Origin of the sequence: Microbacterium sp. LB12 (assembly GCF_037150835.1) — a bacterium.
Lineage (GTDB): Bacteria > Actinomycetota > Actinomycetes > Actinomycetales > Microbacteriaceae > Microbacterium.
Map to the genome: position 1 here is coordinate 56,357 of NZ_JBBCPF010000005.1, position 54,224 is coordinate 110,580.

Annotated in this window: 63 protein-coding genes (2 of these 63 running past the window's edge); 29 read left to right on the forward strand and 34 right to left on the reverse strand. The window is 69.9% G+C overall.

Features of this window, described 5'->3' with window-relative positions; all coding sequences use genetic code 11:
* The 11 genes in view from WFM69_RS10465 to WFM69_RS10515 are tightly spaced (at most 49 nt apart) and all read right to left on the reverse strand, a layout consistent with a single transcriptional unit that may run on beyond the window.
* Positions 1–595 carry the 5' end (the start) of a flagellar biosynthesis protein FlhA gene (locus tag WFM69_RS10465; RefSeq protein WP_337004361.1) on the reverse strand. It extends 1,466 nt beyond the left edge of the window, so 595 of the gene's 2,061 nt are visible here — the first part of the coding sequence; the start codon lies at positions 593–595; the stop codon falls past the left edge of the window.
* Entirely contained in the window at positions 592–1,683 is a 1,092-nt protein-coding gene (locus tag WFM69_RS10470) for an EscU/YscU/HrcU family type III secretion system export apparatus switch protein (protein WP_337004363.1), read from the reverse strand. Before WFM69_RS10470 ends, WFM69_RS10465 begins: the two co-directional genes overlap by 4 nt.
* Positions 1,680–2,441 carry a flagellar biosynthetic protein FliR gene (locus WFM69_RS10475; protein WP_337004365.1) on the reverse strand — a complete coding sequence of 254 codons (762 nt, stop codon included), beginning with the start codon at positions 2,439–2,441 and terminating at the stop codon, positions 1,680–1,682. The genes WFM69_RS10470 and WFM69_RS10475 overlap by 4 nt, the downstream gene beginning before the upstream one ends.
* Before the next feature lie 4 nt (positions 2,442–2,445).
* Entirely contained in the window at positions 2,446–2,718 is a 273-nt protein-coding gene (gene fliQ, locus WFM69_RS10480; protein WP_337004367.1) for a flagellar biosynthesis protein FliQ, read from the reverse strand.
* The gene (fliP, locus tag WFM69_RS10485; RefSeq protein WP_337004370.1) at positions 2,715–3,530 is read right to left on the reverse strand and encodes a flagellar type III secretion system pore protein FliP; all 816 of its coding nucleotides are present in this window, start codon (positions 3,528–3,530) and stop codon (positions 2,715–2,717) included. The genes fliQ and fliP overlap by 4 nt, the downstream gene beginning before the upstream one ends.
* Positions 3,527–4,006, reverse strand: coding sequence for a FliO/MopB family protein (locus WFM69_RS10490; RefSeq protein ID WP_337004373.1), 480 nt, complete (start codon positions 4,004–4,006; stop codon positions 3,527–3,529). Before WFM69_RS10490 ends, fliP begins: the two co-directional genes overlap by 4 nt.
* 14 nt (positions 4,007–4,020) lie before the next feature.
* Complete coding sequence (fliN, locus tag WFM69_RS10495) at positions 4,021–4,680, reverse strand: flagellar motor switch protein FliN (protein ID WP_337004374.1); 660 nt, start codon at positions 4,678–4,680, stop codon at positions 4,021–4,023.
* Entirely contained in the window at positions 4,677–5,609 is a 933-nt protein-coding gene (locus WFM69_RS10500; protein ID WP_337004376.1) for a flagellar motor switch protein FliM, read from the reverse strand. Before WFM69_RS10500 ends, fliN begins: the two co-directional genes overlap by 4 nt.
* Before the next feature lie 49 nt (positions 5,610–5,658).
* Entirely contained in the window at positions 5,659–6,468 is an 810-nt protein-coding gene (locus WFM69_RS10505; protein ID WP_337004378.1) for a flagellar motor protein MotB, read from the reverse strand.
* Positions 6,465–7,274, reverse strand: a complete 810-nt coding sequence (locus WFM69_RS10510) for a motility protein A (RefSeq protein ID WP_337004380.1) — start codon at positions 7,272–7,274, stop codon at positions 6,465–6,467. The genes WFM69_RS10505 and WFM69_RS10510 overlap by 4 nt, the downstream gene beginning before the upstream one ends.
* Entirely contained in the window at positions 7,274–7,516 is a 243-nt protein-coding gene (locus tag WFM69_RS10515; protein WP_337004382.1) for a flagellar FlbD family protein, read from the reverse strand. Before WFM69_RS10515 ends, WFM69_RS10510 begins: the two co-directional genes overlap by 1 nt.
* A 206-nt stretch (positions 7,517–7,722) precedes the next feature.
* Here WFM69_RS10515 and WFM69_RS10520 point away from each other — a divergent pair, with 206 nt between their 5' ends.
* Positions 7,723–7,971 carry a helix-turn-helix transcriptional regulator gene (locus WFM69_RS10520; protein WP_337004384.1) on the forward strand — a complete coding sequence of 83 codons (249 nt, stop codon included), beginning with the start codon at positions 7,723–7,725 and terminating at the stop codon, positions 7,969–7,971.
* On the forward strand, positions 7,971–9,407 hold the full coding sequence (locus WFM69_RS10525) for a type II toxin-antitoxin system HipA family toxin (protein WP_337004386.1): 1,437 nt from the start codon (positions 7,971–7,973) through the stop codon (positions 9,405–9,407). The genes WFM69_RS10520 and WFM69_RS10525 overlap by 1 nt, the downstream gene beginning before the upstream one ends.
* 58 nt (positions 9,408–9,465) lie before the next feature.
* Here the strand turns inward: WFM69_RS10525 and WFM69_RS10530 are convergent, their stop codons facing one another.
* The 16 genes from WFM69_RS10530 to WFM69_RS10605 form a co-directional block, all read right to left on the reverse strand.
* Positions 9,466–10,626 carry a flagellar hook protein FlgE gene (locus tag WFM69_RS10530; RefSeq protein WP_337004388.1) on the reverse strand — a complete coding sequence of 387 codons (1,161 nt, stop codon included), beginning with the start codon at positions 10,624–10,626 and terminating at the stop codon, positions 9,466–9,468.
* A 26-nt stretch (positions 10,627–10,652) separates the two neighbouring features.
* A complete protein-coding gene (locus WFM69_RS10535; protein WP_337004390.1) occupies positions 10,653–11,096 on the reverse strand; it encodes a flagellar hook assembly protein FlgD in 444 nt (147 codons plus the stop codon).
* 15 nt (positions 11,097–11,111) lie between these two features.
* On the reverse strand, positions 11,112–12,590 hold the full coding sequence (locus WFM69_RS10540) for a flagellar hook-length control protein FliK (protein ID WP_337004392.1): 1,479 nt from the start codon (positions 12,588–12,590) through the stop codon (positions 11,112–11,114).
* Positions 12,587–13,009, reverse strand: coding sequence for a hypothetical protein (locus WFM69_RS10545; RefSeq protein ID WP_337004394.1), 423 nt, complete (start codon positions 13,007–13,009; stop codon positions 12,587–12,589). Before WFM69_RS10545 ends, WFM69_RS10540 begins: the two co-directional genes overlap by 4 nt.
* On the reverse strand, positions 13,006–14,301 hold the full coding sequence (locus tag WFM69_RS10550) for a FliI/YscN family ATPase (RefSeq protein WP_337004396.1): 1,296 nt from the start codon (positions 14,299–14,301) through the stop codon (positions 13,006–13,008). The genes WFM69_RS10545 and WFM69_RS10550 overlap by 4 nt, the downstream gene beginning before the upstream one ends.
* A complete protein-coding gene (locus tag WFM69_RS10555) occupies positions 14,298–14,903 on the reverse strand; it encodes a FliH/SctL family protein (RefSeq protein WP_337004398.1) in 606 nt (201 codons plus the stop codon). Before WFM69_RS10555 ends, WFM69_RS10550 begins: the two co-directional genes overlap by 4 nt.
* Positions 14,893–15,897, reverse strand: a complete 1,005-nt coding sequence (gene fliG, locus WFM69_RS10560) for a flagellar motor switch protein FliG (protein WP_337004399.1) — start codon at positions 15,895–15,897, stop codon at positions 14,893–14,895. The genes WFM69_RS10555 and fliG overlap by 11 nt, the downstream gene beginning before the upstream one ends.
* Positions 15,894–17,516 (reverse strand): flagellar basal-body MS-ring/collar protein FliF, encoded by a 1,623-nt coding sequence (gene fliF, locus WFM69_RS10565; RefSeq protein ID WP_337004400.1) that lies wholly within the window; start codon positions 17,514–17,516, stop codon positions 15,894–15,896. The genes fliG and fliF overlap by 4 nt, the downstream gene beginning before the upstream one ends.
* Positions 17,516–17,821, reverse strand: a complete 306-nt coding sequence (gene fliE / locus WFM69_RS10570; protein WP_337004401.1) for a flagellar hook-basal body complex protein FliE — start codon at positions 17,819–17,821, stop codon at positions 17,516–17,518. The genes fliF and fliE overlap by 1 nt, the downstream gene beginning before the upstream one ends.
* The gene (locus tag WFM69_RS10575; protein ID WP_337004402.1) at positions 17,821–18,213 is read right to left on the reverse strand and encodes a flagellar basal body rod protein FlgC; all 393 of its coding nucleotides are present in this window, start codon (positions 18,211–18,213) and stop codon (positions 17,821–17,823) included. The genes fliE and WFM69_RS10575 overlap by 1 nt, the downstream gene beginning before the upstream one ends.
* Entirely contained in the window at positions 18,210–18,551 is a 342-nt protein-coding gene (locus WFM69_RS10580) for a flagellar basal body rod protein FlgB (RefSeq protein ID WP_337004403.1), read from the reverse strand. The genes WFM69_RS10575 and WFM69_RS10580 overlap by 4 nt, the downstream gene beginning before the upstream one ends.
* A 112-nt stretch (positions 18,552–18,663) precedes the next feature.
* Complete coding sequence (locus tag WFM69_RS10585; protein WP_337004404.1) at positions 18,664–18,960, reverse strand: hypothetical protein; 297 nt, start codon at positions 18,958–18,960, stop codon at positions 18,664–18,666.
* Positions 18,957–19,349, reverse strand: a complete 393-nt coding sequence (gene fliS / locus WFM69_RS10590) for a flagellar export chaperone FliS (RefSeq protein WP_337004405.1) — start codon at positions 19,347–19,349, stop codon at positions 18,957–18,959. The genes WFM69_RS10585 and fliS overlap by 4 nt, the downstream gene beginning before the upstream one ends.
* A complete protein-coding gene (gene fliD / locus WFM69_RS10595) occupies positions 19,346–20,734 on the reverse strand; it encodes a flagellar filament capping protein FliD (RefSeq protein ID WP_337004406.1) in 1,389 nt (462 codons plus the stop codon). Before fliD ends, fliS begins: the two co-directional genes overlap by 4 nt.
* 82 nt (positions 20,735–20,816) lie before the next feature.
* Entirely contained in the window at positions 20,817–21,647 is an 831-nt protein-coding gene (locus tag WFM69_RS10600) for a flagellin N-terminal helical domain-containing protein (protein WP_337004407.1), read from the reverse strand.
* Positions 21,648–21,750: 103 nt separating this feature from the next.
* Positions 21,751–22,551, reverse strand: coding sequence for a sigma-70 family RNA polymerase sigma factor (locus WFM69_RS10605; RefSeq protein WP_337004409.1), 801 nt, complete (start codon positions 22,549–22,551; stop codon positions 21,751–21,753).
* Positions 22,552–22,746: 195 nt separating this feature from the next.
* Here WFM69_RS10605 and WFM69_RS10610 point away from each other — a divergent pair, with 195 nt between their 5' ends.
* From WFM69_RS10610 to WFM69_RS10650, 9 genes are all read left to right on the forward strand, one after another.
* Complete coding sequence (locus tag WFM69_RS10610; RefSeq protein ID WP_337004411.1) at positions 22,747–23,229, forward strand: flagellar protein FlgN; 483 nt, start codon at positions 22,747–22,749, stop codon at positions 23,227–23,229.
* A 13-nt stretch (positions 23,230–23,242) separates the two neighbouring features.
* Positions 23,243–24,652, forward strand: a complete 1,410-nt coding sequence (gene flgK / locus WFM69_RS10615; protein ID WP_337004412.1) for a flagellar hook-associated protein FlgK — start codon at positions 23,243–23,245, stop codon at positions 24,650–24,652.
* 14 nt (positions 24,653–24,666) lie between these two features.
* On the forward strand, positions 24,667–25,548 hold the full coding sequence (locus WFM69_RS10620) for a flagellin N-terminal helical domain-containing protein (RefSeq protein ID WP_337004414.1): 882 nt from the start codon (positions 24,667–24,669) through the stop codon (positions 25,546–25,548).
* Complete coding sequence (locus tag WFM69_RS10625; protein ID WP_337004416.1) at positions 25,545–25,916, forward strand: flagellar assembly protein FliW; 372 nt, start codon at positions 25,545–25,547, stop codon at positions 25,914–25,916. Before WFM69_RS10620 ends, WFM69_RS10625 begins: the two co-directional genes overlap by 4 nt.
* Positions 25,917–25,977: 61 nt before the next feature.
* Positions 25,978–26,595 (forward strand): tRNA (adenosine(37)-N6)-threonylcarbamoyltransferase complex dimerization subunit type 1 TsaB, encoded by a 618-nt coding sequence (tsaB, locus tag WFM69_RS10630; protein WP_337004418.1) that lies wholly within the window; start codon positions 25,978–25,980, stop codon positions 26,593–26,595.
* Complete coding sequence (gene rimI / locus WFM69_RS10635; RefSeq protein WP_337004420.1) at positions 26,592–27,080, forward strand: ribosomal protein S18-alanine N-acetyltransferase; 489 nt, start codon at positions 26,592–26,594, stop codon at positions 27,078–27,080. Before tsaB ends, rimI begins: the two co-directional genes overlap by 4 nt.
* Complete coding sequence (gene tsaD, locus WFM69_RS10640) at positions 27,077–28,144, forward strand: tRNA (adenosine(37)-N6)-threonylcarbamoyltransferase complex transferase subunit TsaD (protein ID WP_337004422.1); 1,068 nt, start codon at positions 27,077–27,079, stop codon at positions 28,142–28,144. Before rimI ends, tsaD begins: the two co-directional genes overlap by 4 nt.
* Positions 28,141–28,626, forward strand: a complete 486-nt coding sequence (locus WFM69_RS10645) for a hypothetical protein (RefSeq protein WP_337004424.1) — start codon at positions 28,141–28,143, stop codon at positions 28,624–28,626. Before tsaD ends, WFM69_RS10645 begins: the two co-directional genes overlap by 4 nt.
* A gap of 4 nt (positions 28,627–28,630) precedes the next feature.
* On the forward strand, positions 28,631–29,749 hold the full coding sequence (locus tag WFM69_RS10650; RefSeq protein WP_337004426.1) for a hypothetical protein: 1,119 nt from the start codon (positions 28,631–28,633) through the stop codon (positions 29,747–29,749).
* A gap of 35 nt (positions 29,750–29,784) precedes the next feature.
* On the opposite strand, the gene WFM69_RS10655 is transcribed toward WFM69_RS10650, so the two are convergent.
* Positions 29,785–30,990 carry a THUMP-like domain-containing protein gene (locus tag WFM69_RS10655; protein ID WP_442928474.1) on the reverse strand — a complete coding sequence of 402 codons (1,206 nt, stop codon included), beginning with the start codon at positions 30,988–30,990 and terminating at the stop codon, positions 29,785–29,787.
* A 161-nt stretch (positions 30,991–31,151) separates the two neighbouring features.
* On the opposite strand from WFM69_RS10655, the gene groES reads away from it, so the two are divergent.
* The 3 genes from groES to WFM69_RS10670 all read left to right on the forward strand — a co-directional run bounded on the left by groES (position 31,152) and on the right by WFM69_RS10670 (position 33,965).
* Positions 31,152–31,448: a co-chaperone GroES gene (groES, locus tag WFM69_RS10660; protein WP_017203655.1), complete on the forward strand. Its 297-nt coding sequence runs from the start codon at positions 31,152–31,154 to the stop codon at positions 31,446–31,448.
* 186 nt (positions 31,449–31,634) lie between these two features.
* Complete coding sequence (gene rarD, locus WFM69_RS10665; RefSeq protein ID WP_337004429.1) at positions 31,635–32,564, forward strand: EamA family transporter RarD; 930 nt, start codon at positions 31,635–31,637, stop codon at positions 32,562–32,564.
* A gap of 144 nt (positions 32,565–32,708) precedes the next feature.
* Entirely contained in the window at positions 32,709–33,965 is a 1,257-nt protein-coding gene (locus WFM69_RS10670) for an ABC transporter substrate-binding protein (RefSeq protein ID WP_337004431.1), read from the forward strand.
* 65 nt (positions 33,966–34,030) lie between these two features.
* Here WFM69_RS10670 and WFM69_RS10675 read toward each other — a convergent pair whose 3' ends face one another.
* The 4 genes from WFM69_RS10675 to WFM69_RS10690 all read right to left on the reverse strand — a co-directional run bounded on the left by WFM69_RS10675 (position 34,031) and on the right by WFM69_RS10690 (position 38,112).
* Positions 34,031–34,813, reverse strand: a complete 783-nt coding sequence (locus WFM69_RS10675) for an ABC transporter ATP-binding protein (protein WP_337004432.1) — start codon at positions 34,811–34,813, stop codon at positions 34,031–34,033.
* Complete coding sequence (locus tag WFM69_RS10680) at positions 34,810–35,781, reverse strand: ABC transporter ATP-binding protein (RefSeq protein WP_337004775.1); 972 nt, start codon at positions 35,779–35,781, stop codon at positions 34,810–34,812. Before WFM69_RS10680 ends, WFM69_RS10675 begins: the two co-directional genes overlap by 4 nt.
* A 64-nt stretch (positions 35,782–35,845) precedes the next feature.
* Positions 35,846–36,823 (reverse strand): branched-chain amino acid ABC transporter permease, encoded by a 978-nt coding sequence (locus tag WFM69_RS10685; RefSeq protein WP_337004434.1) that lies wholly within the window; start codon positions 36,821–36,823, stop codon positions 35,846–35,848.
* A 5-nt stretch (positions 36,824–36,828) separates the two neighbouring features.
* Positions 36,829–38,112, reverse strand: a complete 1,284-nt coding sequence (locus tag WFM69_RS10690) for a branched-chain amino acid ABC transporter permease (RefSeq protein WP_337004777.1) — start codon at positions 38,110–38,112, stop codon at positions 36,829–36,831.
* 318 nt (positions 38,113–38,430) lie between these two features.
* Here WFM69_RS10690 and guaB point away from each other — a divergent pair, with 318 nt between their 5' ends.
* Positions 38,431–39,933 (forward strand): IMP dehydrogenase, encoded by a 1,503-nt coding sequence (gene guaB, locus WFM69_RS10695; protein ID WP_337004436.1) that lies wholly within the window; start codon positions 38,431–38,433, stop codon positions 39,931–39,933.
* 69 nt (positions 39,934–40,002) lie between these two features.
* On the opposite strand, the gene WFM69_RS10700 is transcribed toward guaB, so the two are convergent.
* Positions 40,003–40,536, reverse strand: coding sequence for a DUF4190 domain-containing protein (locus WFM69_RS10700; protein WP_337004438.1), 534 nt, complete (start codon positions 40,534–40,536; stop codon positions 40,003–40,005).
* A gap of 147 nt (positions 40,537–40,683) precedes the next feature.
* Between WFM69_RS10700 and WFM69_RS10705 the strand changes: the two genes are divergently transcribed.
* From WFM69_RS10705 to WFM69_RS10755, 11 genes are all read left to right on the forward strand, one after another.
* On the forward strand, positions 40,684–40,998 hold the full coding sequence (locus tag WFM69_RS10705; RefSeq protein ID WP_337004440.1) for a DUF2277 domain-containing protein: 315 nt from the start codon (positions 40,684–40,686) through the stop codon (positions 40,996–40,998).
* A 139-nt stretch (positions 40,999–41,137) separates the two neighbouring features.
* Entirely contained in the window at positions 41,138–42,181 is a 1,044-nt protein-coding gene (locus tag WFM69_RS10710; protein ID WP_337004442.1) for a response regulator, read from the forward strand.
* The gene (locus tag WFM69_RS10715) at positions 42,181–43,170 is read left to right on the forward strand and encodes an ATP-grasp domain-containing protein (protein ID WP_337004444.1); all 990 of its coding nucleotides are present in this window, start codon (positions 42,181–42,183) and stop codon (positions 43,168–43,170) included. The genes WFM69_RS10710 and WFM69_RS10715 overlap by 1 nt, the downstream gene beginning before the upstream one ends.
* Positions 43,167–43,880, forward strand: a complete 714-nt coding sequence (locus WFM69_RS10720; protein WP_337004446.1) for a PHP domain-containing protein — start codon at positions 43,167–43,169, stop codon at positions 43,878–43,880. Before WFM69_RS10715 ends, WFM69_RS10720 begins: the two co-directional genes overlap by 4 nt.
* Positions 43,880–45,367, forward strand: coding sequence for a glycosyltransferase family 2 protein (locus tag WFM69_RS10725; protein WP_337004448.1), 1,488 nt, complete (start codon positions 43,880–43,882; stop codon positions 45,365–45,367). Before WFM69_RS10720 ends, WFM69_RS10725 begins: the two co-directional genes overlap by 1 nt.
* A complete protein-coding gene (locus tag WFM69_RS10730) occupies positions 45,364–45,510 on the forward strand; it encodes a hypothetical protein (protein ID WP_337004450.1) in 147 nt (48 codons plus the stop codon). Before WFM69_RS10725 ends, WFM69_RS10730 begins: the two co-directional genes overlap by 4 nt.
* Complete coding sequence (locus tag WFM69_RS10735; RefSeq protein ID WP_337004452.1) at positions 45,507–45,854, forward strand: response regulator; 348 nt, start codon at positions 45,507–45,509, stop codon at positions 45,852–45,854. Before WFM69_RS10730 ends, WFM69_RS10735 begins: the two co-directional genes overlap by 4 nt.
* Positions 45,851–47,656 (forward strand): ATP-binding protein, encoded by a 1,806-nt coding sequence (locus tag WFM69_RS10740; RefSeq protein ID WP_337004454.1) that lies wholly within the window; start codon positions 45,851–45,853, stop codon positions 47,654–47,656. The genes WFM69_RS10735 and WFM69_RS10740 overlap by 4 nt, the downstream gene beginning before the upstream one ends.
* 37 nt (positions 47,657–47,693) lie before the next feature.
* A complete protein-coding gene (locus tag WFM69_RS10745; protein WP_337004456.1) occupies positions 47,694–47,942 on the forward strand; it encodes an AbrB/MazE/SpoVT family DNA-binding domain-containing protein in 249 nt (82 codons plus the stop codon).
* Positions 47,939–48,304 (forward strand): type II toxin-antitoxin system VapC family toxin, encoded by a 366-nt coding sequence (locus tag WFM69_RS10750; RefSeq protein WP_337004458.1) that lies wholly within the window; start codon positions 47,939–47,941, stop codon positions 48,302–48,304. The genes WFM69_RS10745 and WFM69_RS10750 overlap by 4 nt, the downstream gene beginning before the upstream one ends.
* A gap of 104 nt (positions 48,305–48,408) precedes the next feature.
* The gene (locus WFM69_RS10755; protein ID WP_337004460.1) at positions 48,409–50,097 is read left to right on the forward strand and encodes an ABC-F family ATP-binding cassette domain-containing protein; all 1,689 of its coding nucleotides are present in this window, start codon (positions 48,409–48,411) and stop codon (positions 50,095–50,097) included.
* A gap of 6 nt (positions 50,098–50,103) precedes the next feature.
* Here the strand turns inward: WFM69_RS10755 and WFM69_RS10760 are convergent, their stop codons facing one another.
* Positions 50,104–51,189, reverse strand: coding sequence for an FAD-dependent oxidoreductase (locus WFM69_RS10760; protein WP_337004462.1), 1,086 nt, complete (start codon positions 51,187–51,189; stop codon positions 50,104–50,106).
* A 74-nt stretch (positions 51,190–51,263) separates the two neighbouring features.
* Between WFM69_RS10760 and WFM69_RS10765 the strand changes: the two genes are divergently transcribed.
* From WFM69_RS10765 to WFM69_RS10775, 3 genes are all read left to right on the forward strand, one after another.
* Positions 51,264–52,379, forward strand: a complete 1,116-nt coding sequence (locus WFM69_RS10765; protein WP_337004779.1) for a GuaB3 family IMP dehydrogenase-related protein — start codon at positions 51,264–51,266, stop codon at positions 52,377–52,379.
* Between the two features lie 58 nt (positions 52,380–52,437).
* Entirely contained in the window at positions 52,438–53,196 is a 759-nt protein-coding gene (locus tag WFM69_RS10770; RefSeq protein ID WP_337004781.1) for an SURF1 family protein, read from the forward strand.
* A gap of 267 nt (positions 53,197–53,463) precedes the next feature.
* A protein-coding gene (locus tag WFM69_RS10775; protein WP_337004464.1) for an ExeM/NucH family extracellular endonuclease crosses the window boundary here: on the forward strand, positions 53,464–54,224 show its 5' end (the start). 3,841 nt of this gene lie beyond the right edge of the window; only the first 761 of its 4,602 coding nucleotides appear in the window; it begins with the start codon at positions 53,464–53,466; its stop codon lies beyond the right edge, outside the window.

A 54,224-nucleotide genomic window follows, 5' to 3' on the forward strand; every position in this document is an offset into this window, starting at 1 on the left:
TGATGATGATCACGAGTCCGGCGATCGCGTCGCCCTTCACGAACTTGGAGGCACCGTCCATCGCACCGTAGAAGTCGGCCTCGGCGGCCACCTCGGCCCGTCGTTCACGGGCCTCGGCGTCGGTGATGAGACCCGCGTTGAGATCGGCGTCGATCGCCATCTGCTTGCCGGGCATGGCGTCGAGCGTGAAGCGGGCCCCGACCTCGGCGACGCGCTCCGCACCCTTGGTCACCACGACGAACTGGATCACCACGAGGATGAGGAACACCACTGCGCCGATGATGAGCGAACCGCCGACCGCGATCGCACCGAACGCCTCGATCACCTGGCCCGCGTAGGCCTCGCCGAGCACGAGCCGCGTCGACGCCACGTTCAACCCGAGCCGGAACAGCGTCGCCACCAACAGCAGGGAGGGGAACACCGAGAAGTCGAGCGGCTTCTTCACGAACATCGACGTGAGCAGGATCACGAGGGCGAACATGATGTTCAGGATGATGAGGATGTCGAGCAGGAACGGCGGCACCGGCACCACGAGCAGCATGATGATGCCCACGACTCCGATCGGCACCATCAGCTTGGTCAGCAGCTGTCTCATACGGTCCTCCGGTAGGGAAGGGAGTGGATGCCGCGGGCGGCTCCGCGTCGACGCAGGGCGTCGACGAACACGAGCACGCGTGCCACGGCGTTGTACAGGTCTTCGGGGATCTCCTGGCCGAGCTCGCAGGCGGCGAGCAGGGCGCGGGCGAGGGTGATGTCGCGCACCATCGGCACCCCGGCGCGAACCGCCTCATCACGGATGCGCTCGGCGATCACGCCACTGCCCTTGGCGACGACCTTGGGTGCCGCACGGCCCACCTCGTAACGGAGGGCGATCGCGATGTGGGTCGGGTTGACGACGACCACGTCGGAGCCGGCGACCGCGGCGATCATGCGGTTTCGGCTCACGGCGAGCTGCCGGGACCGGCGCTGCTGCCGGATGAGCGGGTCGCCTTCGGAGTTCTTGTTCTCGTCGCGGACCTCGCGCTTGGTCATGCGGGTGTGCTTGCGGTTGCGGCGCATCACCACGAACATGTCGACCGCGGCGAGGGCGAGTCCGACGGCGATCGCGGTCTGCAGCAGCGCCACGGTCCCCTCGGTGGCGGTGCCGAGGAGCCGGGAGACCGAATGCGCCCCGCTGGCGGTCAGCACGGGCATCAGGCTCGCGATCACGAGCCACAGGGCGATCCCGATCGCCGCGGTCTTCATCAGGGCCTTGGCGCCCTCCCACAGGGCCTGCATGCCGAACACGCGGCGGAAGCCGGTGACGAGGTTGAACTGCTCGTAGCGCCCGCTCACCTTGCGCAGGTGCACGCCGCCCTGGATGACCGCGCCGAGCAGGGTGACGACGGCGACGGCGGCCAGCATCACCGCGATCGTGGGAAGCACCGAGGCCATGCCCCGTTCGAGCGCGACGAGCGCCGCCTGCGGGCTGGGCGCGAGTGTGAGGGAGGTCAGGGTGAGCAGTTGCTCGGATCCGGCGGATGCGCCCAACGCCATGGCCGCCGGGGTCGCGATCGCCGCGGCGCCGATGCCCAACCATGCCGTGAGGTCCTGGCTGCGCGACAGCTTGCCCTTCTGCCGGGCCTCGCGGAGGTGCTTGTCGGTGGCCTTCTCACTGCGTTCGCCGCTGTCGGACCCGCTCATTGATGCACCCCCTGCATCATCCGCAGAGCCTGCACGGCGAGGGCATCCACGATCCCCGGGATCGCGACGTAGACGGCGCCGGCGAGCAGCAGCGTCAGCAGGATCTTCACCGGGAAGCCCATCGCGAACGCGTTCAGGGCGGGGGCCACGCGGGTGATCAGACCGAGGCCCACATCGGCGAGGAACAGCACGAGCGCGAGCGGGCCGGCGATCTGCACGGCCGCGAGCACCATCTGCGAGACGCCGTCGACCAGCAGCTCGGCGGGTCCGCCCACCGTGAAGATCCCGTTCACGGGCACCGCTTCGAAGCTGCGGGCGAGCCCCGCCAGGATGAGCTGATACCCGCCCGACGCGAACAGCAGGGTCAGCGCCGTCAGGTGGAAAAGACGCGTGAACTGGGCGCCGTTGACCATCGAGTGCGGGTCGAACGCCTGCGCCAGCTGGAACCCGCCGAACACGTCGATCAGGCTGCCCGCGGCCTGCAGTGCTGAGAAGCACAGCAGCACGAGGAAGCCGAGGAGCGCCCCCGTAACGAGCTGCAGCACGAGGGCGCCGAGGAACGCGCCCGTGTCGAGGTTCTCGTACCCCGGCGACACCGCGGTGCCCACGGCGAGGGACAGGCCGATCGCGAGCATGGCCTTCACGCGCACCGGGATCGCCCCGTACGAGAACGGCGGGGCGATCATGATGAACGCCGTGATGCGCACCGCGGTGAGCATCGTCGCCTCGAGCCATGCGAAATCGATCGGGATGAACACGCGGTCATCCGCTCAACAGCGACGGGATGCGGGAGAACATTTCGTTCGTGAAGGCGATCATCTCCGCGATCATCCAGTTGCCCGCGATCAGCAGCGCGATCCCGACCGCGACGATCTTCGGCACGAACGACAGCGTCACCTCCTGCACCTGGGTGATGGACTGCAGCAGCGAGATCGCGAAGCCCACCACGAGCGCGGTCACCAGCACGGGCGCGGCGAGCTTGGCCGCGATGATCAGCCCCTGGGTGCCGATGTCGAGGACCGCCTCGGGACTCATCCGACACCTCCATAGCTCTCCAGGAGGGCGCGGATGATGAGCCCCCACCCGTCGACCAGGATGAACAGCAGGATCTTGAACGGCAGCGAGATCATGACCGGCGGGAGCATCATCATGCCCATCGACATCAGCGCCGCGGCGACGACCAGGTCGATCACCAGGAACGGCACGAAGATCACGAAGCCGATGATGAACGCGGCGCGCAGCTCGGAGATCATGAACGCGGGGATGAGCGTGTACATCGGCACGCTCGACGGGTCCTCCGGGTTCGGCTGCCCGGCCATCCGCGTCATGAGGGCGAGGTCCTCCTCGCGCGTGAAGCGGAGCATCCACTCCTGCAGAGGCAGCTGACCGACGTCGATCGCCTGCGTGAACGTGAGGCTGCCGTCGATATACGGCTGCACCGCGACCGTGTTGATCTCGGTGAGCACCGGCCACATGATGAACAGCGACAGGAACAACGACAGCCCCGCCAGCACCTGGTTCGGCGGGATCGTGGGCAGCGACAGGGCGTTGCGGGTCATCGCCAGCACCACGAAGATCTTCGTGAACGACGACATCATCAGCAGCAGCGCGGGCGCGACCGACAGCAGCGTGATGCCCAGCAGCGTCAGGATCGAGCCGGACGGGCCGCCGTCGACACCGTTGATGTCGATCGTGACGCCCTCGCCGGGATCGTCTGGTGTCACCGTCGCGTGAGCGACCGTGCCCGAGACCAGCGTGAAGACGACGACCAGGGCGAGAGCGGTGCCGAGGATGAGCGCGAATCGTCGCAGCGCTCGCCGGTCGGCGACCCCACGGGCGACGCTCATCGCGTGCGCCGGATGGCCTCGGCGGTCTGCCGCCAGGTTTCGGGGGAGAGGATGGAGCCGCGCAACGGGTCGTTCCGGTGGCGCACACGGCGCTGCGGCGTCTGCTCGGCGGAGGGAACGGGTGCGGTCTCGGTCAGCGCGGTCGCCGCGAGGATGCGATCGAACTCCGCGGCGTCGGATGCGGCCTCCGCCGTCGCCGCCGACCACACCGGGCGCGCCTCGGTGTCGGCAGGCGAGGGCTTGAGCGGCAAGCGGTCGACGACGCTGACGCCGTGCTCGGTCACCCCGAGCACGTAGCGGGCGTCATCCGTCTGCACCACAACGATCTGCGCCTTCGACCCCACGCCCTGCCGACCGAGCACGGTGATGGCCTCGCCGTCGCGGCGCCGTGCCGCGGTGCGCGAGACGCGGCGCTGCAGGAACCAGAGCAGTCCCAGCACCGCGGCGAGTGAGAGCGCGACCCGCAGCGCGAGCATCAGGTCGTCCAGGATCAGGCCTCGACGTTCTCGAGGATGCGGGTGATCCGCACCGCGTAGTCCTGATCCACGACGACGACCTCGCCGTGCGCGATGATGCGGCCGTTCAGCTTGATGTCGGCGGGTGCGCCGGCGGAGCGGTCGAGCTCGACGATGCGTCCCGGCTCGAGGTCGAGCACGTCCCGCACGGCCATCCGAGTGCGTCCGATCTCCACCGTCAGCTCCATCTCCACGCCCGCGATGCGGTGCAGGCGGCGCGACGTGTGCGACGGGGCGGCGGGCGTGCGGGTGACGATCACGGCGAGCCGGCCGATCGTGCGGTCGGTCTCATCCTGCAGGTCGAAGAGCTGGGCGTTCGCGTCGGCGAACAGGGCGGACGCGTCGCCGACCACGGCGTCCCCAAGGGCGCCGGAGCCGAGGGCGCCCGTCGAGGCCTCGAACGCATCCCGCAGCCGGTCGGCCAGCGGGGCGTCACCGAGTCCGTCGACCAGCAGCTCCGGTGCGAACAGTTGCACGGCGAGCTGCGCGCTGGCCTCACCGACGAACTGCACGATCACGGCGTCTCCGGTGTCGCCGGAGACCTGCGACGCACGGGCGACGAGGGGAGCGGCGGTCGGCAGCGACGCGGCGAAGGCGGCGGCGACGGCGGACTCGTAGGTGGTGGTGCTGGTCACGCGGACTCCTCGGCGAAGGCGGGATCGGGGACGGTGGTGGTGACGACGCAGGCCAGTCGCGCCCCGGCGCTGCCGACCGCGGCCGTGGCGACGGTCTGGTCGCCGACCGTGAGCACCATCGGACGGTCGGCGGAGTGCGGGAAGGCGATGATGTCGCCGACCGAGAGGTCGAGCACCTCGCGGGGGAGCACGCTCCGCGGCGCCAGGCGCAGCGCGACCTCGACCGGCGCGACCTCCACCTGACGGCGGACCAGGCCGGGCGCGGCCGATCGCTCGGAGTCGGTGGCGCGCACCGTGAAGCCGGCGAGGATCGAGGCCGGCAGCATGACGCTCGTCGGAACCGTGCGTCCGGCCATCCGCATCGAGAAGCGGGCGACGATGACCGGCTCACCGGACGCCGCGACCTGGGCGAACTGCGAACTGTACTGGATGCCGGACACCGTGATGCCGGACGGGAGCAGGCCGTCGAGGGCGCCGGCGAGGTGATCGATCGCATCGACGATCAGCGAGCGGATCAGCGCCTGCTCGATCGGGGTGAAGGTGCGGTCCTCGGAGGCGGTGGTCGCCCGCCCACCCACCATCTGCACGATCCAGGCGGTGGCGGCCGAGGTCGGCAGCTGCACGATGATGCGCTCTTCCGAGTCGGGCAGCGCGCACACGATCATGGTGGTCGTGGTCGGCAGTGACTGCGCGTACTCGCCATAGGTCAGCATCCCGACGTGTTCGACGGCGATCGTCGCGCGCACGTGGATCTTGGTGGAGAGCTGCGCGGACCACTGCCGCGAGAACGTCTCGAACGCCAGCTCCAGGGCACGCGTGTGCTCGCGCGAGAGGGTCGCCGAACGGCCGAAGTCGTACACCTCGACCTCGGCGTTCTTCGACGCCGTGCCTGCGCGCACTTCGGAGCGCACGCTGTCCTGGATCACCACGATCTCGACTATCGGGTGGCGGGCGGCGTGCGTTAGGTGTGCTGAGGTGTCAGGAGGCCGGCTTCCCCGCCTGTGCCTGGGGGATGAGCGCGCGCACCTCCTCGTTGGCATCGGACAGGACGACGATGTCGACCCGGCGGTTCTGCGCCAGGGCCTCGGGGGAGTCTCCGGCGGCCACCGGACGGGTGTCGCCGAAGCCGACCGACTTCAGGTGGGACGGCGGGAGACCCGAGTCTTCGACCAGGTGCCGCAGCACCTGGGTGGAGCGTCCGGCGGACAGCTCCCAGTTGGTCGGGTAGGGAGCGACGGAACCGCGGACGTCGGCGTGGCCCTCGACCGAGATCTCGTTGGGTGTGGTGACCAGCACCGAGCCGAGCGCGTTCAGCACCTGCACGGCCGTGCCGCTGAGCGTGGTGCTGTTCGTGGTGAAGAACGTCTCCGCGCTGACCAGCCCGATCGTGAGACCGCGCTCGTCGATCGTGAAGGTGACGTCGGCCTCGAGGCCGTTCTCTGCGAGCACCTGGCGCAGACGCTCGCGGAGTGCGGACAGCTCATCGAACTCGGTCTGCGCGGCGGCCATGTCGACATCGGCGAAGTCCTGGCCCTTCTCGTCGATCAGTTCCGGCGGCACGACGACGCCGGTCACGGCATCCACGTCCTTCGACGGCTCCTGGCCGAACCCGGTGGCGAGCGACGCGCTCAGCGCCTGGAACTTCTCCTGGTCGACCGTCGACATCGCGAACAGCACGATGAACATGCACATCAGCACGGTCACCATGTCCATGTAGGACGCCATCCACCGCTCGTCTGGACCGCTGTGCTCCTCCTGCGGCACGCGGCGACGAGCACGGACGCTCATGACGTCTGCTCCGTCTCCTCGGCTGCTCGGGTGCGGGCGTGACGGCCGGAGCGGGCGGAAGGTCGCTCGGACACGAGGGCGCGCAGACGCTCGCCGACGAACTGCGGCGGGGCGCCGGCCTGGATGGCGAGCATCCCCTCCATGAGCACGGTCATGCGCTCGACCTCGAGCTCGCCGAGACGCTGCAGGCGTCCGCCGATGGGCAGCCAGATGAAGTTGGCCGAGAGCAGGCCCCACAGCGTCGCCACGAAGGCCGTCGCGATCATGGGGCCGAGCGTGTCCGGCTTGTCGAGCTTCTCCAGCACATGCGTGAGGGAGACGACCGTGCCGATGATGCCGACCGTGGGCGCGAAGCCGCCCAGCGTCATGTAGAAGCGCGAGGCGGTGCGGTTGCGGGCGGCGGTCGAGGTGAGCTCATCCTCCAGCAGGGTTCGCAGGTCTTCCGCGTCCGTGCCGTCGGCGATGCTCTGCAGCGCCTGGCGCAGGAACGGATCCTTCTCGTCCTCCAGCCCCTGCTCGAGGGCGAGGAGCCCTTCGGCGCGCGCCTTCTCGGCGTAGCCGACCACCGTGTCGATCATGCTCGACGCGGTGCGGCGCTCGCCGCGGAAGGCGCGGGGGAGCGACTTGACCGCGTGCAGCGCGTCGCGCACGGTGCCGCTCGCGATGCCGACGGCGATCGTGGCTCCGAAGACCAGCACCATCGGGGCGGGGATCAGCAACGATCCGATGGTCGCGCCCTCGAGGTTGATCATGGCGATCAGGGCGCCGAACGCGAGGAGCAGCCCGAGGATGAGGGACGGATCCATCAGAGACCGACCTCAGCGGTGACGGAGTCCCCGTCGGACACGGCGATCAGGGAGGCGGCGGCGGCGAGCACCCCGGCCCGGAACCGGGTGATCTGGGCGATCACGTCGTCCATCGTCTCGGTGACGACGAAGGTCGCGCCATCGACCATGATGAGCGTCGTGTCGGGCGTTGCCTGGACACGTTCGATCAGGTCGGGGTTCACCGCGAACCGCGAACGGTTCAGGCGCGTGAGGACGATCATGGGCTCCATCCTGGAAAGATCCATCCGTCCTCCGGAGAGGACGGATCCGACGGCCCGTCCTGGGCTGTCGGAGGTGACTGTCGGCCGGTGGGGGCGGTGCGTTAGCAGGGAGGCCGTCTCGTGCAGTTTTTTCCCATTACGAGCAAAGTGCAGTAAACTTCTCATTGGGTGCAATGGGAAGTATCTTGCTCAGAGAGGTGGTCCTGATGCAGATGTCATCGGCGAGGGGATTCGCGGCCTTCGTGCGCGCGAACAGGTTGAGCGCGGGCTTGACGCAAGAGGACCTCGCTCAGGCCGTGAGGAAGAGCCGGCGCTGGGTCCACGATCTGGAATCCGGAAAGGTCGTCCCGTCCCTGAACGCCGCGATCGAGGTCGCCGCCGTCCTCGGCTACACCGTCACGCTGGAGCGGAGCGAACGCTCGGACGTCCTGGATCAACTGTTCGAGGACCTCTGATGAATGCTCTCGATCTCTGGCTCGACGGCCGGCTCGCCGGCACGCTGATGCGCGGAGAGCGCGATCTGGTCGAGTTCCTGTACGACGAGAGCTATCGTGCGGACGTGCATTCGACACCCTTGTCCGTGTGCATGCCGAAGAGCGATGCGGGGCACGGGCCGGATCGGGTCATGCCCTGGCTCTCGAACCTGCTGCCCGATTCGGATGAGGTGAGGGCGCGGTGGGCGGCGAAGTTCGATGAGCGCCGCAGCGACCCCTTCACGTTGCTGCGGCACATGGGAGAGGATGCTCCCGGCTCCGTGCAGGTGGTCCCGGAGGGCATCGTTCCCCGCGACGCGGGCGTGGTCGCCAGATTGACCGAGGCCGACATCGCGCGTCGAGTCCGTGCGATCATCGCGGATCCCGATCACTGGGTGGACGACAGCGACGACCAGAGCCGGTTCTCTCTCGGCGGCAACCAAGGCAAGTTCGCTCTCGCCCGCATCGATGGGCAGTGGTTCGAGCCCAATGGTCGCGCAGCCAGCACGCACATCGTCAAGCCCGGTATGGTGCTCGCCTCCGGCCGAACCAACGATGAGGTCCAGGCGGTCGAGTTCGTCACGATGCGCGCGGCGCGCGCGTTGGGCATCCGCGCCGCCGCTGTCGACATCATGGACTTCGCCGGAGTGCCCACGTTCGTCACGACTCGCTACGACCGCAGCGTGTCCGGAGTGGACGGTGCCGTCACGAGGATCCATCAGGAGGACTTCTGCCAGGCGTTCGCGGTGCTGCCCGCGCGGAAGTACGAAGAGGACGGCGGTCCGACCATGGCGGACATGGTGCAGCTGGTCGGCAGCGCATCCTCTCCGGCCTATCGGAGGGAGGATCTGCGGACGCTTGCCGAGCTCTTCGCCTTCAACCTGCTGACCGCAGGTGTCGATGCCCATGCGAAGAACCACAGTCTGCTGCACGTCGGCGGCGCGACCAGGCTGGCGCCCGCATATGACCTCATCTCCGCTCACGGAATCTGGGACGACGACCGCATCGCCTATCGGTCGAGCGCGGCGGTGAAATACGGCAAGGAACGTCCCTACCGGAAGATCACGGGCCGCAACCTCGCCCGCACCGCCGACGTGCTCGGAGTTCCGCGGCGACAGTTCCTCGCGCTGCTCGACCGTGTGTCGAAGTCGCTTCCGGGCGCGTTCGAGGCGGCGGTGGCGGAGCTCCCCGAGGGACTCGCGACGGAACGCGTGCATGCGATGCCCGTGCGGATCGGAGAGTTCGCGCGGGGATTCGTCGATCGGCTCCGGGCCGAGGACCTCAGCGTCCGCAGCATTCCGACCTTCACCGGCGCGATGAACAGGGGGGATCGGGTGCTCGGCACGACCTGGGAGCCGGGCGGATGGCGTTCCGGCCGGTGGATCACAGGGCGGTACCGCAGCAGAGTCTCCCGCTGAACGCCCGAGGCCTCTCGCGATCGCGCGAGAAGCCTCGGGGTAGAACCTGTGCCGCGGATCAGCGCTTGAGGTTGGTCAGCTCCTGCAGCACCTCGTCGCTCGTGGTGATGATGCGGGCGTTCGCCTGGAAGCCGCGCTGGGCGACGATGAGGTTCGTGAACTCCTGCGAGAGGTCGACGTTCGACATCTCGAGCGCGCCGCTGATGATGCCGCCGAGACCGTCGGTTCCCGCCTGGCCGAGCGTGGGCTGTCCGGAGTTGCCGCTCGGACGGAACTGCGAGGAGCCGGCCTTCTCCAGGCCGCCGGGGTTGACGAAGCCGGCCAGCGCGACACGGGCGAGCACCTCGGTGTCGCCGTTGCTGAACGTGCCGACGAGGCTGCCGTCGTTCATGAGCGCGTACGAGCTCAGGGTGCCGGCGGGCTTGCCGTTCTGCTCCTTGATGGCGATGTCGCTGACGTCGGCGAACCCGGTGACCGCGGAGAGGTCGACCGTGATCCCGCCGGAGACGATCGACGATGCGCCGGCCTGCTTGCCGTCCGTGAACGCGAGCGGGGTGTTCGCACCGCCCGGCTCGGTCACATTCCACCCGGTCGCGGTGCGGGTGAAGGTGAGGCGCAGCGACGTGGCCGTGCCCTCGGCATCGTAGGTCTTGATGTCGCGCACCAGGGTGTCACCCACGGCGGCGCCCGAGGGCAGGTTTCCGGTGACGCGCGCCGTGGTCGTCGCAGTCGCGGGGCTCAGCGCGCCCACGGGAAGCGTGATGTCGCCCGTTCCGGCGCCGGGGACGATCACGCCGCCCTGTGCCGTCCACCCCTGCACGAGTGCGCCATCGGCGGAGACCAGCCGGCCGCTCGCGTCGAAGGAGAATCCACCGTTGCGGGTGTACAGCGTCTCGCCACCGGAGCGGACCACGAAGAAGCCGTCGCCCGCGATCATGAGGTTCGTGGGCACACCGGTCGGCTGCGGCGCACCGGAGGCGAAGTTCGTGCTGATGCCGGCGACCTGCACGCCGAGACCCACCTGTGCGGGGTTCTGCCCGCCGATGGCCTGCTGCGGCATCATCGAGTTCCGCACGAGCTGCGAGAGCGAGTCCTGGAACTGCACGGCCGAGGCCTTGAAGCCCGTGGTGTTGACGTTGGCGATGTTGTTGCCTGTGACGTCGAGCATGGTCTGGTGCGAACGCAGACCCGAGATTCCGGCGAACAGAGAGCGAAGCATGGTGATGCCTTTCTGGAAGGGGCTGGTCAGGACTGCGAACGGGGAGCGAAGGAGACGCCGGAGATGGCGTCGAGCGGGATGGAGGCCTCGCCGATGGTGACGAGGGGGACGGCGCCGGCGTAGGAGACCGAGGTGACGATGCCCTTCTGCGTCACGCCCTTGTCGTCGGTGTACGACGCCTCATGGCCGATCAGCGCGGCGGCCGTCTGACGCATGCTGAGCGCGAAGCTCTCGTTCGACGTCGCCGTGAGGGCGGTCAGCTGCTCCATGGAGGCCAGCTGGGTGGTCTGCGCGATCATCTCGTTGGTGTTCATGGGCGAGCTGGGGTCCTGATTCGTCAGCTGCGTGACCAGCAGCTTCAGGAAGACCTCGGAGTCGAGCGTCTGCTTGCGCTCGGTCGGGGGCGTCGTGCTGCCCGTGTGCACACCGGTGGGCGGGATGGTGCCGGTGATGGCGTCGACCGTGGTCATGGGGGTCCTCTCGGGTCAGGCGAAGATGTCGATGCCGCCGTGCGGCGAGACGGGGGAGGTGGGAGCTGCCCCGTCCGGAGCGGGCGGGACGTCGTCGAGCGCGGGTCGAGCGGGAGCCGCGTCGCGACCGGCGGGGGCGCCGTTGCCGGGCTGGCTGCTGTTCGAGCCGGTGGGGGTGCCGTTCGCGCCGCCGTTGTGCGCGCTGCCGTTGCCGCTCGCGAGACTCTGCGACGTGGCCGGGCCGTCGTCGGAGGTCGAGAGCAGGAGGGAGGCGTGCGGCGCCGCCACGGCCAAATCCCGCCGGAGGTCGGCGAGGATCCCCCGCAGCGCCTCGCGTCCGAGGTCGTTCGGTGCGTGCAGCTCGATGTGGATGGCCCCGCCCGAGATGTGTGCGCGCACGGTGACGGGGCCGAGGTTCTCGGGCGACACCGTCAGCGTGAGGCTGTGGTCGCCGTCGGGTGCCTGTGCGAGGGCGACCACCGGCGTGGTCAGCTGGGGGAGCAGGGCGGGGCGAGTCGTGGGCACGGCGGCGGGGGCGGACGCCGCGTTCACGGGCGACGGCGGAGGCGCGCTGCCGACTGCGGCAGGTGCAGACGGCGTCTCGGCCGGGGACAAGGATGAGGTCGCAGCGGAGTGAGGCGTCGCGGGGGCCGTGCCGACCGGGGGCGTCGGTGCGGCGGCATCCGTGGCGTCGTCGGGTGCGGGTGCGGTGGGATCGAGGGCTTCGGCCCGGGCCGCAGCGGGCACGGCGGGGGTGGACGCGGCGGCGGGCCGATCCGAGGGCGCCGGTGCGCCGGCCGCGGAGCCGGTGGGCGTCGCGAGGCGCGCGGTGGTCTCCGCCGCGGCATCCGTCACGGTCGTCGGGTCGACCGAGGTCCGGGCGGCGGCCCCGACGAGCGGCCCCGCGTCCTGACCGCCGCCCGTCGCAGTGCCGGTCGCGCGTGGATCGGTGGCGGCTGCCGTCGCGGCAGTGCGGATGCGCACCGCGTCGGCGAACGCGGGCTGCGCGCGGACGGCATCGGACGCGGACGTGGCGGCGGCCGGTCCCGCCGATGCGGAGGGTGCGCTGTTCGGCGAAGAGGGTGCGGACGGACTCGCCGGGACCGTGGCGGAACGGGCATCCGTCTCGGCGACCGTGCCGGTGTCCAAGTTCGCGGTGCCGGTGGTCGCCGCATCCGCGGGGGTCATCGCGCCGGCCGCATCCGCGCCGAGCGGGTCGCCCGCCATCGAGAGTCCGGCGAGCGTCGGCACCGGCGCGGGGACGACCACAGGCAGGTTCGACGCGGTCGACGGGTTCGCGAGGTCGGCGGAGGCGTCATCCGTCGCGGTCTCTGCCGCCGGAGCGCTCGTGTCGTCGCCGGAGAGGCGCTCGGCGTCCTGGATGACGTCGGCGAAGGCCGCGCCACCGGGGGTGGCGGCGCGCGAGGCCGATGGCGCACCCGTCGGCCGGGACACTCGCGGGTCGAGCATGTCCATGATCCCGAGCGCCGTCATGACTGCCCCTCCGTGCTGCTGCGTGATCCGATCTCGTCGAGCTCGGTCTGCTCGGCGCGCAGCTCTTCCGCCCGCACCCGCACGGCGTGGGCCTGGGCGAGCCGGTCGAGGCCGCGCATCGCCCTCCGCGCCTCCGCGTGCTCCGTGCGGGCTTCGGCGACGGTCTGCTCCTGCAACTCCGACAGCGTGGTCAGGTCGGCGAGCAGACTCCGGCCGGCCACCCGCGCGGCGGCGAGCGCGGCGAGCGAGCGCACGTCGACGGCCTCGCTGCCCGCGCCGGCCAGGTGAGCGCGGAGCGAACGGTCCCTGGCCTCGGTGTGCTGGGCGTCGATCACGGCACGCGACAGTCGCTGTGCGGCCGCACGCTCCTGGATCTCGCGCACACGCAGCAGTCCGGCCAGCGAGAAGGCCCGCGTCATGAGACACCTCCGAAGGCGGCGACGAGCTCGTCCAGCCGGCGCCACGACTCGTCGATGTCGCTGGTCTCGTCGAGCGACTGGGTGAGGAAGGCGCTGATCGCCCGCTCGTTCGCGATGGCCGCGTCGATGCGCGCGTCCGCCCCCGGCTGGTAGGCGCCGATGTCGATGAGGTCGTTGGCGCGGCGACGCGCGGCGAGCACGGCACGCAGGGTCGCCGCATGCGCCCGATGCTCGGGACCGGTGACCTTGCCGGCCACGCGGGAGACGGAGCCGAGCACGTCGATCGCGGGGTGGTGGCCGGACAGGGCGAGAGCACGATCGAGCACGACGTGGCCGTCGAGGATCGAGCGCACGGTGTCGGCGATCGGCTCGTTGTGGTCGTCCCCGTCGACGAGCACGGTGTAGATCCCGGTGATCGAACCGCGCTGGTCGGTGCCGGCGCGTTCGAGGAGTCCGGCGAGGAGCGAGAACGTGGACGGCGGGTATCCCCGGGTGGCCGGTGGCTCTCCGGCGGACAGGCCGATCTCGCGCTGCGCCATCGCGACGCGGGTGAGGGAATCCATCATGAGGATGGCATGGGCGCCGTCGTCGCGGAAGGCCTCGGCGATCCGCGTGGCCGTGTATGCCGCCCGGATGCGGGCCATGGCCGGCTGATCCGAGGTCGACACCACGACCACGGCGCGGGCGAGCCCTTCCGGGCCGAGGCCGTCTTCGATGAACTCGCGCACTTCGCGACCGCGCTCGCCGACCAGGGCGATCACCGTCACCTCGGCCTCGGTGCCGCGCGCGATCATCGACAGCAGCGACGACTTGCCCACCCCGGATCCGGCGAACAGCCCGACGCGCTGTCCGCGTCCGACGCTGACGAGCGTGTCGAGGGCGCGCACACCGAGCGGGAGCGGGGACTCGATGCGGTCGCGGCCCATGATCGAGGGCGTGGGGTGGTCGAGGCTCACCGGGATCGCTCCGGTGAGCGGTCCCTTGCCGTCGATCGGTCGACCGAGGCCGTCCAGCACGCGGCCGAGCAGTGCGCGTCCGGTGGGCACCCGGAGTGCGCCTCCGCGCCCGCGGACGGGGGCTCCGACGGTGAGGCCGGCGACCGGACCGAGCGGCATGCACCGGAGTCCGCCCTCGCCGATCGCGACGACCTCCGCGTCCACCCCGTCCAGTGTCACCACATCGCCCACCGCGCCGTCGAGACCGCGTACCTGCACGCTCAGCCCTCGTACCTGGGAGACCGCGCCGACGCGTTCGGGCCGCACGGCCTCGCGCACCGCGCCCCAGGCGGTCATGCGCCGGCCTCGTCGAGGGCTGTGCGGGCACGGTCGAGAGCGCTGCGGATGCGGGCGTCGATGTGGCCGTGGTCGAGCGTCGCGACGGCGTCGCCCCGGTCGAGCGTGTCGTCGGGGACGAGGGCGAACGCGGTGGGCTCCTCGCCGAACTCCTGCAGCGTGCGGAGGTCCTCCGGGTGCAGTCGCAGTTCGCGGATGTCGGCGGGCTCGACGTCGGCGAAGGCGCGGCGCGCGGCGATGGCGGCGGCGGCACCCGCGTCGGTGAGCTCGCCGGCGATGATCAGCTCGGCCAGTTCGATCGCGTGCCGCAGCACGGTGTCGTGTCCGGCGGCGGTCAGCTGGTGCTCGCGGTCGTTGAGCGAGCGCGCGGCGGCGTGGAGGGCGGCGACGGCCGACGCTCGTTCGCGCGCCACCACCGCATCGCGCACGGCCTGTTCGCTCTCAGCCAGGCGACGCGCGGCTTCGGCCTCGGCGGTGCCGGCGCGGTACCCCTCCGCGTGTCCCTCGGCGTAGCCGCGCATGCGGGCGCGCGCATGCTCCGCGCCGTCCTCGCGTCCGTCGAGACGCGGGAACAGCACGGGCGAGAACGCGTCAGTAGACATATTCGTCCTCGTCCGCGCGCTGCACGGTGATGTCTCCGGCCGCCTCGAGGGCGCGGATCGTGCGGACGATCTCGGCGCGCGCCTCCTCCACCTGCGACACGCGCACCGGTCCGAGCGTGCGGGCCTCCTCGTCGAGGTTCTCCCGGTTGCGTTCCGAGACGTTGCGGCGGATGAGGTCGGCGATCGGCTGGTGCGCGCCCTTGAGTGCGAGGGCGAGCGAGCGGATGTCCATGCCGCGCAGCACCCGCTGCGTGTCGCGGTCGTCGAGCTTGACGATGTCGGCGAACGTGAACATGCGCGAGCGGATGTCCTCCGCCAGTGCACTGTCGCGGTCTTCGATGCTCGCCAGCAGCGCCTTCTCGACGGTCGCCCCGGAGCGGGCGATGATCTCCACGAGCGGTTCCACGCCGCCGAGCACCTCGGGGGTGTCTCTGGCGGCGAGCGAACCGGTGCGGGTCCGGAGCGCGTCGGCGACGATGGCGATCGCGTCCTGGGATGCGGTCCCCATGGTGGCGATCGCGTGGGCGACGTCGGTGCGGATCGGGTCGGGCAGTGCGGCCAGCACGGCGGCGGCCCGATCCGTGGGCAGGTGCGCGAGCACGAGCGCGACGGTCTGCGGGAGCTCGCCGTCGAGGATCGTCGCGAGCTGCGCCGGATCCGCGGTGCCGAGGAAGTCGAAGGACGAGGCCATCGAGGTGGAGCCGACGCGACCGAGCACGGCGGCGGCACGCTCGGCGCCGAACGTCGCCTCCAGCAGGCCGGCGGCGATGTCGCGTCCACCGCGGGCGGGCGGCAGGTGACCCGACGCGATCCGGTGGAACAGCCCGAGCGCCTGCGCGGTGGTGGCAGCGTCGAGGTTCTGCAGGTCGATGATCTCCGCGGCGACGGCCTCCGCCTCGGACTCGGAGAGGTGCTTCATGACCTCGATCGCCTGGGCGCGATCGAGATTCATCAGGACGACGGCTGCGGTCTGCCGATCGGTCAGCCCGGTCATACGTGCTGCCTGTCGTCGATGAGGGTGCGCAGCAGGTCGGCTGTGCGCTTCGGGTCCTGCCGGGTGAGCGAGTCGATCTCCGCACGGCGGCGCTCGAGGCTCACCTGGGCGGGCTCGGGGTCGGGCTCCGGCTCCGGGTCGGGTGTCGTCTCCAGGAACGCCAGCGGCGTGGTCGCGGCTTCGAGGGCGGCGGTCGGTGCCTCGGCCCCGAGAGCGGAGAGTGCGGGAGGGCGCTCGCCGAACAGCTGGTCGAACTCAGTCGCCGCACTGCTGCGTCGGCGCGCGCGCATGATGAGGAAGATGACACCGGCGAGCAGCGGGATGGCGATCGCGGCGGCGATGATCACCGTGTTCAGCAGGCTCGACATGCGTGCGGCACCCTCCGCGTCCTTCGCGGCCTGCAGCGCGGCCTGGGCGGCTTCCGAGTCGGTCTGGCTGAACGCGACGAGCTCGACCGTGATGTCGTCGCCGCGCTGCTTGTCGATCCCGGCCGCGGTCGCCACGAGATCACTCAGCTGCGCGGTGCTGAGGTTGCCGCCCGCGCCGGCGTCCACGGCCACCGAGACGGACTGGCGCAGCAGCGCCCCGGCCGGGGTGGAGGTCGACTCGGTGCTCTTGTTTACCGCGTTGGTCTTCGACTCCTCGGTGGACTCGAACGTGCCGTCGCCCGCGCCGCCCGGCACGGCGATGTTGTCGGGGCCGAGGACCCCGGCGTTCGTTCCCGAGCCGTTCTGCGTCTGGTTGCGGGTCTGCTCGGTGAGCGGGGGAGCGCCTTCTGCGGGGGTGTAGGTCTCTTCGACGCGCTCGCTCACGGAGCGGTCGATCTCGGCCACGACGGTCACGGTGGCGTTCCCGGCGCCGACAACCTTGTCGAGCATCTGCTGCACGCTGGCCGTGACGCGCGCCTCGTAGTCGGTGGCCTGCTGGTCGATGCCGCCGGTGGTGCCGACGCCCGCGGCCGAGAGGGTCTGGCCGCTCTGGTCGATCACGGCGACGTTCTCGGGCTTCATGCCGCTCACGGCCGCCGAGGTGAGGTGCACGATCGCCTCGACCTGCTTCGGGCTCAGGGTCGAGCGTCCGGAGGTCTCCACGAACACGGACGCCGTGGGGTCGACGGTCTCGGAGACGAACACGCTCTCCTCGGGGATGGCGAGCTGCACGGAGGCGGCCGTCACGCCGTCGATGGCGGAGATGGTCGCGGCGATCTCGCCTTCGATGGCGCGCTTGTAGGTCACGGACTGCTGGAACTCGGAGGTGGTGACGCCCATGTCGTCGAGCAGCGAGTAGCCGCCCGAGCTCGCGCTGGGCAGGCCGGCGGAGGCGGCGGCGAGGCGCTGGTCGTACACGTCCTTCTCGGGGACGAGCACGGTGGCTCCGCCGTCGGCCAGCTCGTAGGGCACGGACGAGGAGCGCAGCTGCTCGACGACGGCGTTCGCGTCGGTCGCGCTCATCCCCGAGAACAGCGGGGTGTAGGTGGGGCGGGTGAGCCAGCTGGAGAGGGCGACGATCCCGAGGGCGAGGACGGCGACGCCGATGATCGCGATCGTGCGCTGCGCGAGCGAGAAGCCCGCGATGACGCGTCCGATCCGCTGGAACACGTTGGTGACGGCCTGGGGCATCAGGCCTGCATCCGCATGATCTCGTTGAACGCGTCGACGCCCTTGTTGCGCACGGCGGCGACGAGTTCGAGGGTCACCGCGGCACGGGACGAGGCGATCATTGCCGAGTGGATGTCGTCGAGGTCGCCGGTGACCGCGGCGACCTTGAGCTTGTCGGATTCGGACTGTAGCGAGCGCAGCTCGTCGATCGCGCCGGTGACGCTGTTCGAGAACGCCGTGTCGTCCGCAGCTTTCGCGGGCGCTGGCGCGGGGGCAGGGAGTGTGAAGCTCGAGGAGATCGCCTCGATGCCGGAGAGTGCGGCCATCAGCTGCGTCCGATCTGCAGTGCCGATTCGTAGGAGTTGCGGGCGCGGTCGACGATGGCCGCGCTCGCCTGGTAGCCGCGCTGGGCGAGGATGAGCTGGCTCATCTGGTCGCCGAGGTCGATGTCGGGGTAGCGCACGTAGCCCTCGGCGTCGGCGAGCGGGTGGTCGGGCTGGTGCACGAGGCGTCCTTCGGCGCTGCCCTGCACGGTGCCGGCGACGTACACGCCGGGGGACTGCGTGCTGGTCTGGGCCATGATGTACCGCGCCCGGAAGGCGTCGCCGTTGCTGGGCGTGGCGGTGTTGATGTTGGCGATGTTGTCGCTGATGGCGTCGAGCCATTTGCGGTGCACGGTCAGTCCGGTGCCGGCGATGCCGATCGCGTCGAAGGTCATGACGTCCTCATCGCCGTGCGCATCGACGTGAACGACCCGTTCACGGCCTGCGTGGCGAACTGGTAGCGCAGCATCGTGTCGATGCTGGAGAGGGTCTCGGTGTCGAGGTTGACGTTGTTGCCGTCCAGGCGGGTGGGCTCGAGCGAGGTGCGCACGGTGGCGCCGACGCGCCCGTCTCCGGCGTCGATCGATGCCGCGAGCGCCTCCTCGAACTGCACGCGCTTGGCGTGGTAGTTCGGGGTGTTGATGTTGGCGATGTTGTCGGAGATCGCGCGCTGGCGCAGCGAAAGGCCGTCGAGCGCACTCGTGAGTGCGTTGAAGGTCACTGAATCGAACACGAACCGGCTCCCCGTGTGTGGCTGGTGTGGCCGATCCCTGGCCGAGTGTCGTGAGCGATCCGTGCTCGGACTGCTCTATCGGCACGTCGGGCGGCGATGTTAGGGAGCGGTCTCACCCGTCGACGTCGAGGAATGCGGGGGCGTCGGATCGTCCGGTGCCGGGGATGCGTCGCATGGCGCTCAGGTGCTGGCGCAGATCGTCGAGGTCGGCGCGGGCGCGGTCCATCGCGGCGCGCTGCTTCTCGACCACGTGTCGTGCACGGTCGGCGAGGGCGGCGGGCAGTGATGAGGCCGGCGGGGTCCACGGTTCGATGTCTGCGGCGTCGGCGGTGCCGGGCGCGGAGGCGAGGATCCGGTCAGCGTCCTTCTCGAGGCGGTCGAGCAGCGCGGTCCATTCGTCGACGCTCACGCCCGAGCCTCGGCCACCGTGCGGGCGGCTTCGTGCCAGGCGTCGCGCAGCGGCGCGATGATCTCGTGGCAGGCGTGCGTGCGCTCGGGGTCGCGTCCGATGTTGGCGCCGATGAGGGTCTGCGACAGGAACGTGTACAGCGACCGCAGGCCGGCGCTGCCGTTCCATTCGTCGGTGAGGGAGGACGACAGCTCGGTGACGATCGCCTGTGCGTGCTGCAGCTGTGCGTTCGCCTCTTCCCAGTCCTCGGCGCGCTGGGCGGTCTCGCCGCGCTCGATGTCGAGCAGCAGGCGGTCGTACAGCATGGTGACGAGGCGCTCGGGCGGAGCCGACAGCACGGCGTCCTCGCGGTAGCGCTGCTGGGCGCGCAGGGCGGCGTTCATGCTCATTTGCTCGATCCCGAACTCGAACCGGACAGGGAGGCGATCTGCGAGCTGAGGTAGGACGACTGCGACTGCAGCTTCGACAGCATCACCTCGAGCTGGGCGTAGGTGCGCTCGAGGGAGGACTTCCGCTGCGCCAGGCGCACGTCCCAGCGCTCCATCTGCTCGCCGAGGCCCTTGACCTCGTCCTCCTGGCCGGTGATGCGGGAGGTGAGCATGCCGTCGTACTTGTCGGAGTAGATCTTGGCGGTGTCCTGCACGCGGGCGGCGACGTCGGAGAACAGGCCGGTGACCGCGTTCGGGTCCTTCGCGAGTGCTTCGGCGAACTTCTCCTCGTCGAAGCTCAGCACGCCGTACATGTCGGTGGAGATGCCGATGGACGAGGGCGAGACGCCGTCGACGGGGTGCTGCACGGCGTCCGCGATCGCGGTCCGCAGCGCCCGCACGGTGCTGTCTCCGGTGAAGACGCCGAGGGTGGTCTTCCCGCCGGGGGCGGCGGGGACGGTCGACTTCGAGCCGTTGTCGATGCGGGTCAGGATGTCCTTGATCGCGGCGATGAACTCCCCGGAGGCCTTGGTGCGGGCCGCGGTGTCGATCGTCACGCCGATCGTGACGGGGTCGGCGGAGACCGCCGACACGGTCACGTCGACGCCCTCGAACAGGTCGGTGAAGGTGTTGCTGGTCGAGGTGAGCACCTGCTCGGCGCTGGTGCCCGCCCACAGACGGAGCTGGGCGTCGCTGCCGACGGCGATCACGGCCGCACCGGTCTCGGTGGCGAGGTCGGTCGCGCTCCCGGCCGTGACGGCGGCGATGTCGCCGCGGTACGCGCGGAACTGGCAGGCTTCGCCCGGGTCCGCGGCACGCAGCTGCAGGCGCTGCTGGGGGTTGCCGTTCGCGTCGCGTCCGGCGGGGACGGCGGTGGCGACCACGCCGAAGCCGGCGTCGTTGATCGCCTGGGCGACCTGCTGCATCGAGGTGCCGTCGACCTCGATCTGACGGCGTTCGCCCTTCGAGTTCTCCAGGGTGATGACGGGCGGATCGACGGGCCAGCCGTTCGAGGCGGCGGAGACGATGGTGTGGTTCTTGGCGACCTTGTCGACGACGATGTCGGCGGAGAGCGGCGCGGCACCCGTGCGGGTGGCGACGGTGACGGTGGTCGACGAGGACGAGGTGGTGAAGCGGGCGAGGCCGTCGGGCGAGGATGCCTTCTCGGCGAGCGTCGCGAGGTTCTGCAGGGCGCTGTTGAGGGTGCGCAACTGGGTGGCGACGACGTTCTTGTCGTCCATCTTCGCCTTCAGGAGCGTGCGCGGGATCGCATGCACGTCCATCATCGCCTTGATGACCTCTGTGGTCTTCAGGCCGGACACCAGGCCGTCGAGCGAGAGCGACATGCGCGCCTTTCCGATTCAGATGCAGGACTGAGGAGGTCCGGGCGCCGGGGGACACCGCCGCCCGGACCTCCTACGGCAGGGATCAGCGCAGCAGCTGCAGCACGCCCTGGTTGGCCTGGTTGGCCTGGGCGAGCATCGCCGTGCCTGCCTGCGACAGGATGTTCTTCGAGGTGAACTTGACCATCTCGGACGCCATGTCGGTGTCGCGGATGCGGCTCTCGGCAGCCGACAGGTTCTCTGCCGACACGTTGAGGCTGTTGATGGTCGACTCGAAGCGGTTCTGCAGCGCACCGTAGCCGGCGCGAGCAGTCGAGACCGCCTGGATCTGCGTGTCGATGCCCGCGAGCGCCGCACCGTAGGTCGCCGCGTCGGTCATCGTGGCGCCGAGCGTCTTGATGTCGGCACCGAGGGTGGTGAAGTCGGTCAGGGCGACCGAGATCTGGTCCTCGGCGGCGACAGCGCCCGCACCGACCTGGAACGTCAGCGTCGTGCCGCCCGAGAGCAGCTTGATGCCGTTGAAGTTGGTGCTCGCAGCGATCCGGGTGAGCTCGTCGCCCAGGGCGCTGATCTCGGTCTGGATCGCGTCGCGCGACTTCGTGTTGTTCGAGTCGTTCGCACCCTGTGCCGTGAGGTCGCGCACTCGCTGCAGGATCGAGTGGACCTCGGTCAGGGCGCCTTCCGCGGTCTGGATGACCGAGATGCCGTCCTGGGCGTTGCGGGCCGCGACGTTCAGGCCGTTGACCTGCGAGCGCAGGCCCTCGGAGATCGCGAGGCCGGCAGCGTCGTCCGCCGCGCGGTTGATGCGGAAGCCGCTGGACAGCTTCTCCAGCGACTTCGACAGGTCGTTCTGCGTGTTGGACAGGTTGCGGTAGGCGTTGAGCGCCGACACGTTGGTGTTGATCTGCATACCCATAAGGGCTCTCCTCCGTGAATGTGTTGTGCGGAAGACCATCCGTGGTCTCCCGCACACACCTATCGGCGGAGTGAGCGCGCTCGTTAGGAGCGCGGGACGTGGACTATGCGGGCGCCGCCTCGCGGAACACGTCGGCGATGCGGGCGCCTGCTGCGTCGGCGATCCGTGTGAAGTACGCATCGCGCGCTCCGGCGGAGATGCGCGACGAGGTGACCGGTGCCGGCCCTTCCGAATAGAAGCGGTCGAGAGCGTCGCGCAGCAGGCGGATGGCTTCGGACCGCTGCTGCGAGACCGCGGAGTGGGTGACCCCCAGCTCTTCGGCGATCTCCTTGACCGGTCGCTCCTCGAAGTACACGGCCTGCACGATGCGCCGCATGCGTTCGGGAAGGGCCGCGACGGCCTGTTCGAGCACCTCGCGTCGCTCTCCCACGAGCGCCGACTCCTCGGGGAGCGGGATCTCGGCGGCGAGGTCGCGGGCGGACGGGTCGTCGAGCGTGGTCACGGTGCGGGCCGCGTCGCCGAGCGCTTCGACGACGACGTCCTTCGCGACGCCCATCGCGGTGGCGACCTCGGCGGGAGTCGCCGTCCTGCCGAGCCCCGCGGTGAGGGTCTCGCGGACGGCGACGGTCTCCTTGATGCGTTTGCGGATGCCGCGGGATGCCCAGTCCATCGACCGCATCTCGTCGGCGAAGGCACCGAGGATGCGACGGCGGGCGTAGGCGCCGAACGGGACGCCGAGGGCGGGGTCGAACGCGTCGGCCGCCGTCACGAGCGCGAGCGCTCCGACGGCCGCGAGCTCGTCACGGGGGATGTGAGTGGCGCGGGAGTGGGTCTCGGCGGCGAGGTATCCGACCAGGGGGAGGTTGCTCTCGATGAGCACATTGCGCTCAGCGCGCGTCGGCATGGGGGATGATCCACCTCTCTGGATGCACTCCGGAAGTTCCAAGGAGATGAACAGATGCACATATCACACTTCTTGTGATCTGTACATGGGGAGAACTGCCCATCGCCGTTCCACATAGTAACGTTAGGCGCGAGGCGGCCGATAGTGACCTTTGGCCGCGTTATCAGGCGGGGCGATCACTGGGGAAAAGGGATCATGGGAGCCAACGAACTATCGATTCAGCTGTGGCGCGAGCGTGAACTGCTCGAGATGCTGCTCTTCAAACTCGATGAGCAGCAGCTCCTGCTCGCGGCGGGACGATCCCAATGGATCCAGTTTGCCGCACGCGAGATCGATCAGGTGCTCGACCGGCTGCGCGGCGCGGGACTCGCCCGCTCCGTCGAGGTCGCGACCGTCGCCGAGGAGTGGGGGGCTCCCGAGGCGGCGACCATCCGCGAACTGATCGAGCACGCGCCCGAAGGCGCCTGGCAGGAGGTCTTCGCCGACCACCTGCGCGCCCTCACGAAGCTCGCCGCCGAGGTCGAGCAGATGCGCGACGCGAACGCGGAACAGCTCAGCGGAGTGCTGCGTGCGACGCAGGAGACCATCGCCGCGCTCGGACACGACACCGGCGAGTACACGACCACGGGTGACCGCGCCCGCGACGACGCCGCACGCATCGTCGACACCGAGATGTGACCGAGAGGGGATCATGTCGACCTTCAGTGGACTGAACACCGCAGCCAGTGGGCTGGCGGCTGCGCGACGCGGCATGGACGTGGTGGGGCAGAACATCGCCAACCAGAAGACCGAGGGCTACACGCGCCAGCGCGTGATGACCTCGTCCGTCGCCGCAGTCGCGCAGTCGGGCCGATTCAGCGTCGGGGCATTGCCCGGGCACGGCGTCTCGATCGACGGGGTCGCCCGCCTCGGCGACGCGCTGCTCGACGCCCGCGTCCGCGACTCCCTCGGCGCCTCCGGATTCTGGTCGAACCGCGCGGTGGCCGCGACCACGATCGAGGCGTCCCTGGCCGAGCCCACCGAGAACGGACTCGCGGCACGGCTGTCGAAGTTCTGGTCCGGGTGGCAGGACCTCGCGAACACCCCGGACTCGGGTGCGGCGGCATCCAGCATCCTCGAATCGGCGAAGGAGCTCGCCGCGCACATCGCCGGCGGATACCGCACCGTCGCGACGCAGTGGAACAACGCCCGCGCCGCGGCCGAGCGCACGGTCACGCAGGTGAACGCGGCGGCAGACCAGATCGCGGTGCTCAACACCGAGATCCGCGATGCCCTCGCCTCCGGGCGCTCGGCCAACGAGCTCATGGACCAGCGCAGCCTCCTCGCGCAGAACGTGGCACGCATGTCGGGAGCATCGGCGAGCATCGAGATCGACGGCACGATGACCGTCCGTCTCGGCGGCAACGCCCTGGTCGCCGGATCCGACGCCCGTCACCTGGTCCTCAACGGGCCGGCCACGATCGATGCCGGTCAGCGGTTCAGCCTCTCCTGGGCCTCGGCCCCTGACCTTCCCGTGTCGATCGACGGCGGTGAGCTCGGCGGGTCCCTCTCGGTGCTCGCCCCCGCGACCGACGGCGGGATGCTCGCCGGTCTCGCGGCCACCTACGACAAGGTGGCCACGGCACTCGCCGACGCGATGAACGCCCAGCACCGGGCGGGAGTCACCGCGACGGGACAGCCCGGCGGGGATTTCTTCACGGTTCCGGCCACCGGTTCCGCCGCTCTCGGGCTGCAGGTCGCCGTGACCGCCGCCTCGGAGCTCGCGCTCGCCGCCCCTGGAGCGGGAGCGCTGGACGCGACGAACGCCGACCTCATCTCCCAGATCGGTCGGCGCGCGGGTTCCCCCGATGCGCTCTGGTCCGATCAGGTCACTCGGTTCGGTGTCGCAACGGCCGCCGACGTGCAGCGCGCGAAGGTCTCCGACTCGGCGGCGGTCGCGGCCATGGGCGCGCAGCAGTCGGTCGCAGCGGTCGACGGCGACGAGGAGACGATCAGCCTGCTCACCTACCAGACCGCCTACCAGGCCGCAGCCCGCGTGATGACCGCGGTGGATGAAGCGCTCGACGTGCTCATCAACCGCACCGGTCTCGTCGGACGCTGAGCGAAGGAGCACCCGTGATCTCTCGAGTGACGTCATCGTCCATGACGCAGACGGCGATGCGCCAGCTGCAGTCCAACCTCACCGAGCTGGCGCGTCTGCAGGAGCAGGCGACCTCGCAGCGTGCCTTCGCCACGCCGTCGGAGGATCCGGCGGCCGCGGCCACCGCGCTGGCGCTGCACGCCGAGCAGCGCCGCACCGAGCAGTACGCGCGCAACATCGACGACGGCCTGGCCTGGGTCACCGCCGCCGACGGCGCGCTCACCGCGAGCACGACCCTGTTGGGCAGAGTGCGCGACCTCACGGCGCAGGGTGCCAACGAGGGCGTTCTCGACGCCACCGCGAGAGAGGCGCTGGCCGTCGAGCTCGAGGGCATCCGCAAGGAGCTCTTCGCGCAGGCGAACACCCGTCTGCTCGGCCGCTCCGTGTTCGCGGGCACCTCGGACACGGCGGCCTTCGCGGCGGACTACAGTCACAGCGGCGTGCCGGGGGCGGAGGTCACCCGCCGGGTGTCCGACGCCGCCTCCGTGCGCGTCGACACCGATGGCGCGGCGGCCTTCGGCACCGGTGCCGGGTCGGTGTTCGCCCTCGTGGACAACATCGTCGCCGACCTCCGCTCCGGCACGAACGTCGGCCCGCGCCTGGCGGAGATCGACTCCCGCCGCACCGCCATGCTCGGCGTGCAGGGCTCGGTCGGCACCAGACAAGCTCAGGTTGAACGCGCCAAGGAGGCGGCAGTGCAGAATTCCGTGTCCCTCGAGTCCCGCCGGACGGCGGTCGAGGACGTCGATTCGATCGAGGTGCTCGTGCGTCTGCAGGCGCAGGAGCTCGTGTACCGCTCGGCGCTCGCGGTGAACGCCCGGGTGCTGCAGCCCTCGCTGATGGACTTCCTGCGATGACCGCCGCGCTGACGTTCCTGGCCCCGCCGCCTGGACTGGCCCCGCACGTCGACTTCGCGCTGGCGCCGGTCGACGGCGCCGACGGGTTGTTCGCGATGCGGGCGGTCGACGACGCCGAGCTGCGGCTGTACCTCGTCGACCCGAGCACGGTGCTGAGCGACTACGCGCCGATCCTGAGCGACGAGCAGGCCGAGGGCCTCGCGCTCGCGACGGCCGACGACGCGCTGATCCTCGTGGTCGCCCATCCCGCGGCCGACGGAGTGAGCGTGAACCTGCTCGCTCCGGTCATCGTGAATCGGGCGACGGGTGCGGCATCGCAGGTGATCCTCGAGGACCAGGACTACCCGCTGCGCGCCCCGCTCGGCTGACGCGCGATCCTCGGGCGGTCGCGGACCGCTGCTCGGACGGAACGACGGCTACCCTGGAATCGTGATCCTTGCCGTCGACACCTCTCTGGGCACGGCTGTGGCCCTCATCGATGCGGACGGGGCCCGACGCGCCGAGGCCGGCGCCGTCGACCCGCTCGGCCACGCCGAGGTCATCGGCGACCTGCTCGTCGAGGCGCTGACCGATGCCGGTGCGGGTGCGGTGACGCATGTGGTCTCGGGCATGGGCCCTGGACCGTTCACGGGACTGCGCATCGGTATCGCCGCCGCACGGGCCTTCGCGCTCGGCCGCGGACTGCCGGTCATCCCGGTCCCGAGCCACTTCGCCGCAGCGCTCACGGCGCTCGAGACCGCGACGGAGCCGTTCGCGATCGTCACCGACGCCCGGCGTCGCGAGGTCGCCATCACGGTCTTCGACGGGCTGGACGCCGAGGGGATCCCCGTGGTCGTGCGCGACACCGTCCTGGTGCGCGCGGCGGATGCGGATGCGCACCTCGACGGCATCCGCCGCATCGACGTGTCGTCCCTGTCGGCGGTCGATCTGGCGAGGGTCGGTGCCCGTGCCCTCGCGGCGGGTCGCACCCTCACGGGTGAGGAGCCGCTCTACCTGCGCCATCCCGACGTGACGCTCCCCGGTGCGCCGAAGAAGGTGGGCACGTGACCCTCCGCATCGCCACGTCCGCCGATGTCGACGCGATCATGGCGATCGAGACCCGGTCGTTCCCCACCGACGCGTGGAGCCCCGACACCATGGCCGCGGAGCTCGCGAGCCCGCACGGCCGCTACCTCGTCGACGAGCTCGACGGCGGGATCATCGGCTACGGCGGGGTGCGCGCCCTCCAGGGCAGCGCCGATGCCGACATCCAGACCATCGCGCTCCTCACCGAGCACCGCGGGCAGGGGCGCGGCAGGGTGCTGCTGCACGCACTGCTCGCCGCGGCGGCCGAACGCGGCGCTCGGGAGGTGTTCCTCGAGGTCAGAGCTGACAATCCGTCCGCCGAGGGCCTCTATCGCGCCGAGGGCTTCGAGGAGATCGGCCGGCGCCCGCACTACTACCAGCCGGATGACGTGGACGCCATCGTGATGCGGCTGGACCTGCGCCGCCACCCCGCGGCGACGACCACGACCGAGGAGGCGTCGGCATGAGCGAACCGCTGGTTCTCGGCATCGAGACGAGCTGCGACGAGACGGGCATCGGCATCGTCCGCGGGCGCACGCTGCTGTCGAACACGATCGCGTCGAGCATGGACGAGCATGCCCGGTACGGCGGCGTCGTGCCGGAGGTCGCGGCGCGTGCGCACCTGGAGGCGCTGCAGCCGTCGATCGATCGGGCTCTCGCCGAGGCGGGCGTGCGGTTGGACCAGCTCGACGCCGTCGCGGTCACGAGCGGTCCCGGTCTCGCCGGTGCGCTGATGGTCGGGGTCGGGGCGGCGAAGGGACTCGCGGTCTCGCTCGACAAGCCGCTGTACGCCGTGAACCACCTGGTCGGGCACATCGCGGCCGACATCCTCACGGCCGACTCCGCTCCACTCGAATACCCGACCATCGCGCTGCTGGTCTCCGGCGGGCACACCTCCCTGCTGCATGTGCGCGATCTGACGACCGACGTCGAGCTCCTCGGGGAGACCATGGACGATGCGGCGGGCGAGGCGTTCGACAAGGTCGCCCGACTGCTGTCGCTGCCCTACCCCGGGGGGCCGGAGATCGACCGTGCCGCTCTCGACGGCGATCCGCAGGCGATCCGCTTCCCGCGCGGCCTGTCCCGTGCCTCCGATCTGGCGAAGCACCGCTACGACTTCTCGTTCTCCGGGCTCAAGACGGCTGTCGCCCGCTGGGTCGAGCGCTGCGAGGCCGACGGCATCCCGGTGCCGGTCGCCGATGTCGCCGCGAGCTTCCGCGAGGCCGTCGTGGATGTGCTCGTGACGAAGGCCCTCGCCGCCTGCGCCGATCTCGGTGTGCCGCGCCTACTGCTCGGCGGGGGAGTGATCGCGAACCGCCGGTTGCGCGATGTGGCCCTCGAACGCGCGGAGGCCGCCGGTGTGACAGTGCGCATCCCGCCGTTGTCGCTGTGCACCGACAACGGTGCGATGATCGCGGCTCTGGCCGCCGAGCTGATCTCCTCGGGCCGTCGCCCCTCGGCGCTCGCGTTCGGAGCGGATTCGACTCTCCCGGTCACCGAGATCCAGGTCGCCGAGGCGGTGCCGGCGTGAGCGACGCCTCCGAGACTCCGACTGCCAAGACGCCGCCCTCGCCGGCGGCGCACATCGAGCCGCCCAGCGGTGAGGTCGAGCACCCGGCGGGCAACGCCCGGCTGCCCGGCGCGCGGCGGGACGGCTACTCGAAGCTGCCCACCGGCCCGGTCGGCATCGAGCCGGTCATGGTGAGCGGGCCCGACATCGATGCGCCGGACGACACGGGATGGGAGCCGTCGACCGACCCCACCCCGATCGACGACACGCGCCTGGCGCCGTGGGCGCTGCTCGCCGCGATCGTCGCGCTCGGGGCGTCCTTCTTCGTCGGCTGGGGGATCCCGGTGGCGATCGTCGCGGTGATCGCCTCGATCATGTCGCTGCGTCGGCCCGTCGAGAACCGGGCGATCGCTCGGTGGGCGCTCGTGCTCTCGCTGTGCGCCACGGTGTACAGCCTCGGCTGGCTGGTGTGGGCCGGGATGCAGTTCGAGAGGCTCGGCTGACCTGATGCTGGATGCCGTCGAGCTCGGGGAACTGCGTGCTCTGCAGGCGCGGGCCTATGGGCGCGAGGCGGCACTGTCGCAGGCCGATGCCGTGCGTCTCCGCGACCTCGAGCAACGTCGCGTGGCGCGGGCGCCCGAGATGCCCGAGGAGGGTGCGGTCGAGAAGATCGCCGCCGCCCCGCGGGAGCCGGACCCGCTTGCGAGTGAGGATGACGACGGTGCCCCTGCGGCAGCCGCTGCTGACGAGGCGGACGCTTCGTCCGATGACGCGGACACCGACGGCGATGCGGATGCGCGGCGGTCCGCACCCCCGCTGCGCTCGCTGCTGCGCCGGTACTGGCGGCCGGCCGCGCTCGCCGCGGTTGCCGTGCTCCTGCTGGGAGTGGGCGTGGGCTGGCTCGCGTTCGGACGATCTGCTGCCGCACCGGTCGCGCTGACGGCCGAGCAGCAGGGCTGGCAGGACGACCTCGTCTCCAGCGGGGTCTACGACACAGGATCGGTGAGGGCGCTCGCGGTCGAGGAGGGAGCGGGCATCTGGGTGGCGACGACCGACGGCGGTGCGCGCTCGTGCCTCATCCTCAGCACGGGAGATGTCACCCAGCCGAGTTGCGACCGGCGTGAGACGGTGCTCCACACCGGCCTGTACGGCTCGATCGCGGTCGAGAACGCCGATGAGCAGAGGCGTCAGGTGAGCGTGCAGATGCTGTTCACGGCCGCGGGGGAGCCGGCGGTCGCGGTGAGCAGCTACGACTACGACCCGTCCATCGGCGGCATCACCTACGCGAACGAGCAGGAGTCGAACACGGCCGAGCGTCTGGTCGATGAGGGCTTCGACGCCAACTCGCTCTGGGTCGTCGGATACGACGGCGACGTCCCGGTGTGGACCGGGGTGCAGACCGACTCGCAGAACCAGTGCCTCATCTACGACGGGTCCGCCGCCGATGCACCGGTGATCTGCGCAGACCCCGAGACCATGCAGGATCAGTCGACGTCGCGGCTGGTCCTCAACGTGGTCGACAGCGAGACGGGCGCAGCGACCCATCTCGAGCTGCTCACCAACCGCGGGCCGGCATACCTGGTGATCACGCGGGATGCCGGCGTCATCGGCGCCGCGGACGACTGACCTCGCTCAGCGTCCGACCTCAGGGCCGAGTTCGTTCAGACCGCGGCGGGGACGCGATCGGCGAGGATCGCCCGGCGCTGGTCGCCGATGCGCGCCAGGATCAGGGTGGCCTCCTGGTCGCCGCGCAGCACGAGCTTCGTGCGGAAGGCGGCGGGGTCGACGTCGACCCCGCGCTTCTTGATCTCCAGGCGACCGATCCCGTGCGCCTTCAGTGCGGCGCTGATGGCCTTGGGGTTCGCCGGCAGGGTCTCGCGCACACGGAACGACTGCACGAACGGGCTCGTCACGGCGGCGTCCGAGGTGAGATAGGCGATGTGCCCGTCGAGCATGCCGGCGTCGAGGCTCCGGGCGACATCGCCGATCAGGCGGGCGCGGATGACGGCCCCGTCGGGCTCATGCAGGAATGCCCCGAGCTCGCGCACCGGCTCGTCAGTCGCGTCGGCGGGCGCGGTGAGCTCGTGGGACCGTTCGTCGCGGATCACCAGCGCGGAGCGGCGCACGCCGTCGCGGGCGAGCGCGCCGGTCCAGACGACGAGCTCGACGACGCTGCCGTCGGCGCTCACCCACTGCGTCTCGGCGTCGGTGGGGAGCGCATCGCGATCGTGGGCCGGGCCGAGCTTGATGCCGGTCGGCGTGCGCGAGGCGACGTCGAACGCCCAATCCAGCGACGGCGAGTAGTCGTCGGCGGAGACGCGCCTGGTCTCGCTGTGCCCCGAGGTGCGTCGGGCCGGGTCCATCCAGATCGCCTGCGACCCGGTGCCCGCCACCGTGGCGTAAGCCTCTTCGGCGGTGTCGTGACGCACGACGGCGCTGTCGCCGAACGGCGCCAGGTTGTAGGCGGCGATCGCGGCGGTGACCTCGTCGGCATCGACGGCCATCACGTCGAGTCCGGCGCCGGCGAAGGCGAGCGCGTCGCCGCCGATGCCGCAGCCGAGGTCGGCGACGTGGGTGAGGCCCGCGCGCCGGATGCGCTGCGCGTGCCGGGCAGCGACGCCGAGCCTGGTCGCCTGTTCCAGCCCCGCGCGGGTGAAGAGCATGCGGGCGGCGAACGTCCCGAACTTCGCGGCGGCCTTGGCGCGCAGGTGGGCCTGACCGACCACCGCCGAGACCAGCTCGGGGGCGTGCCCGGCGGCACGGAGGCGCGAGACCGCCTGGGCGACGTCGGAGGTCGAGACGATCGGCCCGAGCGCGTCCAGGAGTTCCAGGCCGGCAGGGGTCAGCAGGGCACGCAGCTCGGACATCTCCACGTCCTCAGCCTATTCCCGACTGTGACGTGAACCACCGTGCCGCTGGCACTCGCATTGCATGAGTGCCAGCCGACCGCCTACACTGGGATTAGCACTCTCGGGTTGAGAGTGCGAACAAGTCTTTCGTGTCAGCGTCAAGAAAGAAGAGGTAGACCGTGTCGGTTTCCATCAAGCCGCTCGAGGACCGCATCGTCATCAAGCAGGTCGAGGCCGAGCAGACCACCGCGAGTGGCCTGGTCATCCCCGACACCGCCAAGGAGAAGCCCCAGGAGGGCGAGGTCGTGGCGGTCGGCCCCGGCCGCATCGACGACAACGGCAACCGTGTTCCGCTCGACGTCGCCGTCGGCGACCGCGTGCTCTACAGCAAGTATGGCGGCACCGAGGTGAAGTTCGGCGCAGACGAGTTCCTCGTCCTGTCGGCTCGCGACGTCCTCGCGGTCGTCGTCCGCTGACCAGCTGAACCCGGTTCCCGTGCCTCGCTGAGGCGCGCACCAGTGGTCCTCGAAGGAGGCCCGGATGCTCATGGCATCCGGGCCTCCTTCTGCGTTCCGGTCAGGTCGCGATCGTTTCCTGCCAAAGTCGGCGGGCGCCACTCCTGGGCGGGAACCTCGTACGCACGTCGGGCATAGGGTTGTGCGGTGCCCTCCCCGTCGACCCGCGCCGTGCAGACCGCCGGTGTCGCCTACGCCGGGGCGGCGTACCTGCTGTGGGGAGTGCTTCCCCTCTACTTCCTCCTCCTGGCGCCGACCGGCCCGTGGGAGGTGGTGGCGTGGCGGGTGCTGCTGTCGTTCGTGTTCTGTCTGCTGCTGCTCACGGTCACGCACGGCTGGGCGGCGTTCCGCGCGATCGTGCGGCAGCCGAAGCTGCTGGGCTGGACAGCTCTCGCCGGTCTGCTGATCTACGTCAACTGGCAGGTGTTCGTGATCGGCACCCTCGGCGGCAATGTCGTCGAGACGAGCCTGGGCTACTTCATCAACCCGATCACGACGGTCCTGCTGGGCGTGTTCGTGCTGAAGGAGCGCATCCGTCGCCTGCAGTGGGCGGCCGTCGCGATCGCGGCGATCGCGGTCGTGGTGATCGTCGTCGCGTACGGCGAGTTCCCGTGGATCGCGTTGTCGCTCACTGCGTCGTTCGGGGTGTACGGGCTCATCAAGAAGAAGATCGGTCCCGCGGTCGACGCCGTGAGCGGGCTGACGCTCGAGTCGTTCTGGCTCATCCCGATCGCCGTCGTGCAGCTCGTCGTGGTCGCGCAGACGAGCGGGATCACGCTGGGCACGAGCGGCTGGACGCATGCCCTCGTCCTCGCGTTCGCCGGCGTCGCCACGGCTGTGCCGCTGCTGCTCTTCGCCGCGGGGACCCGACGGATCAACCTCACGGTGATCGGCATGATCCAGTTCATCACCCCGGTCATGCAGTTCCTGATCGGCGTCGCGGTGCTGCACGAGCCGATGCCGGCCGCACGCTGGGCAGGGTTCGTCATCGTGTGGATCGCTATCGGCGTCTTCCTCGTCGACCTGCTGCTCGCCGCGCGCCGGGGACGCCGGATCCCGCGGGTCGCACCGGCCTGACCCCGAGGCTCACACCGCGGGAAACCCGGTGTCGGATCGTTAACGCACCGAGATACTTGCTCCCCCTGCGCGAGGGCCCCACGTCCTAGTGTTAGAGCACCCGATTGTGGTCACAATCCACGTTCAGTTACGCAAGGGAGCATTATGAACGCATTGAAGGGTTCGCGCACCGCGAAGGTCTTCGCCGGGATCGCCTTGGTCAGCGCATCCGCCATCGTCATCGCGGGCTGCAGCAGCACGCCCAGCGGAGACTCGGGCGGCAGCGACAAGCCGGCCTCCGACCTCACGCTGAAGCTCGGCTCGCTGCTGCCGCAGACGGGTTCGCTGGCATTCCTCGGCCCGCCCATGGAGTCCGGCGTCGGCCTCGCGGTCCAGGAGGTCAACGACGCCAAGGCCGGCATCACGATCGACCTCACCGCTGAAGACGAGGGCGACACCGACACCAAGGCCTACGAGACCTCGATCACGAAGCTGCAGGGTGCCGGCGTCTCCGCCATCGTCGGAGCGGCCGCCTCCGGTGTCTCCAAGCTCATCCTCGACGGCAACGTGAGCGCGGGCATCCTCCAGATCTCGGCGTCCAACACGTCGCCCGACTTCACCACGTGGGATGACAACGGCCTGTACTTCCGCACGGCCCCCAGCGACCTGCTGCAGGGTGAGGTGCTCGGCAACCTGATCGCCGAGGACGGCGCGAAGACGCTCGGCATCATCTACCAGAACGACGCCTACGGCACGGGTCTGAACGACGCGATCACCAAGACGTTCGAGGGCACCGGCGGCCAGGTCGTCGAGTCGGTCTCGTTCAACGTCGGCGACGCGCAGTTCGACGCGCAGGTCGAGTCGATCAAGGCACAGAACCCGGACGCGGTCGCGATCGTGTCGTTCGACCAGTTCAAGACGATCGCCCCGCTGCTGGTCAACGCCGGCATCTCGGCCGACAAGTTCTACATGGTCGACGGAAACCTCTCCGACTACGGCACCGATATCCCGGTCTCGCTCGAGGGCGCACAGGGCACGAAGGCGGGCCCCGCGCTGGCGGACGACTTCACCGACCGCCTCCAGGCGTTCTGGACCGGCGAGGGCAACGACGAGGTCAAGGACTTCACCTACGCGGCTGAGGCGTACGACGCCGTCATCCTCGTGGCTCTGGCGTCGCTCGCAGCCGGGTCGACGAAGGGCACCGACATCGCGGCGAAGATGCAGGAGGTCTCCGGTGGTTCCGGCGATGGTGAGAAGTGCACCAGCTTCGCCGACTGCGCCAAGATCATCAACGACGGGGGGACGGCCGACTACGACGGCTACTCCGGCGACATCACGTTCGATGAGGCAGGCGACCCGCAGGGCGCATCGATCGGCATCTACAAGTACGGTGCCGACAACATGATCACCCGCACCAACTGATCACAGCGAGAAGGCCCCGGATGCTCGCATCCGGGGCCTTCTTCGTGGGTGTGGGTGATGGCGGCTCAGGCCGCGTCGGTCCCCAGCGTGCCGAGGTAGAGGCCGATGACCTTGGGGTCGTTCAGCAGGTCGCGACCGGTTCCTTCGTACGCGTCCTTGCCCTGGTCGAGCACATATCCGCGGTCGCAGATCTGCAGGCAGCGTCGGGCGTTCTGCTCCACCATGATCGTCGTGACGCCGGCCTTGTTGATGTCGGAGACGCGGATGAACGCGTCGTCCTGACGCACGGGGGAGAGGCCTGCCGAGGGCTCGTCGAGCAGCAGCACCGAGGGGTCCATCATGAGGGCTCGCGACATCGCGACCATCTGCCGCTCGCCGCCGGAGAGCGACCCCGCACGCTGCTTGAGGCGCTTGCCCAGCTCCGCGAAGATCCCGGTGACGAACTCGAGCCGCTCCGGATAGATCTTCGGGTTCTGGTAGAGGCCCATCTGCAGGTTCTCCTCGATCGAGAGCGAGGGGAACACGTTGTTCGTCTGCGGCACGAAGGCGACGCCGCGGCCCACGAGCTTGTCGGCCTTCAGGCCCACGATGCTCTCGCCGTTCAGCGTGATCTCGCCGCTGCGCACGTTGACCAGGCCGAACATCGCCTTCAGCAGCGTCGACTTGCCGGCGCCGTTCGGTCCGATGATGCCGATCAGCTCGCCCTTGCGGGCGACGAGGTTCGCGCCGTTGAGGATGTTGACGCCGGGGAGATAGCCGGCGTGCACGTCGGTCAGCTCGACGACGATGTCGTCCTTCGCCGCGTCCGCTGTGTTCTGCGGTGCCGCGGTCGGCTCATCCGCGCTCATGCCGTGCCCTTCTCGTCGGTGTCGGATTCCGCGGCGATCGTCGCCTCGAGCTCCGCCTCGGCCTCTGCCTCGATCTTCTCCCGGAGCCGAACGGCCGCGGCATCCTCGACCACGGGGATGCGTCCGGTGACGGCACCGAGGTCGACGTCCTGGTGGGCGCCGAGGTAGGCGTCCACGACCGCCGGGTTCTCCATGACCTCGTCGGGCGGTCCCTCCGCGACCACGCGGCCCTCCGCCATCACGACCACCCAGTCGGCGATGTGACGCACCATGTGCATGTCGTGCTCGACGAAGAGCACGGTCATGCCCTGCTCCTTCAGATCGAGGATGTGGTCGAGGAGCGACTGCGTGAGGGCGGGGTTGACGCCGGCCATCGGTTCGTCGAGCATCACCAGCGTCGGATCGCTCATCAGGGCTCGCGCCATCTCGAGCAGCTTGCGCTGACCGCCGGAGAGCGAGGCGGCGAAGTCCTTCTCCTTGGCGTCGAGCTTGAAGCGCGTCAGCAGCTCGCGCGCCTTGCCCTCGATCTCGGTGTCCTGCGCCCGCCACAGGAACGGGAACAGGCTCGACCAGAAGCCCTCGCCGCGCTGGTGCGGGGCGCCGAGCTTCATGTTCTCCAGCACGCTGAGCAGCGACAGCGACTTGGTGAGCTGGAAGGTGCGCACCTGGCCCATCCTGGCCACCTTGAAGGAGGGCACTCCGGAGAGGCTCTTGCCGTCGAACGACCAGGTGCCGCTGTTGGGCTTGTCGAAACCGCAGAGCAGGTTGAACAGCGTGGTCTTGCCCGCACCGTTCGGGCCGATCAGCGCCGTGATCGCACCGCGGGGCACCTCGAGGTGGTCGACGTCGACCGCGATGAGTCCGCCGAAGCGGCGCTGCACGGCATCGACGACGAGGATCGGGTCGACCTTGGCGACGCCCGGCTTCACCTCGCCCTTCGTGAGGCCGGTCGTCTTCGGGCGGCGGATGCTTCCGGTCGAGGGCGCCGACGTCGCCGTCTCGCCCGTTCCGGGAGCCGGTTCTGGGGTCAGTTCACTTGACAAAGGTCATCTCCCTCTTGTCGCCGAGGATGCCCTGGGGGCGGAAGATCACGAGCAGCATGAGCGCGATGCCGACGAAGACGAAGACGAGCGTCGACGCCTGACTGTCGGTCATCGGCAGCACCCCCGCCTTGGCCAGCGAGGGGAGCAGGTTGGCCATGAAGGCGAACACCACCCAGAAGAGCACCGCGCCGAGCGTCGGCCCGAGCACCGTGGCCGCACCGCCCAGCAGCAGGATGGTCCACAGGAAGAACGTCAGCGACGTCGAGTAGCTGCCGGGGACGACCGCGGAGGGGAGGACGAACACGATCCCGCCCGCTGCGCCAATCACGCCGCCGACGACGAGCGCCTGCATCTTGTAGGCGAAGACGTTCTTGCCGAGCGAGCGCACGGCGTCCTCGTCCTCGCGGATGCCCTTGAGCACGCGACCCCACGGGCTGCGCATCAGCGCCCACACCAGCAGGATCGCCGCGATCAGCACGATCACCCCGAACACGCGGTTCCAGAGGTCGTTCGCGCTGTACGTCCACGGGCCGAAGCCGTAGGTGCCATCGGGGATCGGGTTCGCGTCACGGAACCCGCCGTTGTACTGCGCGAGGCCGTCGGCGCTGTTGGTCCACTCGTCGAACAGCTGCGTGGTGAACAGCAGTCGTACGATCTCGCCGGCGGCGATGGTCGCGATGGCGAGATAGTCGGCGCGCAGCCGCAGGGTCGGGATGCCGAGGATCACGGCGAACAGCGCGCCGCCGCACAGGCCGATCAGCATGCCGATCCACCAGGGGAGGCCGAAGCTGAGCACGGAGATGGCGTAGCCGTATCCGCCGATGGCCATGAAGGCCGCCATGCCGAAGTTGAGCAGTCCGGCGTAGCCGAAGTGCACCGCGAGGCCCGTCGCCGCGAGCGCATACGCGATCGTGACCGGGCTGAAGAGGTAGACGGCGGTGTTGGAGAAGATGCTTCCGAAGTCCATGGCGATCAGCCCAACCTTTCCTTGCGTCCGAGCAGGCCCTGTGGTCTGACGAGCAGGATGACGATGAGAATGACGAGCGCGCTCGCGTACTTCAGATCCGACGGGATCCACATGGTCGAGACCTCGACCGCGATGCCCACGATGAGCGAGCCGACGAGGGCGCCGAACGCGGTGCCGAGACCACCGAGCGTGATGGCGGCGAAGATCAGCAGCAGCATCTGCATGCCCATGTCCCACTTCACGCCGGGGCGGAAGTAGCCCCACAGGATTCCGGAGATCGCGGCGAGCGTCCCGGCGAGGATCCAGACGTAGCGGATGACCCGGTCGACGTCGATGCCGGAGGCGGCCGCGAGCTGCGGGTTGTCCGAGATCGCACGGGTCGCCTTGCCGATGCGGGTCCGCGTGAGGAAGAACGCGACGCCGATGATGACGACGATGCTCACGCTCATCGCGATGATGTCGATGTAGGAGAGCGAGATCGGACCGAACTGGAACGGTGTCGGGCTCGCACCGGGGAGCTGGCGGGTGCCGCCCCCGATGATGTACTGGAACGCGTAGCGCAGCGCCAGCGAGAGCCCGATGCTCACGATCATCAGCTGCACCACACCGAGCCCGCGCCGCCGGAGCGGCCGCCAGATGCCCGCATCGAGAGCCCAGCCGAACAGTCCGCCGCCGATCACCGCCGCCGCGATACCGAGCCACAGCGGAAGGTGCCAGAAGGTGGTCGTGACGAGGGCCACGAGGCCACCCCACGTCACCATCTCGGCGTGCGCGAAGTTCGACAGTCGCGTGGTGCCGTAGATCAGAGCGGCACCCATCGAGGCGAGCGCCAGGAGGAGTCCGAAGTTGATGCCGCCGACCAGGCGCGAGAGCAGCTGATCGATGAACGACACCGTGACCCGTTCGCCCTCACCGAGGAACAGGTTCATGATCTTGGTCCCGGTGAGACCGAACTCGACCTCGAACGACGCCGTGGTCCCCGCGATCGGCTGCGTGCCGGGCGGCAGCTGCGTCGCATCGACGATCACGCCGTCGGGGAGGGTGGATTCGTCCACCGTGAGGGTGTACTTCTCCTTCTCCGGCACGTAGAGACGCCACTTGCCTTCGGCGTCGGTCTCCGTCTCGCCCTTGAAGCCCTTGCCCTCGATCGACATGACGACGCCCTCGACGGGTTTGTCCTCGAACGTGATCACCCCGGCGAAGTAGAACTCGGTCACCTTCTGGCCGTCGTCCGTCGTGTCGGCCGATGCCGATGACGGAGGGAGGAACAGAAGGGCGCTGAGCGCCATGATGAACCCCAGCAGGGCGACCGCCCAGGGGCGCCTCCGCTGCACGGCAATTGTTGTGAGTCCCACGCAACCTCCACTTTGAGTGCTGTGTCTCTGCGGCGTCGGGTTCGGCCGCAGGGATGGACGACGCACTTGAGCGTAATGCGCGATCGCCGAATCACCTACCGTCTCGACCAACGGTCCGGTAACGACGGGGCTCCGGGAATGTTCTCGGGCGTGTCTCGCTTAGAATCTTCATACGGGCCGCGGCCCCGCAAAGGCCGACGTCGACCACCCCCTCGCACTCGGATTCGCGCGACACGCGCAGAAGGAGATTCCATGGAACAGCACGATCCCTTCGGCTTCGTCGGACTGACGTACGATGACGTGCTGCTGCTGCCCGGCCACACCGATGTCATCCCCAGTGAGGCCGACACGTCGTCGCGCATCACCCGCCGGATCTCGGTGGCCACGCCGCTGCTGTCGAGCGCGATGGACACCGTCACGGAGTCGCGCATGGCGATCGCGATGGCCCGAGAGGGCGGCATCGGCATCCTGCACCGCAACCTCTCCATCGCCGACCAGGCCGCGCACGTCGACCGGGTGAAGCGCAGCGAGTCGGGCATGATCACCGACCCGATCACGACCACCGAGGACGCGACGGTCGAAGAGGTCGACAACCTGTGCGCCAAGTACCGCATCTCGGGCCTGCCCGTGGTCGACGCCGACGGCAAGCTGGTCGGCATCGTGACCAACCGCGACATGCGCTTCGTCTCGGGCTTCGAGCGTCAGACCACGTTCGTCAAGGACGTCATGACGCGAGAGAACCTCGTCACCGCGAAGGTGGGCGTGGCCGCAGGCGAGGTCATCGCCCTGTTCGCCAAGCACCGCGTCGAGAAGCTCCCGCTCATCGACGAGGACGGCAAGCTGGCCGGACTCATCACCATCAAGGACTTCGACAAGAGCGAGAAGTACCCGCTCGCCACCAAGGACGACCAGGGTCGTCTGCGCGTCGGCGCGGCCATCGGCTTCTTCGGCGATGCCTGGGAGCGGGCCGAGGCGCTGCGCGACGCCGGTGTCGACGTGCTCGTCGTCGACACCGCCAACGGGCAGTCGCAGGGTGTCATCGATCTGGTCAAGCGCCTCAAGGCCGACCAGAGCTTCGCGCACATCGACGTCATCGGCGGCAACGTCGCGACCCGCGAGGGCGCCCAGGCGCTGATCGACGCCGGTGTGGACGCGGTCAAGGTGGGTGTCGGCCCCGGGTCCATCTGCACCACGCGCGTCGTCGCAGGTGTCGGTGTGCCCCAGGTCACCGCCGTCTACGAAGCCTCGCTCGCGGCGCGCCCGGCTGGTGTGCCGGTCATCGCCGACGGCGGCCTGCAGTACTCGGGCGACATCGCCAAGGCGCTCGTCGCGGGTGCCGACGCAGTGATGCTCGGGTCGCTCCTGGCCGGGACCGACGAGTCCCCGGGCGAGATCGTCTTCCAGTCCGGCAAGCAGTTCAAGCAGTACCGCGGCATGGGCTCGCTGGGCGCGATGCAGACGCGCGGCAAGCAGACCTCCTACTCGAAGGACCGCTACTTCCAGGCCGACGTCCCCAGCGACGACAAGCTGATCCCCGAAGGCATCGAGGGGCAGGTGCCGTACCGCGGACCGCTGTCCGCCGTCGCGTACCAGCTGGTCGGCGGACTGCGGCAGTCGATGTTCTACGTGGGCGCTCGCACCATCGAGGAGCTCAAGACGCGCGGCAAGTTCGTGCGCATCACCTCGGCGGGGCTCAAGGAGTCGCACCCGCACGACGTGCAGATCGTCGTCGAGGCGCCCAACTACAAGAAGTAGTCGGCACCGACAGAAGAGCGAGGGACCGGATGCGATCGCATCCGGTCCCTCGTTGTTCTCCCGTGCGGATCAGCCGCAGGTGTAGGTGACGCCGTTGACTTCCCAGACTCCGGAACCCAGCTCCGCGCACATGCCGATGAGGCCGGCGGTGACGGTGACGAGCACGATCATCATGATGATCCAGAAGATCGTGATGAGCGCACCGACGATGATGCCGGCGATGGCCAGGCCCTTCGGCTGCTTGGCCTTGCTGAGCTTCACGAGGGCCACGATGCTGATGATCAGACCGACCGGCGCCACGAGGAACGCGAGGACCAGGCCGATGATCGACAGCACACGGCCGGGCGGGGTCGCTCCCGGCTGCGGGTATGCGGGTGCGCCCGGCGCCGGGTACTCCGCGACGGGAGGCGCAGCGGGGTAGCCGGTGGGCGGCGCCTGGTACGCCGCGGTCGGCGGTGCGGCGTAATCGGGTGCCGGCGGTGCGGCGTAGTCGGGGGCCGGTGCGCTCTCGGGCACGGGGCTCGGTGCAGGCGGGGGCGGAGTGGCTCCGCCGGGGATCGAGGGCTCGGGGTTCGGAGAGTCGGCGTTCGGAGGATTCGTCATGTTCTGTCCTGTCCGCAGGTGGTCGATGCTGGCGGCCGCCGTGGGGTGGCGGCACCGGTAGCCCCGAGCGTAGCGAGCGCGGTGGGCCTCGCACCATCCCTTCTGCGTCCCCTTCCGCCGCTCCGGAGGCGGGCGTAGCGTGCCCGTATGTGCCGAAACATCGTCCCGCTCAACAACCTCGAACCCGCCGCGACCACGGAGGAATGCCACGATGCCGCGCTGCAGTTCGTTCGCAAGATCTCCGGATCGAACGCCCCGTCGCGGGTGAATCAGCCGGCTTTCGATCGGGCGGTCGGCGAGATCGCCGAGATCGTCGGTCGCCTCCTGGACGAGCTGGTGACGACGGCGCCACCGAAGAATCGCGAGGAGGAGGCGGCGAAGAGACGCGCCCGTTCCGCCGATCGCTACGAAGCCATCCGGGTGTTCCAGCAGGAGAAGCGCGCCGCGCGCAGCGCGTCCTGATCGATGAGCCGTCCTGGCGTCCCCGTATGCCAGAATCGACATACCCCGCTCGACTTTCCCAGCGGTCCCGGTGTTGAAGGCGCCGAGATCGCGATGCCGATCCCCATCAGGCAGGGAACCTCCCCAAGGAGAGCTGTACATGCTGGAGGAAGCACCTCGCGTTCTCGTCGTCGATGACGACCCGGATGTGGCCCTGCTGGTGAAGACCGTGCTCGAGAGGCGAGCCGGCTGCGTCGTCGACCTCGCCGAGGACGGCCGGAGCGCGGTCGAACGAGTCGCGCAGGTGCAACCCGACGTCGTGATCACCGACATCGAGATGCCGGGGCTCAGCGGGCTGGAGCTGCTGGAAGAGCTGCGGCGCACGATCCCCACGGTTCCGGTGATCGTGATGACCGCTCACGTCTCGGTGGAGTACGCGGTCTCGGCGCTGCGCGCGCAGGCCGACGAGTTCCTCACCAAGCCCCTCGACAACGCGCGGCTGGTCGAGTCGGTCACGCGGCTGGTCGAGGAGGGTCGCCGCCGGCGCGAGGAGTCGCGTCCGCGCGAAGTCGTGCTGGCGATCGGCGCGCACCCCGACGACGTCGAGATCGGCGTCGGGGGACTGCTCGCCGCCCACGCCCAGGCGCAGGACTCGATCACGATCCTCACGCTCTCGCGCGGCGCGCGCGGCGGCGACGCCGACAGCAGGCAGGACGAATCCCTCGCCGTCGCCGAGATGCTCGGTGCCCGACTGTTCCTCAAGGACCTCGTCGACACGGAGATCTCCGGCGGCGGGTCGACGGTGCGCCTCATCGAGGAGGTCGTGCAGGAGATCCAGCCGACGATCGTCTACACCCACTCCAGCCACGACCGCCATCAGGACCACCGCGCCGTGCACGAGGCCACGATCGTGGCGACCCGTCGGGTGGGCACGGTCGCGTGCTACCAGAGCCCGTCATCGACGATCGACTTCCGGCCGACGCGCTTCGTCCGCATCGATCAGTACCTCGACGAGAAACTGCGACTGCTGGAGCTCTTCCACTCCCAGACGTCGAGCCGCGAGTACCTCACGCCCGAGTTCGTCACCGCCACCGCGCGGTACTGGTCGCGCTTCGGCGGGGGAACGGCTGTCGAGCCTCTGGAAGTCGTCCGCGAGACCGCCGAGTTCATCGGCGCCCACGAACTCAGCAGGCGGGAGAGCTGATGACGCAGCGTGTGCTGGTGACCGGTGCGGGAGGACCGGCCGGTGTGGCCGTGATCCGTTCGCTCCTGCGCCGTTCCGACCTGACCGTGTTCGCCGCCGACATGGATGGCTGGGCCAGCGGCATCTACCTGGTACCCGCCGAGCAGCGTCGTCTGGTGCCGCCCGGGCGCGACGAGGACTTCGTGCCCGCGATCGCGCGGATGGTCGCCGAGGACAGGCTCGACCTGGTGATCTCGACCGTCGACGTGGAGCTCATCGCGCTCGCCGGTCGGCGGGAGGAGCTGGCGCCCGCGGTGCTGGCCGCGCCCTCGGCGGACACTCTGAACACGGCGCTCGACAAGCTCGCCCTCGCCGTGCGATGCGAGTCCACCGGGCGCACCCCGCGCACGGTGCTCGCCGGCAGCGCGGCGGAGGCGATCGACTGGGAGTTCCCGGTGTTCGCCAAGCCGCGCCAGGGGGCGGGCAGTCGCGGCGTGCGCCTCGTGCCCGACCGCGCCGCACTCGAAGCGCTGCCGACCGATGAGGGACTCATCGTGCAGGACTTCCTCCCGGGGGAGGAGTACTCGGTCGACGTGATCGCCGACGCCGACGGCAACGTGGTCGCCGCGGTGCCGCGCACCCGGGCCAGGGTCGACTCCGGTGTCGCGATCGCCGGGCGCACCGTGCACGATCCCGAGCTGGAGGACACGGCGGCGGCGATCGCCCGAGCCATCGGCCTCGTCGGCGTCGCGAACGTGCAGCTGCGCCGCGACCGCGGCGGGCGCGCCGTGCTGCTCGAGGTCAATCCGCGTTTCCCCGGCGCCCTGCCCCTCACGATCGCGGCCGGCGTCGACATCCCGTCGCTCGTGGCCGACCTGTACCTCGGTCGCGAGCTGCCCGTGCAGATCCCGTTCCGCGAGATCGCCTCGGTGCGTTTCCTGGAAGACGTGATCGTCGAGGTCGACGACGTGCTGGTCTCCGACCATGCGGGGCACCAGGAGGAGCTGTGATCCACGCGGCACTCCGCGGCGATCACCACGTCCACTCGACGTTCTCGGACGACGCCGTCTCGACCCTCGCCCACAACGTCGAGGCGGCGGCCGCGGTCGGACTCACGACGCTGCGTCTGGTCGACCACGTGCGTCAGAGCACCACCTGGGTGCCCGAGTATCTCGCCGCGGTCCGCGCGCTCGACGTGCCCGAAGGACTCACCGTGCTCACCGGAGTCGAGGCCAAGATCCTCGATGTCGCGGGCACCCTCGACATTCCGAAGCTGCCGGTCGGCGTCGATCGCATCCTCATCGCCGACCACCAGTTCCCCGGCGTGGACGGCCCGTTGGGTCCCACGGCGGTGCGGGAGCGGATCGCGAGAGGGTGGGCCCCCGACGACGTGCTCGATCAGTTCGTCGACGCGCTCGTCGCGACGATGCGCCGCTATCCGGGCAACCAGCTCGCGCATTGCTTCTCGATCCTGCCGAAGATCGGACTCTCCGAGGCCGACCTGGGTGCGCAGCGGATCGGGGCCTGGGCGCGCGCGGCGGCGGAGACCGACACGCTCGTCGAGGTCAACGAGAAGTGGGGGTGCCCCGGCGTCGAGGCGCTGTCGGCCCTGCGTCGCGTCGGTGCGGAGATCGTCGCTTCGACCGACAGCCACATCGCCTCGGATGTCGGTCGGTACTCCCGGGTGATCCCGCTGCTCGACGCGGTGGAGGTCTCCTGATGCCCGAGCTCACCTGGCTGGAGACCGTGCTGGTCATCATCCTGCTGCTCTTCGTGCTGGTCGGCACGTTGCCCGTGATCAACACGGGCCTGCAATTCCTGATGCTGCCGTTGCATGCGTTCCGCAACCACTACGGCAAGGCGGCGCCGTATCACCCCCGCGTGGCGGTCATCATCCCGGCCTGGAACGAGGGGCTCGTGATCGGCCCCGCGATCGAGCGGCTGCTCCAGCTGGAGTACCCCGCCGAGCGGCTGCGGGTCTTCGTCGTCGACGATGCCTCGACCGACGACACCCCGGCGATCGTGGGTGCCAAGGAGCGGGCGTACCCGGGGCGGGTCGTGCATCTGCGGCGGGAGAAGGGCGGCCAGGGGAAGGCGCACACCCTCAACCACGGACTCGACGTGGTGCTCGCGGACGAGTGGACCGAGGCCGTGCTGATCATGGACGCCGACGTCATCTTCGCGCGCGACTCGCTGCGCAAGCTCACCCGGCATCTCGCCGATGAGAAGGTCGGTGCGGTCACCGCGTACATCGCCGAGGGCAGCCGCGACCGCAACTACCTGACGCGCTTCATCGCGATCGAGTACGTGATCGGCCAGCTCTCCGCGCGTCGGGTGCAGAACGTCGGGGGTGCGATCGCGTGCCTGGCCGGCGGGGCGCAGCTGCACTCACGGGCGAACCTCGAAGCCATCGGAGGGCGGATCCCCACGGGGACGCTCGCCGAGGACACCATGACGACGTTCGAGAGCCAGCTCCACGGGCGCCGCATGGTGTTCGAGCCGCATGCCGTCGTGCTCGCCGAGGAGCCGAGGACCATCGACAGCCTGTGGAAGCAGCGGCTGCGGTGGGCGCGAGGAAACGTGCAGCTGACCGGGATCTACAAGAAGCTCTGGTTCCGTCCGAGCCGCGCGCACAACCTGGGCAGCGTGGCGTTCGGTCTGGCCTGGTTCACGATCCTGCTGCTGCCTGCGTTCATGATCCTCGCGGCGATCGGCATGCTCGCCCTGCTGATCCTGCACAGCGACATCGCCGAGTTCGTGTTCCGCTTCATGTGGATCGCTGCGGCGTGCATCTATCTCTTCTCGATGTTGTATTCCGTGCAGTTGGACCCGCGGACCGGCCGGCACTCCTGGCGCGAAGCCATCATGTTCCCCGGGCTCGGTGCCCTGTTCCTCATGGCCGTCGCCCTCTTCCCCTGGGCGTTCGAGTCGTTCCTGACCGCGGTCGGGCTGGGGCTGACCGATCAGTCCCGCTTCCTGTGGGCAGTCATCTTCTACCTGTGGGGCCCGATCTCCATGCTCGGGATCTGGCTGGCCCGGGCGGTGGAACCCCTTCCCGGCGGACGATTCTTCGCCGGCCTGCTGCTCTACATCTGCGGCTACGGATCGCTGCTCTGTGCGATCACCGTGGATTCCTACATCAAAGAATGGCGTCGAGCGGACGCCTCCTGGATCAAGACCGAGAAGATCGGACGTGTCGACTCATGACCGCAACACCGTCACACGACGCCGAGGTGGAGGAGATCGCGGCGGACGCGCGCCGCGAGCGCTGGCTGATCCCGCAGGCGCTCCTCGCCCTCGCGATCGTCGTCGTCGTCGTCGTCATCGTGCGAGAGCTGTTCCTCCGATGACCGCACGGCCGCTCGCCCTGGTCGTCGAAGACTCCGCCGACCAGGCCGCGCTGCTGCGCCGCTACCTCGAGCGCGAGGGATTCGACGTGTTCGTCGCCCGTGACGCCGAGACGGCGATAGCGGCGTTCACCGACATCGACCCGGCGCTCGCCGTGCTCGACCTGCTCCTTCCCGGGATCTCGGGTCAGGCGTGCGCGAGCCTCGTGCGGGAGAGGTTCCCTGACTGCTTCCTCGTGGTCAGCTCGGTCTACGATGCGGCCGACTACCCACCGGCCGATGCGGCGCTCCCGAAGCCGATCGTCGGTGCGGATCTGCGGGCGATCCTCGCGCGGGTGAAGCGATGAGGGCGACGCCGCTGGACCGGGCGGAGAACCGCTGGTATCGGGTCTTCGACAATCCGAGCCCGATGCTCAAGCAGGCCCCGACGGTGATCGCGACGGTGCTCGCGGGACTGTTGACCTGGCTCATCCCGAACCTGCCGTTCACGCACGAGATGGCGGCGTTCGCAGGGATCGGCGTCGTCCTCGCAGCCACTCTCTTCGCGGGCGTGCTGACGGCCCGGGGCGTGTACGACGGCTGGGCCGTGCTGATCATCCCCATCGTCGACATCGTCGGTCTCGGCCTGTTCCGCACCGGCACGGGCGGCGCCACCTCCCTCTTCTCGTCGCTCGTCCTGCTTCCCGTCGTGTGGTTGGCGGCGGCTCCCGGTATCCGCTGGGTGTTCGTGGTCGGCGGACTGACCTCGATCGCCCTGCTGATGCCGTACTTCACCGACCCGCCGGAGACCTCGGCCGAGTGGCTGCGCGGCGTGGTGGGGCCGTTGGTGTTCTCCGCGGTCGCGGCCGTCATCAACCAGCTCGCCCGGCAGCAGCGCCTGCGCGTCGAACAGGCGGAGGAGCAGGTCGTGGAGCGCACCAGGTCGCTCTCCGAGAACGTCGCGATGATCGTGCAGCTGCGCGACAAGGAACGGCAGTATCGGGAGCTGCTCGACTCGTTCGAGAGCCTGTGGTCGTCGATCACGGCGCAGGCGGTCATCGCGACCGACTGCAACGGGATGGTGACGGCGTGGAACCCGGGAGCCGTGCGGTTGCTGGGACTCTCCGTCCCCGAGGCGCTCGCGGGTGTGCGCATCGACCGCTTCTTCTCGTCGTCGGTGCTGTCGCTCCTGGCAGAGGACCACCCGGGCGAGGCGCCGGATCCGGAGACCCTGCCTGAGGGCTATGCGGACCTGCCGCGGGGCATCAAGGGTCTGTTCGCCCGTGCCGACGCCGAGCAGTCGGCCGATGGCGACCTGGAGGTCGTGACGGCGGGCGGCACGACGGTTCCCGCGCGCGTCACCGTGAGCCCGCACAAGGACGGCAGCGGTGCGCAGCAGGGGTACCTGTTCGTGCTCACCGACGAGACCAGGGCGGTCGAGGTCGCCCGCATGAAGGACGAGTTCGTCGGGATGATCTCGCACGAGCTGCGCACGCCGTTGAGCGCCATCATCGGCTTCCTCGACCTGCTGCAGAACGACCCCTCGCAGCCGCTCACCGACGACCAGCAGGAGTTCGTGGGCATCATCGAGCGCAACGCCCAGCGGCTGCTCAATCTCGTCGGCGACCTGTTGTTCACCGCACAGGTGGAGTCGGGGCGTTTCCCGCTGGATCGCGATGACGCCGATGTGGCCGAGCTGGTCCGTTCCGCGGTGTCGTCGGCGCGCCCGCATGCGCAGCGGGAGGGCATCGAGCTCGTGGCCGACGTCGACCCCGGAGTGGTCTCCGTCTTCGTGGATGCAGGACGGGTCGGACAGGCCATCGACAACCTGCTCTCCAACGCCATCAAGTTCACACCGAGCGGGGGAACCGTGACCGCCCGGCTGCGGCAGCAGGACGGTGGCGTCGAGATCACGATCGCCGATACCGGCATCGGGATCCCGGAGGACGAGCAGGGGATGCTGTTCACCCGCTTCTTCCGGGCGTCGACGGCGACGCGCAATGCGGTGCCGGGCGTGGGCCTCGGACTCACGATCACGCGCGCCATCGTGCTCGCGCACGGCGGTTCGATGGACGTGACGAGTCAGGAGGGCGTGGGCACCGAGTTCCGTCTTGTCCTGCCCGCCGCACCTCGCACCGAGGTGCTGATGACGCTCAGTCACGCCGACTGACGTACCACCCGCTGTGGTGCAGTGGTACCGTGGATGCATGGATACCACCTTCGTCGCACCGATGGGTGACCGTGGTCGCCTGGTCGTCCCAGCGGAGCTCCGCGCTCGTCAGCACTGGGAGCAGGGCGTGCCCCTGCTCATGATCGAGACGTCCGGCGGAGTGATCCTGGCCACCCGCGAGCAGGCCAAGACCCTGGTCAGAGCGCAGCTGGCGGGCAAAGACCCTCTCGCGTCCCTCCTTGCCGAGCGCCGCGCGGCCGCGAGTTCTGAGGATGCCGCTGCGTGATCGTGGTGGATGCGTCGGCACTGCTCGCTTTCCTGCAGGGCGAACCGGGCGCAGACCGCGTGGAGGAAGTCCTGGATCGCGCTGTCGTCGGCGCGGCGAACTGGTCGGAGGTCGCGCAGAAGGTGCGTGCATCCGGCGCCGATTGGGGCGTCGCATCCGGCCTGCTCCTCAGCTACCGACTGCGCGTCGAGCCGGTGTCGCAGCGTGACGCCGAGGAGGCAGCGTCGCTGTGGAAGCGCGGGAGCGGGCTCTCGCTCGGTGATCGGCTGTGTCTCGCGCTCGCGCGACGCTACGAGGCCCCGGTCCTCACAGCCGACCGCGCGTGGGGCGAGTCCGAGCACATCGAGCAGCTCCGGCGCTGAGGGAGGGCAACCTCGAGCCCTCTGGCGGAGACCGCTTCGGGGAGTGGCCGCAGAACTGATATCCTGGTCGGCTCGCTGTGCGCGGGCGGAAGGTGGCCAGCACAGTGGGCTCTATCGATGTCTCGGGCGTCTCGTTGACGCTTCCGGACGGCAGACCGCTTCTCGATGAAGCGACGTTCCGAGTGGGCGCTGGTTCGACCAGCGCGCTGATCGGACCCAACGGCGCGGGGAAGACGACCCTGCTGCGGATCATCCGCGGCGAGCAGGCGGCGGACGACGGTGTCGTGACGATCGACGGCGGACTCGGCGTCATGGATCAGTTCGTCGGTCACGGTGAAGCGGGCGAGACCGTCCACCAGCTCCTGGTCCGGGTGGCCCCCGCACGTATCCGCGCCGCGGCCGAGGCGCTCGAGTCGGCGGAGAACGCGCTGATCGAACGCGACGAGCACGACACGCAGATGGCCTACGCCTCGGCCATCGCCGAGTACGCCGATGCCGGCGGCTACGAGCACGAGACCGTGTGGGACCAGTGCACGGTCGCCGCGCTGGGCGTGCCGTTCGAACGTGCGCGGTATCGCGAGCTCACCACTCTCTCCGGCGGGGAGCAGAAGCGGCTCGCACTCGAAGCGCTGCTGCGCGGACCCGACGCGGTGCTGCTGCTGGACGAGCCGGACAACTACCTCGACGTGCCCACCAAACGCTGGCTCGAAGAGCAGCTACGGCAGACCCCCAAGACGGTGCTGCTGGTCTCGCACGACCGCGAACTGCTCGCGCGTGCCGCCGACCGGCTCATCACGCTCGAACCGGGAGCGGCCGGCGCGACGGCGTGGGTGCACGGCGGCGGATTCGCCACGTACCAGCAGGCGCGCACCGACCGGATGGACCGCCTCGACGAGCTGCGGCGGCGGTGGGACGAACAGCACGAGAAGCTGCGCACCCTCGTCGCGAACCTCAAGGTCAAGGCCGCGGCGAACGACGGCTTCGCGTCGCGCTACCAGGCGGCGCAGACCCGCCTGCGCAAGTTCGAGGAGGCGGGCCCTCCCGAGGAGCGTCCACCGACGCAGGAGTTCGACATGCGTCTGCGCGGCGCCCGCACCGGCAAGCGGGCCGTGGTGGCCGAGCGCCTGGAGCTCACCGGCCTCATGCGAGCGTTCGACGCGGAGGTCTGGTACGGAGACCGGGTCGCGGTGCTCGGTTCGAACGGATCGGGCAAGTCGCACTTCCTGCGGCTGCTCGCCCGTGGTGGCAGCGACCCGGATGCGACGCTCGGCCACGTGACGTCCACGGGCGAGGACCTGAGCGCGGTCGCCCATACGGGTCGGGCCGTCCTCGGCGCGCGCGTGGTGCCGGGCCTGTTCGCCCAGACGCACGCGCATCCCGAGTTCGTGGGGCGCACGCTCCTCGAGATCCTGCACCGCGGCGACGACCGGCGCGCCGGGATGCCACGGGATGCGGCGAGTTCCGCGCTCGATCGCTACGGCCTCGTGCGGCAGGCGCAGCAGACGTTCGATTCGCTGTCCGGTGGCCAGCAGGCCCGGTTCCAGGTGCTGCTGCTGGAGCTGTCCGGGGCGACCCTGCTCCTGCTGGACGAGCCGACCGACAACCTCGACCTGGAATCGGCCGAGGCGCTGGAGGACGCGCTCCTGCGGTTCGAGGGCACCGTGCTCGCGGTGACGCACGACCGCTGGTTCGCGCGATCCTTCGACCGTTTCCTCGTGTTCGGCGCCGATGGCGAGGTCTACGAGTCGGACGAGCCCGTGTGGGACGAGAAGCGCGTCGCCCGCGCGCGCTGAGGCGGCTCAGCGCAGCCGGAACGGCGCGGCGGCGCGTGCGGCGGGGTCCAGGACGAGATCGGCCAGGACCCCTCCGACGCCGGGCGCGAACTTGAAGCCGTGCCCGGAGAACCCGGCACCCACGACGAGCCGTCCCCGGCGATCGAGCACGAAGGCGGCATCGTCGGTCGACGTGTAGGTGCAGCTGATCGGCACGGCGGATTCGGGGTCGAGCCCGGGCATCCACTCCCGCACATATTCTGCGAGCGCGCGCTGGTGGGTCGGCAGGTGCGGTCGGGCATCCGGGTCGATCTCGTCGCCCACGCGGTGGAAGCCGACCTTGACGCCTTCGCCGGGCGTGGGCATGCCGTAGACCATGGCCGGATAGGCGGCAGGGTCGACCTCGTGGTTGAACGACGGCCAGGAGGAGCCGGACCGAGGCTGGAAGTGCGCAGGCGTCTCCTCGGTCACCCGCAGCCGGGGCAGCCCGACCTGGCCGAGCAGTCCGCCGGTCCACGCGCCGGCCGTCACGACGACGGTCTCGGCGTGCAGCCGGTCTCCGTCGGCGAGGGCGACCACGGCGTGATCGGGGTTCTCGCCCACGTGCGCGACGAGGGTGTTCCAGCGCACCTCGCCGCCGCCTGCGTCGATCCGCCGCTCCAGTTCGCGCAGGGCCGCCGCGGCACGCACCACTCCCGCGTCGGCCGACCACAGCACAGCGCCCTCGAAGCGCATCCCCGACCAGCGTGCTGCGGCCTCGGCCGGGGTCAGCACCGTCGAGGGGATCCCGCGCGCGGCGAGTCCGTTCTGCACGGCGGAGACGTCGACGCGTCCGTGCGTCACGAGGCCGTGCAGCCGCAGCAGCGGTTCGCCGTCGACGCTGCCGAGCGCGTCCCATCCTTCGCGGGCGCGCACGAGCAGGTCGAGGTAGTGGTCTTCGCTGTAGGCGTTGTTGAAGTTGCGGGTGGCGCCGTGCGACGCCCCCTCGTGGTGGCCGCGGGCGAAGCGCTCGAGCACCACCGGGCGCCGACCGCGTCGGGTGAGCTCCCACGCGGTCGCGAGTCCCATCACGCCGCCGCCCACGACGACGACATCCACGGCTTCCGTTCGCATGCTGCCTCCCGCACTCGGATCCAGTCTCCCAGCCATGGGGGCGCGCGGCGGCCCGGTAGGCTGGAGGGGTGACCATGGAGATCGAGCTCGGCCGAGGAAAGCGCGCCCGTCGCGCGTACACGTTCGATGACATCGCGGTGGTGCCTTCCCGGCGCACGCGCAACCCCGAGGATGTGTCGACGGCCTGGACCATCGACGCCTTCGGCTTCGAGATTCCGGTGCTCGGCGCCCCGATGGACTCGGTGGTGAGCCCGCAGACCGCGATCATGCTCGGGCAGCTGGGCGGACTGGGCGTGCTCGACCTCGAAGGGCTGTGGACGCGGTACGAGAACCCCGAGCCGCTGCTCGCGGAGATCGCCGGTCTCACCGACGACCAGGCCACCGTGCGCATGCAGGAGCTGTACTCGGAGCCGATCAAGCCCGAGCTCATCACGAGCCGTCTCGCCGAGATCCGCGAGGCCGGCGTCACCGTGGCCGGGTCGCTCACTCCGCAGCGCACCCAGGAGTACTACGACACCGTCGCCGCGGCGGGCGTCGATCTGTTCGTGATCCGCGGCACCACGGTGTCTGCCGAGCACGTCTCCAGCGTCGCCGAGCCCCTGAACCTCAAGAAGTTCATCTACGACCTCGACGTCCCCGTGATCGTCGGCGGTGCGGCCACGTACACGGCGGCCCTGCACCTGATGCGCACTGGGGCCGCGGGTGTGCTCGTCGGCTTCGGCGGGGGAGCGGCGTCGACGACGCGCGCCACCCTCGGCATCCACGCCCCCATGGCGACCGCGGTGTCCGATGTCGCGGCCGCGCGCCGCGACTACCTCGACGAGTCCGGCGGACGCTACGTGCACGTGATCGCAGACGGCGGGGTCGGCACGTCCGGCGACATCGTCAAGGCGCTCGCGATGGGGGCCGATGCGGTCATGCTCGGCGTCGCGCTCGCTCGTGCCACGGATGCGCCCGGTCGCGGATTCCACTGGGGTCCCGAGGCCCACCACCCGAAGCTGCCGCGCGGCCGTCGGGTCGAGGTCGGCGGTATCGGCACGCTCGAGGAGATCCTCTACGGTCCCGCGCCCGTCGCCGACGGCACCGCGAACCTGATCGGCGCCCTGCGCAAGTCGATGGCGACCACCGGCTACTCCGACCTCAAGGAGTTCCAGCGGGTCGAGGTCGTGCTCGCACCATACGAGGCCTGAGGTCCAGCGCTTCACCGTGACCACTCCTGCTCTGTTCCCCCCGACTCTCCGCGAGGTCATGCTCCGGGGACGCTGGATCGGGATGCTCCTGCTCTGCCTGCTCGTGGCGGGCGTGTTCGCCTGGCTGGGCCAGTGGCAGCTGGAGCGCGCGATCGAGACCGATCCGCCGAAGCCGGGAGCCACCGAGCAGGTGCAGCCGCTCACCGAGGTGCTGCAGCCGGGTGCGTACCTTCCCGAGCCGCTCGTGGGTCAGCGGGTCGAGACCGCGGGCGTCTGGGTCCCCGAGGACTTCCTCGTGGTGTCGAGCCGCTTCAACGACGACGTGCAGGGTTACTGGGTGACCGGTCAGCTGCGCGTCGCCGAGCGCGTGTCGATCGCGGTCGCGATCGGCTGGGCTCCCGACCGTGCCACCGCGGATGCGGCGGTGAAAGAGCTCGAGGCGGGCGCCGACGGCTCCGTGGTCGAGGTCTCCGGACGAGTGATCTCCGATGAGGGTCCGCGAGTGCCGCCGCGGAGCGATCCGTATCAGCTCGACCGGATGTCGCCCGCGGCGCTCCTCAGCCGGTGGCACGACGTCGAGGGGCTCGACGTCTACCGGCCGTATCTGGCATCGACGACGGCGACCGCCGGACTCGTCGACATCTCCTCCCCGGCACCGGACGAGATGTCTCCGGTGAACTGGCTCAACGTGTTCTACGCCGTCGAGTGGGCGATCTTCGCGGGCTTCGCGTTCTACCTCTGGTACCGCCTGGCGAAGGATGCGTGGGAGCGCGAGGTCGAGGAGTTCGACGACGCGGCGGCTTCCGAAACCGCCTGATCGCACGCGCATCTGCGCGCGTCCTGGTGCGCATCTGCGTGCTCTCGCGCTGCGATAGAGACCTTCGTCAGGGGTCGTCGCGGACGTCCGGTGAGCGCTGGATGACGAATCAGGAAACTCCATTGAGGATGCCTGAACCGCTCCGTATGCTCGCTCCATGTGAGCAGGCTGGGAGTTTCCCCAGCGTGCCGTGACAGTCCTGAGAAGTGTCGACCCACGATCGAGGAGACAGCACCGATGATGTCCGCTCCAGGCGAGGAGAGCCGCATGGCTCCGACCTCGCACCGCAGAACCAGGGGGCGCATCGGCGCTCTCGCCGTGACCTGCGTGGCCGCGCTGAGCCTCGGCTCGCTGGCCGCCGTTCCCGCCGCCGCCGACACGACCGGGACGGGGGTGGTGATCAACGAGGCGTACCTCTCCGGAGGCAGCGCCGGCGCCGCGTTCAAGAACAAGTTCGTGGAGCTGTACAACCCGACCGCCGCGCCCATCACTCTCGACGGCATGTCGTTGCAGTACCGCTCGGCGACCGGCACCGGGAACTTCAACGGCGTGGCGCCGCTGACCGGTGTCATCCCCGCCGGCGGCTACTACCTCGTGCAGGGCAACAGCAACGGCGCGAACGGTGCCGAGCTGCCGACCCCCGACGCGGTGAGCACCCTCACCCCGAGCGGCACGACCGGCACCCTCGCACTGGTCGAGGGCACGGCAGCCGTCGCGCTGACTCCCGGGTCGACGGTCGGCGTGGACGGCGTCGTCGACCTGCTCGGATACGGCACCTCGAACACCTTCGAGGGCACGGTGGCGAAAGCGCCGGCCGGCAACACCGACGTCAAGTCGCTGAACCGCACGGGCGGGGTCGACACGGACGACAACGGAGCGGACTTCACGCTGTCGGCGACGATCACGCCGCAGAACTCGGGCGGCACCGATCCGGGCACCGACCCCGGTACGGATCCGGGCACGGAGCCGAAGACGGCGACCATCGCCGAGGTGCAGGGCACGACCGATGTCTCGCCGCTGAACGGACA

Excerpts from the sequence above, each read along its gene's own strand:
- WFM69_RS10655 (WP_442928474.1), bottom strand. The coding sequence starts at position 30,990 with ATGTCCGAGCTGCGTGCCCTGCTGACCCCTGCCGGCCTGGAACTCCTG.
- WFM69_RS10770 (WP_337004781.1), top strand. The coding sequence starts at position 52,438 with ATGCTCCGGGGACGCTGGATCGGGATGCTCCTGCTCTGCCTGCTCGTG.
- WFM69_RS10540 (WP_337004392.1), bottom strand. The coding sequence starts at position 12,590 with ATGACGGCGCTCGGGATCATGGACATGCTCGACCCGCGAGTGTCCCGG.
- WFM69_RS10725 (WP_337004448.1), top strand. The coding sequence starts at position 43,880 with ATGCCCGAGCTCACCTGGCTGGAGACCGTGCTGGTCATCATCCTGCTG.
- WFM69_RS10520 (WP_337004384.1), top strand. The coding sequence starts at position 7,723 with ATGCAGATGTCATCGGCGAGGGGATTCGCGGCCTTCGTGCGCGCGAAC.
- fliP (WP_337004370.1), bottom strand. The coding sequence starts at position 3,530 with ATGAGCGTCGCCCGTGGGGTCGCCGACCGGCGAGCGCTGCGACGATTC.
- WFM69_RS10470 (WP_337004363.1), bottom strand. The coding sequence starts at position 1,683 with ATGAGCGGGTCCGACAGCGGCGAACGCAGTGAGAAGGCCACCGACAAG.
- WFM69_RS10690 (WP_337004777.1), bottom strand. The coding sequence starts at position 38,112 with ATGGCGCTCAGCGCCCTTCTGTTCCTCCCTCCGTCATCGGCATCGGCC.
- WFM69_RS10510 (WP_337004380.1), bottom strand. The coding sequence starts at position 7,274 with ATGGATCCGTCCCTCATCCTCGGGCTGCTCCTCGCGTTCGGCGCCCTG.
- guaB (WP_337004436.1), top strand. The coding sequence starts at position 38,431 with ATGGAACAGCACGATCCCTTCGGCTTCGTCGGACTGACGTACGATGAC.
- WFM69_RS10545 (WP_337004394.1), bottom strand. The coding sequence starts at position 13,009 with ATGACGCGGGCCTTCTCGCTGGCCGGACTGCTGCGTGTGCGCGAGATC.
- fliE (WP_337004401.1), bottom strand. The coding sequence starts at position 17,821 with ATGGCCGCACTCTCCGGCATCGAGGCGATCTCCTCGAGCTTCACACTC.
- WFM69_RS10490 (WP_337004373.1), bottom strand. The coding sequence starts at position 4,006 with ATGCTCGCGCTGCGGGTCGCGCTCTCACTCGCCGCGGTGCTGGGACTG.
- fliQ (WP_337004367.1), bottom strand. The coding sequence starts at position 2,718 with ATGAGTCCCGAGGCGGTCCTCGACATCGGCACCCAGGGGCTGATCATC.
- WFM69_RS10675 (WP_337004432.1), bottom strand. The coding sequence starts at position 34,813 with ATGAGCGCGGATGAGCCGACCGCGGCACCGCAGAACACAGCGGACGCG.
- WFM69_RS10735 (WP_337004452.1), top strand. The coding sequence starts at position 45,507 with ATGACCGCACGGCCGCTCGCCCTGGTCGTCGAAGACTCCGCCGACCAG.
- WFM69_RS10715 (WP_337004444.1), top strand. The coding sequence starts at position 42,181 with ATGACGCAGCGTGTGCTGGTGACCGGTGCGGGAGGACCGGCCGGTGTG.
- WFM69_RS10610 (WP_337004411.1), top strand. The coding sequence starts at position 22,747 with ATGGGAGCCAACGAACTATCGATTCAGCTGTGGCGCGAGCGTGAACTG.
- WFM69_RS10705 (WP_337004440.1), top strand. The coding sequence starts at position 40,684 with ATGTGCCGAAACATCGTCCCGCTCAACAACCTCGAACCCGCCGCGACC.
- WFM69_RS10650 (WP_337004426.1), top strand. The coding sequence starts at position 28,631 with ATGCTGGATGCCGTCGAGCTCGGGGAACTGCGTGCTCTGCAGGCGCGG.
- WFM69_RS10710 (WP_337004442.1), top strand. The coding sequence starts at position 41,138 with ATGCTGGAGGAAGCACCTCGCGTTCTCGTCGTCGATGACGACCCGGAT.
- WFM69_RS10535 (WP_337004390.1), bottom strand. The coding sequence starts at position 11,096 with ATGACCACGGTCGACGCCATCACCGGCACCATCCCGCCCACCGGTGTG.
- tsaD (WP_337004422.1), top strand. The coding sequence starts at position 27,077 with ATGAGCGAACCGCTGGTTCTCGGCATCGAGACGAGCTGCGACGAGACG.
- WFM69_RS10685 (WP_337004434.1), bottom strand. The coding sequence starts at position 36,823 with ATGGACTTCGGAAGCATCTTCTCCAACACCGCCGTCTACCTCTTCAGC.
- WFM69_RS10550 (WP_337004396.1), bottom strand. The coding sequence starts at position 14,301 with ATGACCGCCTGGGGCGCGGTGCGCGAGGCCGTGCGGCCCGAACGCGTC.
- flgK (WP_337004412.1), top strand. The coding sequence starts at position 23,243 with ATGTCGACCTTCAGTGGACTGAACACCGCAGCCAGTGGGCTGGCGGCT.
- WFM69_RS10600 (WP_337004407.1), bottom strand. The coding sequence starts at position 21,647 with ATGGGTATGCAGATCAACACCAACGTGTCGGCGCTCAACGCCTACCGC.
- WFM69_RS10575 (WP_337004402.1), bottom strand. The coding sequence starts at position 18,213 with ATGACCTTCGACGCGATCGGCATCGCCGGCACCGGACTGACCGTGCAC.
- WFM69_RS10530 (WP_337004388.1), bottom strand. The coding sequence starts at position 10,626 with ATGCTTCGCTCTCTGTTCGCCGGAATCTCGGGTCTGCGTTCGCACCAG.
- WFM69_RS10625 (WP_337004416.1), top strand. The coding sequence starts at position 25,545 with ATGACCGCCGCGCTGACGTTCCTGGCCCCGCCGCCTGGACTGGCCCCG.
- WFM69_RS10525 (WP_337004386.1), top strand. The coding sequence starts at position 7,971 with ATGAATGCTCTCGATCTCTGGCTCGACGGCCGGCTCGCCGGCACGCTG.
- WFM69_RS10730 (WP_337004450.1), top strand. The coding sequence starts at position 45,364 with ATGACCGCAACACCGTCACACGACGCCGAGGTGGAGGAGATCGCGGCG.
- fliS (WP_337004405.1), bottom strand. The coding sequence starts at position 19,349 with ATGAGCATGAACGCCGCCCTGCGCGCCCAGCAGCGCTACCGCGAGGAC.
- WFM69_RS10765 (WP_337004779.1), top strand. The coding sequence starts at position 51,264 with ATGGAGATCGAGCTCGGCCGAGGAAAGCGCGCCCGTCGCGCGTACACG.
- WFM69_RS10740 (WP_337004454.1), top strand. The coding sequence starts at position 45,851 with ATGAGGGCGACGCCGCTGGACCGGGCGGAGAACCGCTGGTATCGGGTC.
- WFM69_RS10515 (WP_337004382.1), bottom strand. The coding sequence starts at position 7,516 with ATGATCGTCCTCACGCGCCTGAACCGTTCGCGGTTCGCGGTGAACCCC.
- WFM69_RS10505 (WP_337004378.1), bottom strand. The coding sequence starts at position 6,468 with ATGAGCGTCCGTGCTCGTCGCCGCGTGCCGCAGGAGGAGCACAGCGGT.
- WFM69_RS10555 (WP_337004398.1), bottom strand. The coding sequence starts at position 14,903 with ATGTCTACTGACGCGTTCTCGCCCGTGCTGTTCCCGCGTCTCGACGGA.
- WFM69_RS10700 (WP_337004438.1), bottom strand. The coding sequence starts at position 40,536 with ATGACGAATCCTCCGAACGCCGACTCTCCGAACCCCGAGCCCTCGATC.
- fliD (WP_337004406.1), bottom strand. The coding sequence starts at position 20,734 with ATGTCGCTCTCGCTCGACGGCCTGGTGTCCGGCCTGAAGACCACAGAG.
- WFM69_RS10745 (WP_337004456.1), top strand. The coding sequence starts at position 47,694 with ATGGATACCACCTTCGTCGCACCGATGGGTGACCGTGGTCGCCTGGTC.
- WFM69_RS10605 (WP_337004409.1), bottom strand. The coding sequence starts at position 22,551 with ATGCCGACGCGCGCTGAGCGCAATGTGCTCATCGAGAGCAACCTCCCC.
- fliG (WP_337004399.1), bottom strand. The coding sequence starts at position 15,897 with ATGACCGGGCTGACCGATCGGCAGACCGCAGCCGTCGTCCTGATGAAT.
- WFM69_RS10670 (WP_337004431.1), top strand. The coding sequence starts at position 32,709 with ATGAACGCATTGAAGGGTTCGCGCACCGCGAAGGTCTTCGCCGGGATC.
- WFM69_RS10760 (WP_337004462.1), bottom strand. The coding sequence starts at position 51,189 with ATGCGAACGGAAGCCGTGGATGTCGTCGTCGTGGGCGGCGGCGTGATG.
- fliF (WP_337004400.1), bottom strand. The coding sequence starts at position 17,516 with ATGCCCCAGGCCGTCACCAACGTGTTCCAGCGGATCGGACGCGTCATC.